Annotated in this window: 50 protein-coding genes (2 of these 50 cut by a window edge); 21 read left to right on the top strand and 29 right to left on the bottom strand. The window is 66.2% G+C overall.

Annotated elements, in window-relative coordinates:
- Together LNV23_RS15790 and LNV23_RS15785 are read left to right on the top strand one after the other, a co-directional pair.
- On the top strand, positions 1-811 hold the 3' portion of the coding sequence (locus LNV23_RS15790; protein ID WP_263563852.1) for a PAS domain S-box protein. The gene continues 1,763 nt to the left of window position 1, outside the view; only the last 811 of its 2,574 coding nucleotides appear in the window; its start codon lies beyond the left edge, outside the window; the stop codon is at positions 809-811.
- Between the two features lie 62 nt (positions 812-873).
- Complete coding sequence (locus LNV23_RS15785; RefSeq protein WP_263563851.1) at positions 874-1,440, top strand: MOSC domain-containing protein; 567 nt, start codon at positions 874-876, stop codon at positions 1,438-1,440.
- Between the two features lie 10 nt (positions 1,441-1,450).
- On the opposite strand, the gene ppk2 is transcribed toward LNV23_RS15785, so the two are convergent.
- Together ppk2 and LNV23_RS15775 are read right to left on the bottom strand one after the other, a co-directional pair.
- A complete protein-coding gene (gene ppk2, locus LNV23_RS15780) occupies positions 1,451-2,602 on the bottom strand; it encodes a polyphosphate kinase 2 (protein ID WP_263563850.1) in 1,152 nt (383 codons plus the stop codon).
- 109 nt (positions 2,603-2,711) lie between these two features.
- Positions 2,712-3,692 (bottom strand): AEC family transporter, encoded by a 981-nt coding sequence (locus LNV23_RS15775; protein WP_263563849.1) that lies wholly within the window; start codon positions 3,690-3,692, stop codon positions 2,712-2,714.
- A gap of 219 nt (positions 3,693-3,911) precedes the next feature.
- On the opposite strand from LNV23_RS15775, the gene LNV23_RS15770 reads away from it, so the two are divergent.
- The gene (locus tag LNV23_RS15770) at positions 3,912-5,153 is read left to right on the top strand and encodes a serine/threonine protein kinase (RefSeq protein ID WP_263563848.1); all 1,242 of its coding nucleotides are present in this window, start codon (positions 3,912-3,914) and stop codon (positions 5,151-5,153) included.
- On the opposite strand, the gene LNV23_RS15765 is transcribed toward LNV23_RS15770, so the two are convergent.
- Together LNV23_RS15765 and LNV23_RS15760 are read right to left on the bottom strand one after the other, a co-directional pair.
- A complete protein-coding gene (locus LNV23_RS15765) occupies positions 5,132-6,700 on the bottom strand; it encodes an alkaline phosphatase D family protein (RefSeq protein WP_263563847.1) in 1,569 nt (522 codons plus the stop codon). The genes LNV23_RS15770 and LNV23_RS15765 overlap by 22 nt on opposite strands.
- Positions 6,701-6,821: 121 nt before the next feature.
- Positions 6,822-7,595 (bottom strand): substrate-binding periplasmic protein, encoded by a 774-nt coding sequence (locus LNV23_RS15760; RefSeq protein ID WP_263563846.1) that lies wholly within the window; start codon positions 7,593-7,595, stop codon positions 6,822-6,824.
- A gap of 76 nt (positions 7,596-7,671) precedes the next feature.
- On the opposite strand from LNV23_RS15760, the gene LNV23_RS15755 reads away from it, so the two are divergent.
- Positions 7,672-9,750, top strand: a complete 2,079-nt coding sequence (locus LNV23_RS15755) for an ATP-dependent helicase (protein WP_263563845.1) — start codon at positions 7,672-7,674, stop codon at positions 9,748-9,750.
- A gap of 4 nt (positions 9,751-9,754) precedes the next feature.
- Here the strand turns inward: LNV23_RS15755 and LNV23_RS15750 are convergent, their stop codons facing one another.
- The 8 genes from LNV23_RS15750 to LNV23_RS15715 all read right to left on the bottom strand — a co-directional run bounded on the left by LNV23_RS15750 (position 9,755) and on the right by LNV23_RS15715 (position 16,031).
- Entirely contained in the window at positions 9,755-9,985 is a 231-nt protein-coding gene (locus LNV23_RS15750) for a type II toxin-antitoxin system antitoxin (RefSeq protein WP_263563844.1), read from the bottom strand.
- Between the two features lie 29 nt (positions 9,986-10,014).
- A complete protein-coding gene (locus tag LNV23_RS15745; RefSeq protein ID WP_263517763.1) occupies positions 10,015-10,908 on the bottom strand; it encodes an SPFH domain-containing protein in 894 nt (297 codons plus the stop codon).
- 268 nt (positions 10,909-11,176) lie between these two features.
- The gene (locus LNV23_RS15740) at positions 11,177-12,022 is read right to left on the bottom strand and encodes a LytR/AlgR family response regulator transcription factor (protein WP_263563843.1); all 846 of its coding nucleotides are present in this window, start codon (positions 12,020-12,022) and stop codon (positions 11,177-11,179) included.
- Between the two features lie 28 nt (positions 12,023-12,050).
- Positions 12,051-12,476: a hypothetical protein gene (locus tag LNV23_RS15735; protein WP_263563842.1), complete on the bottom strand. Its 426-nt coding sequence runs from the start codon at positions 12,474-12,476 to the stop codon at positions 12,051-12,053.
- Positions 12,473-13,915, bottom strand: coding sequence for a sensor histidine kinase (locus LNV23_RS15730; protein WP_263563841.1), 1,443 nt, complete (start codon positions 13,913-13,915; stop codon positions 12,473-12,475). The genes LNV23_RS15735 and LNV23_RS15730 overlap by 4 nt, the downstream gene beginning before the upstream one ends.
- Before the next feature lie 247 nt (positions 13,916-14,162).
- Positions 14,163-14,732: a YceI family protein gene (locus LNV23_RS15725; RefSeq protein ID WP_263563840.1), complete on the bottom strand. Its 570-nt coding sequence runs from the start codon at positions 14,730-14,732 to the stop codon at positions 14,163-14,165.
- A 71-nt stretch (positions 14,733-14,803) separates the two neighbouring features.
- A complete protein-coding gene (locus LNV23_RS15720; RefSeq protein WP_263563839.1) occupies positions 14,804-15,433 on the bottom strand; it encodes a YceI family protein in 630 nt (209 codons plus the stop codon).
- 31 nt (positions 15,434-15,464) lie between these two features.
- Positions 15,465-16,031 (bottom strand): cytochrome b, encoded by a 567-nt coding sequence (locus LNV23_RS15715; RefSeq protein ID WP_263563838.1) that lies wholly within the window; start codon positions 16,029-16,031, stop codon positions 15,465-15,467.
- Between the two features lie 222 nt (positions 16,032-16,253).
- Between LNV23_RS15715 and LNV23_RS15710 the strand changes: the two genes are divergently transcribed.
- From LNV23_RS15710 to LNV23_RS15685, 6 genes are all read left to right on the top strand, one after another.
- The gene (locus LNV23_RS15710) at positions 16,254-16,841 is read left to right on the top strand and encodes an HD domain-containing protein (protein WP_263563837.1); all 588 of its coding nucleotides are present in this window, start codon (positions 16,254-16,256) and stop codon (positions 16,839-16,841) included.
- 45 nt (positions 16,842-16,886) lie between these two features.
- On the top strand, positions 16,887-17,441 hold the full coding sequence (locus tag LNV23_RS15705) for a DUF2799 domain-containing protein (protein WP_263563836.1): 555 nt from the start codon (positions 16,887-16,889) through the stop codon (positions 17,439-17,441).
- Positions 17,442-17,483: 42 nt separating this feature from the next.
- A complete protein-coding gene (locus tag LNV23_RS15700) occupies positions 17,484-19,289 on the top strand; it encodes an ATP-binding response regulator (RefSeq protein ID WP_263563835.1) in 1,806 nt (601 codons plus the stop codon).
- 113 nt (positions 19,290-19,402) lie between these two features.
- Positions 19,403-21,736, top strand: a complete 2,334-nt coding sequence (locus LNV23_RS15695) for a putative bifunctional diguanylate cyclase/phosphodiesterase (protein ID WP_263563834.1) — start codon at positions 19,403-19,405, stop codon at positions 21,734-21,736.
- A 173-nt stretch (positions 21,737-21,909) separates the two neighbouring features.
- Positions 21,910-22,986 (top strand): DUF418 domain-containing protein, encoded by a 1,077-nt coding sequence (locus tag LNV23_RS15690; RefSeq protein ID WP_263563833.1) that lies wholly within the window; start codon positions 21,910-21,912, stop codon positions 22,984-22,986.
- Positions 22,987-23,061: 75 nt separating this feature from the next.
- A complete protein-coding gene (locus LNV23_RS15685; RefSeq protein ID WP_263563832.1) occupies positions 23,062-23,658 on the top strand; it encodes an ECF-type sigma factor in 597 nt (198 codons plus the stop codon).
- Between the two features lie 34 nt (positions 23,659-23,692).
- Here LNV23_RS15685 and LNV23_RS15680 read toward each other — a convergent pair whose 3' ends face one another.
- The 6 genes from LNV23_RS15680 to LNV23_RS15655 form a co-directional block, all read right to left on the bottom strand.
- Positions 23,693-25,396, bottom strand: coding sequence for a flotillin family protein (locus LNV23_RS15680; protein WP_263563831.1), 1,704 nt, complete (start codon positions 25,394-25,396; stop codon positions 23,693-23,695).
- Between the two features lie 35 nt (positions 25,397-25,431).
- Positions 25,432-26,064: a YqiJ family protein gene (locus tag LNV23_RS15675; RefSeq protein ID WP_263563830.1), complete on the bottom strand. Its 633-nt coding sequence runs from the start codon at positions 26,062-26,064 to the stop codon at positions 25,432-25,434.
- A complete protein-coding gene (locus LNV23_RS15670; RefSeq protein WP_263563829.1) occupies positions 26,061-26,747 on the bottom strand; it encodes a PspA/IM30 family protein in 687 nt (228 codons plus the stop codon). Before LNV23_RS15670 ends, LNV23_RS15675 begins: the two co-directional genes overlap by 4 nt.
- Before the next feature lies 1 nt (position 26,748).
- The gene (locus LNV23_RS15665) at positions 26,749-27,270 is read right to left on the bottom strand and encodes a hypothetical protein (RefSeq protein ID WP_263563828.1); all 522 of its coding nucleotides are present in this window, start codon (positions 27,268-27,270) and stop codon (positions 26,749-26,751) included.
- A gap of 126 nt (positions 27,271-27,396) precedes the next feature.
- Positions 27,397-28,485, bottom strand: a complete 1,089-nt coding sequence (locus LNV23_RS15660) for an alpha/beta fold hydrolase (protein WP_263563827.1) — start codon at positions 28,483-28,485, stop codon at positions 27,397-27,399.
- Positions 28,486-28,623: 138 nt separating this feature from the next.
- Entirely contained in the window at positions 28,624-29,787 is a 1,164-nt protein-coding gene (locus LNV23_RS15655) for a helix-turn-helix transcriptional regulator (protein ID WP_263563826.1), read from the bottom strand.
- Between the two features lie 95 nt (positions 29,788-29,882).
- On the opposite strand from LNV23_RS15655, the gene LNV23_RS15650 reads away from it, so the two are divergent.
- The gene (locus LNV23_RS15650; protein ID WP_263563825.1) at positions 29,883-30,500 is read left to right on the top strand and encodes an MliC family protein; all 618 of its coding nucleotides are present in this window, start codon (positions 29,883-29,885) and stop codon (positions 30,498-30,500) included.
- 22 nt (positions 30,501-30,522) lie between these two features.
- Here LNV23_RS15650 and LNV23_RS15645 read toward each other — a convergent pair whose 3' ends face one another.
- From LNV23_RS15645 to LNV23_RS15630, 4 genes are all read right to left on the bottom strand, one after another.
- Positions 30,523-31,248, bottom strand: a complete 726-nt coding sequence (locus LNV23_RS15645) for a site-2 protease family protein (protein ID WP_263563824.1) — start codon at positions 31,246-31,248, stop codon at positions 30,523-30,525.
- Positions 31,245-32,237 (bottom strand): DUF2167 domain-containing protein, encoded by a 993-nt coding sequence (locus tag LNV23_RS15640; protein WP_263563823.1) that lies wholly within the window; start codon positions 32,235-32,237, stop codon positions 31,245-31,247. Before LNV23_RS15640 ends, LNV23_RS15645 begins: the two co-directional genes overlap by 4 nt.
- Before the next feature lie 134 nt (positions 32,238-32,371).
- Positions 32,372-33,322 (bottom strand): pirin family protein, encoded by a 951-nt coding sequence (locus LNV23_RS15635; RefSeq protein ID WP_263563822.1) that lies wholly within the window; start codon positions 33,320-33,322, stop codon positions 32,372-32,374.
- 383 nt (positions 33,323-33,705) lie between these two features.
- A complete protein-coding gene (locus LNV23_RS15630; RefSeq protein ID WP_263563821.1) occupies positions 33,706-34,455 on the bottom strand; it encodes an aspartate/glutamate racemase family protein in 750 nt (249 codons plus the stop codon).
- A 152-nt stretch (positions 34,456-34,607) separates the two neighbouring features.
- On the opposite strand from LNV23_RS15630, the gene LNV23_RS15625 reads away from it, so the two are divergent.
- Complete coding sequence (locus tag LNV23_RS15625; protein WP_263563951.1) at positions 34,608-35,069, top strand: Lrp/AsnC family transcriptional regulator; 462 nt, start codon at positions 34,608-34,610, stop codon at positions 35,067-35,069.
- Between the two features lie 158 nt (positions 35,070-35,227).
- On the opposite strand, the gene LNV23_RS15620 is transcribed toward LNV23_RS15625, so the two are convergent.
- The 3 genes from LNV23_RS15620 to LNV23_RS15610 all read right to left on the bottom strand — a co-directional run bounded on the left by LNV23_RS15620 (position 35,228) and on the right by LNV23_RS15610 (position 42,794).
- A complete protein-coding gene (locus tag LNV23_RS15620; protein WP_263563820.1) occupies positions 35,228-36,679 on the bottom strand; it encodes an ATP-dependent nuclease in 1,452 nt (483 codons plus the stop codon).
- A gap of 625 nt (positions 36,680-37,304) precedes the next feature.
- Positions 37,305-38,807 (bottom strand): hypothetical protein, encoded by a 1,503-nt coding sequence (locus tag LNV23_RS15615; protein ID WP_263563819.1) that lies wholly within the window; start codon positions 38,805-38,807, stop codon positions 37,305-37,307.
- A gap of 414 nt (positions 38,808-39,221) precedes the next feature.
- Positions 39,222-42,794 carry an indolepyruvate ferredoxin oxidoreductase family protein gene (locus LNV23_RS15610; protein WP_263563818.1) on the bottom strand — a complete coding sequence of 1,191 codons (3,573 nt, stop codon included), beginning with the start codon at positions 42,792-42,794 and terminating at the stop codon, positions 39,222-39,224.
- A gap of 255 nt (positions 42,795-43,049) precedes the next feature.
- Here LNV23_RS15610 and LNV23_RS15605 point away from each other — a divergent pair, with 255 nt between their 5' ends.
- The 7 genes from LNV23_RS15605 to LNV23_RS15575 all read left to right on the top strand — a co-directional run bounded on the left by LNV23_RS15605 (position 43,050) and on the right by LNV23_RS15575 (position 50,033).
- Positions 43,050-43,628, top strand: a complete 579-nt coding sequence (locus LNV23_RS15605) for an Lrp/AsnC family transcriptional regulator (protein WP_263563817.1) — start codon at positions 43,050-43,052, stop codon at positions 43,626-43,628.
- 31 nt (positions 43,629-43,659) lie between these two features.
- On the top strand, positions 43,660-44,247 hold the full coding sequence (locus LNV23_RS15600) for a hypothetical protein (protein WP_263563816.1): 588 nt from the start codon (positions 43,660-43,662) through the stop codon (positions 44,245-44,247).
- Between the two features lie 190 nt (positions 44,248-44,437).
- On the top strand, positions 44,438-45,016 hold the full coding sequence (locus tag LNV23_RS15595; RefSeq protein WP_263563815.1) for a PEP-CTERM sorting domain-containing protein: 579 nt from the start codon (positions 44,438-44,440) through the stop codon (positions 45,014-45,016).
- Between the two features lie 165 nt (positions 45,017-45,181).
- Positions 45,182-46,069: an EamA family transporter gene (locus LNV23_RS15590; protein WP_263563950.1), complete on the top strand. Its 888-nt coding sequence runs from the start codon at positions 45,182-45,184 to the stop codon at positions 46,067-46,069.
- 44 nt (positions 46,070-46,113) lie between these two features.
- Complete coding sequence (gene arsA / locus LNV23_RS15585) at positions 46,114-47,889, top strand: arsenical pump-driving ATPase (protein WP_263563814.1); 1,776 nt, start codon at positions 46,114-46,116, stop codon at positions 47,887-47,889.
- A gap of 24 nt (positions 47,890-47,913) precedes the next feature.
- Positions 47,914-48,639, top strand: coding sequence for a hypothetical protein (locus LNV23_RS15580; protein WP_263563813.1), 726 nt, complete (start codon positions 47,914-47,916; stop codon positions 48,637-48,639).
- Between the two features lie 119 nt (positions 48,640-48,758).
- Positions 48,759-50,033: a glycoside hydrolase family 18 protein gene (locus LNV23_RS15575; protein WP_263563812.1), complete on the top strand. Its 1,275-nt coding sequence runs from the start codon at positions 48,759-48,761 to the stop codon at positions 50,031-50,033.
- Positions 50,034-50,054: 21 nt separating this feature from the next.
- Here the strand turns inward: LNV23_RS15575 and LNV23_RS15570 are convergent, their stop codons facing one another.
- The 3 genes from LNV23_RS15570 to LNV23_RS15560 all read right to left on the bottom strand — a co-directional run bounded on the left by LNV23_RS15570 (position 50,055) and on the right by LNV23_RS15560 (position 51,941).
- The gene (locus tag LNV23_RS15570) at positions 50,055-50,837 is read right to left on the bottom strand and encodes a substrate-binding periplasmic protein (RefSeq protein WP_263563811.1); all 783 of its coding nucleotides are present in this window, start codon (positions 50,835-50,837) and stop codon (positions 50,055-50,057) included.
- A 130-nt stretch (positions 50,838-50,967) separates the two neighbouring features.
- The gene (locus LNV23_RS15565) at positions 50,968-51,690 is read right to left on the bottom strand and encodes an SDR family NAD(P)-dependent oxidoreductase (protein ID WP_263563810.1); all 723 of its coding nucleotides are present in this window, start codon (positions 51,688-51,690) and stop codon (positions 50,968-50,970) included.
- Positions 51,687-51,941: a TIGR02450 family Trp-rich protein gene (locus LNV23_RS15560; protein WP_263563809.1), complete on the bottom strand. Its 255-nt coding sequence runs from the start codon at positions 51,939-51,941 to the stop codon at positions 51,687-51,689. Before LNV23_RS15560 ends, LNV23_RS15565 begins: the two co-directional genes overlap by 4 nt.
- 145 nt (positions 51,942-52,086) lie before the next feature.
- On the opposite strand from LNV23_RS15560, the gene LNV23_RS15555 reads away from it, so the two are divergent.
- Positions 52,087-53,115, top strand: a complete 1,029-nt coding sequence (locus tag LNV23_RS15555) for an NAD(P)/FAD-dependent oxidoreductase (protein ID WP_263563808.1) — start codon at positions 52,087-52,089, stop codon at positions 53,113-53,115.
- Here the strand turns inward: LNV23_RS15555 and LNV23_RS15550 are convergent.
- Entirely contained in the window at positions 53,105-53,689 is a 585-nt protein-coding gene (locus LNV23_RS15550; RefSeq protein WP_263563807.1) for a BON domain-containing protein, read from the bottom strand. The two genes, LNV23_RS15555 and LNV23_RS15550, sit on opposite strands and share 11 nt — an antisense overlap.
- Positions 53,690-53,901: 212 nt before the next feature.
- Between LNV23_RS15550 and LNV23_RS15545 the strand changes: the two genes are divergently transcribed.
- Positions 53,902-56,172 carry the 5' portion of an EAL domain-containing protein gene (locus LNV23_RS15545; RefSeq protein WP_263563806.1) on the top strand. It continues 816 nt past the right edge of the window, so only the first 2,271 of its 3,087 coding nucleotides appear in the window; its start codon is at positions 53,902-53,904; the stop codon falls past the right edge of the window.

The following is a 56,172-nucleotide window of genomic DNA, read 5'->3' as shown; positions in this document are numbered from 1 at the left end:
GTGTACGCTGGAAGATGTCAGTGAATTCCGTGCCGCCGAGCGGGCCACCCGCGAAGCGCGCGATGTCGCCCAGGAAGCCTCACGAGCCAAGAGCGAGTTCGTCGCCAACATCAGCCATGAGTTGCGCACGCCGCTGCAGTCCATCCTCGGCTTTTCCGAACTCGGCCTGGCGCGTTCGCGCGAGCAGCCCAAGCTGGGCGGCATGTTCCAGGACATCCAGCAAGCGGGGCAGCGCATGCTGGCCCTGGTCAACGACTTGCTCGATGTGTCCAAGATCGAGAGTGCGGTCGGCACCTTTGACTTGGAGCGCTGCGATCTGCGCGGCCTGATCCAGGGTGTGATGCGTGAACTCGAACCATTGATGGCGAGGCGCACCTTGCGCCTGTCGCTGCGCCAGCCGGCCACGCCGCTGGCCGCCAAGGTCGACCCCTTGCGCTTTCAGCAGGTGATCCGCAATGTCATGGCGAACGCCATCAAGTTCTCGCCCGAAGGTGGCGCCCTTGATGTGCGCGCCGCCCTGACGCCGCAGGGCGAGGTCCACATCACCGTGGCCGATCAGGGGCCGGGTATTCCGCAGAAGGAGCTGGAAAAGATCTTCGATGCCTTTGTGCAGTCGAGCCAGACCAAGGATGGCTCCGGCGGCACCGGATTGGGCCTGGCCATCTGCCGCAAAATCATTGAGGTCCATGGCGGCCGTATCTACGCCGAGAACCGCGTCGATGACGGCAGTGACAATCCCGGCGCCATCTTCCACATCTACCTCCCCCTGCGTCAGCCGGGCGATTCGCAGCTGATGGGCAATCTCGATTGAGTCCTTGGCAGGCATACTGCGGCGCGTTTCCTTCCCCACGCAAAGCAGAGGTCGGCCTTCCCATGACGAGTGAGCCCAGTTCCAAGCCCCTGCCCCAGGTGTTCAGTGTCAGCTGCAGTGCCGTGCATGGGTTTTCAAAACACCTCGTGGACGCCATCGAGTTGGAAGCCGGCCTGGGCGTGCGCGGCGATGCCCATCGCGGCATGACCGTTCAACACCGCTCGCGTGTGGCGCAGGACCCCAGTCAGCCGAATTTGCGCCAGGTGCATCTGCTCCATCACGAGTTGTTTGAGGAGCTGGCCGGGCGCGGCCTGGCGCTGGCGCCGGCTCAGATGGGCGAGAACATCTGCACGGCCGGGCTGGACCTGCTCGCGCTGCCGACCGACACAGAGTTGCAGATCGGCGCCGAAGTCCGCCTTCGCGTCACTGGCTTGCGCAACCCCTGCGCCCAGATCGAGAACTTCATGCCGGGCCTGCTGGCCGCTGTACTGGACCGCGGCCCCGAGGGGCAGCTGATCCGCAAGGCCGGCATCATGGCTGTCGTGCTGCAGGGCGGTTGGGTGCGTCCCGGCGATGCCATCCAGGTGCAGTTGCCGCCGCTGCCGCACCGCGCCCTGGAGCGGGTGTGAGCGAAGCGGCTCAGCCGCCCTGGCCCTCGCCGCGCTCGTAGACCACATTGGCCCGGCCGACCAGCAGCGGGTCCAGCGGGCCGATCTTGTCCAGGTCTTTGTTGGTGTAGGGCAGCTGGTGCAGGACATGGCGCAGGGCGTTCAGGCGTGCGCGCTTTTTGCAGTCCGACTTGACCACGGTCCAGGGTGCCTCGGCGATGTCCGTGTGAAAGAACATCGCCTCCTTGGCCTTGGTGTAGCTGTCCCATTTGTCCAGCGAGGCCAGGTCGATCGGTGAGAGCTTCCATTGCTTGAGCGGATGGGCCTCGCGCTCCTTGAAGCGGCGGCGTTGCTCTTCGCGGCTGACCGAGAACCAGAGCTTGACCAGATGCGTGCCGCTGCGCGCCAGATTGCGCTCGAACTCGGGCGCCTGGCGCATGAACTCGCTGTACTCGTCGTTGCTGCAGAAGCCCATGACGCGTTCGACACCGGCGCGGTTGTACCAGCTGCGGTCGAACAGCACGATCTCGCCGGCTGTGGGCAGGTGCTGCACATAGCGCTGGAAATACCACTGGCCGCGTTCAACCTCGCTGGGCTTTTCCAGCGCCACGACGCGAGCGCCGCGCGGGTTGACGTGCTCCATAAATCGCTTGATGGTGCCGCCCTTGCCGGCGGCATCGCGGCCCTCGAACAGGATGACCAGGCGCTGGCCGCTGTTCTTGATCCAGGCCTGCAGCTTGAGCAGCTCGACCTGCAGCTGGTATTTTTGCTTCTCGTAGCTCTTGCGCGAGAGCAGGTTCTTGTAGGGGTAGGCGCCGTGCCGCCAGTGGCTGGACAGGGCCTGGTCGGGGTCGACGCCGGCTTCGTTGCCTTCGGGCGTCTGTAATTCCTGCAGCAAGGCCTGACGCAGGGCCTGGGCATCGTCGGGTGCGCAGCCGGCCACGATGGCGCGCACCGAGGAAGCCAGCGCCGCCGGGCCTTGGCGGGCGACGATGTCCTTCAAGGCCTCCAGCTCGCGCGCCTGGGCCGCGGCCACGGCCTCCTTGACGACATGGCGGGCGATGCCGGCCGGGTCCTGGCGGCCGGCGGTGTCGCCGCTGCGACTGCGGCGGGGCGCCGGCTTGGCGGCGCTGCTGCGGCTCTTAGGGGCGGCGGGTGCGGTCTTGCGTGCGGCTGTGCTCATGGCGTGATTCGGTTTGTCATGAATTCGTCACATTCTCACCCCTGCGGCCGGTCTGCCTTGACGCAGCTCAAGAAGCCGTTGCGGAGGGCGCTGGGCTTCACGAGCTGGCTCAGAGCGGGTGACTTTGCAGCCACCAAGCCAGGCCACTGAAGCTCAGGAAGGCCAGGCTGGTGCTGGCCAGGATGATGCGGGCGATGCGGCCGTTGTCGGCGCCATAACGCTCGGCCAGCAGCGAGACATTGCTGGCGCTGGGCAGCGCGGCCGCCAGGGTCAGCACGGTCAGTTCGAAGCCTCCCAGCGGCAGGCCCAGGTGGCGCGCGCCCAGGCCCAGTCCCAGCACCAGGGCCGGATGCAGCAGCAGTTTGATCGCGGCCACCGGCAGGTAGAGCGATGGCGGCGTGCGGCTGTGCGCATGCCGGCCGGCACGCCAGAGCACGGCGCCGATGGTGAACAAGGCCACCGGTGTGGCGGCATCGGCCAGCATGCGGATCACGCTGTCCACGGGGCCGGGCGGGCGCAGGCCGCTGGCACTGGCCAGAGCACCCAGGGCGATGGCCCAAGGCAGGGGGTTGGACAGCGCGCCGCGCAGCGCTTGCCGTGCTGCCGCGCCGGCGGCGCTGCGCCCATCGGCGCCGACCACCGCGTCATGGGCGCGCGCCAGGGCGATGCAGAGCGAGCTGGTGAAGAACAGATCGGCCAAGATCGTGCAGATCACCGGCCCCGCCGCCGCCGGCCCGAGCAGGGCCACCAACAAGGGCACGCCCATGAAGCCGGTATTGGGAAAGGCGGCCACAAGGGCGCCGAAGGCCGCATCCTTGAGTTGTACCCGGGCCGAGAGGGTCAGGGCGATGCACACACCCACGACCAGCAGGGCGGCACTCAAGTAGACGCCCAGCACCGCCGGGTTGAGCAGCTGCAGCACCGGTGTGTTCATACCGAAGCGGAACAGCAGGCAGGGCAGGGCGAAGAACAGCACAAAGCTGTTGAGACCCGGAATTGCGCTTTCCGCCAGCAGGCCTTGGCGGGCCGCCGCATAACCGCACAGGACCAGGGCGAAAAAGGGCAGCGTGACGGCGAGAATGGCACTCATATGAAGATTCAGTATCGCAAGTGCCAGGCCGCTTCGGCGAGGCGCATCCGACCAGCGCCGCGACCCGGCTCAGCGCCGCAGCGCCGGTGCGTGTTCACAGAGGGCGTGAATAAGCCCTAAATCGCGTGAGCAAATGCGCAGGGACCCCCGGTTCGAGGGCCACACCTCTTCCCCAAGCCGGTCGCAATCCCCTAGCATGTCAGCACAAACCCTATGCGAATGCCTGAACTTGCCCTCCCCCCCCCGGCCGCACCGACCACGCTGCGCGAAGGCACAGCCCTGGGCGTCTGGCGTCTCGCGGCTGCCGTGCATGGCGTCGACGGCGGACCCGGCGGCCAGTGGTACCGCGCCCAGCATGCGCTGGCCACGGGACAGTCCAGTGCCGTGCTGGTGCTGCCGCGCAGCGAACGCGCCGCGGGTGTGATGCTGCGTTTTGCCGACCAGGCGCATGACCTGGGTCAGCTCTCGCATGCCAAGATTTCTGTGCCCAGCGACAGCGGCGTGACGCCGCTGGGCCAGCCCTACATGATCCTCGGCTGGGCCGAAGGGCAACCCATCATCCGGGCCTGTTCGCACATGCCTTTGCGGGCTCGCTTGAGCCTGGTGGTGCAGCTCTGCGAGGTGCTGCGCTATGCCCACCAGCAAAGCTGGCTGCTGGCTGAGGTGGACCCCGGCATGATCTGGGTCACCCCCGACCAGCGATTGACCCTGATGGGCATGGGCTTGATGCGCATGCCCGACCCGCAAGATCCATTCGAGCGCGGCATGGGCCTGGGTTCGGTGCCCGGCTATGCCAGCCCCGAAGCTTTGGCCGGCGAGCCGCCCAGCCTGGGCAGCGAGGTCTACGGCCTCGGCGCTTTGCTTTATATGCTGGTCGATGGCCGTCTGCCCTCGGCTTTTGGTGGTGATGTCGATGAGGCCTCGCCCTCAGCCAGCTGGTCCAACCTCAGTGGCGCCGAGCAGTTCAGTCTGGACGCTTTGCTGCACAAAGCGGTGGCGCCCCGTGCCGATCGCCGCTATGTCAGTGCCGAGGCCCTGGCCGACGATTTGCGGGCCTGGCTGGCAGGCGAAAATCACTCGGCATTGAGTCTGACGCCGATGCCAGGTATGGACGCCGCCGCCGCTGATGACGAGACAGAAGCTGCTGAAGCAGGCGCCGGAGGTCTGCATGAGGCGCCGCGGCGCAGCAAGCGATTGGCCTTGGTCAGTGTGATCGCGGTCAGCCTCTTGGTCGGCGGTTGGCTGGGGCGCCAGTATCTGCAGGGGCCTGCGACCGCACAAAGCATCCCAGCTACCACCTCCTTGGCCAAAACCCAAGCGGCCTTGTCGGCGCCCCGGCAGACGCCCACAGCGCCGCTGGAGACTCGCAGGCGCCAACAGCTGGCCACGGGCGCCGGCGCCTTGCTCGCCGCGCCGATGGCCGACAGCGCCGAGCTGCGTCAGGTGTCGCTCAACGAGTGAGCGCCGGCCCGGCCTGATTCGACCGCGAAGCGCGCCGACACTTCAAGCGCGCTGCCCGCATCCCAGAGTTCCTTGACGCTGCGCAATTCCACCTCCAGCTTGGCTTGGCTGAGCTGGAAGCGCATATAGCCGTGCTGGTCGCCTCGCCCATAGCGCAGATGTGGGTTGTGTGGCAGCGCCCGGTCGATGCGGCTCTGATCCAGGCCCTGGCTGCTGATCGAGGTGCCGCAGAACTCCGTCGCCAGCACCGGGTTGCCGGTGCCGACAGGCAGATCGAAATCAGCGCGCAGGTCGGCCACATAGTTGGCATGCACATCACCGCCCAGCACCACGGCATTGCGCGGCTTGCGCGCCGCCATCTCGCTGAGCAGGCGCCGCCGGGCCAGCGGGTAGCCGTCCCAGCCATCGGTCCAGTAGACGCCCGGGCGCTCGGGGTTCTCCTGCCAGTTCATGCGTGCCATCAAGGTTTGTTGAGCGAGCAGATTCCAGGGACGGGAAGCATCCCAGCTCTGCGCCAGCCATTGCTCCTGCGCGGCGCCCAACAGGCTGCGCCGCGGGTCGAGAAAGTCGGGGCAGTCTTTGATGGACAAGGTGTTGGAGCCGCCGCGCCCGGGCTTGGGGCAGACCTGGGGGTCGCGCCATTGCCGGCCATCGACGCTGATGATGCGGGCCAGCTGACCCCAGTCGTAGCGCTCATGGATGCGGATTTCGTGGCCGCGCGGTCGCAAGGCTTTGGGAAAAGGCATGTGTTCCCAATACGCCTGCGCGGCCGCCACGCGGCGCTGCGGAAAATCGGCCTCCAGGCCTTGTGAGCTGTCGCCGGCCCAGTCGTTGTCGACCTCGTGGTCGTCCCAGGTGACGATCCAGGGGGCGCGGGCATGCATGGCCTGCAGCGCCGGGTCGCTCTTGTACTGTGCGTAGCGCTGTCGGTAGTCGTCCAGGCTGCGGCACAAACCGCCCTGGTGCACGCGCGGCGACGGGCCGCTGGCCGAGGCATTGGAGACCGCGGCGTACTCGTAGATGTAGTCGCCCAGGAACAGCACCAAATCCAGGTCCTGGCGCGCCATATCGGCCCAGGCGGCATAACGGCCATGGTCCCAGCGTTGGCAGGAGGCAATCGCGAAGCGCAGCTCGCTGACCTTGGCATCTGGGGCTGGCGCCGTGCGTGTGCGCCCAGCCATGCTGCGGGCGCCCAGGGCCGTGAAGCGGTACCAGTACCAGCGGTCTGGCTTGAGTCCGGCTGGCTCGGCATGGACGCTGTGGCCGTCTGCCGCCACGGCCAGCTCCTGTCCCTTGGCTACGGGCTTGGTGAAGCCCTCGTCCTCGGCCAACTCCCAGTCGACCTTCACCTGGGCCGGCAGCTCGCTCCCGCTCAACCGTGTCCACAGCACCAAGGTGCTCGGGCGCGGGCAGCCCGAGGCGATGCCGAGCGCGAAGCGCTCCACTGAGTCGGCCCGCGCGTGGCGGATGAAAAGGGGGGCGGTCGAGCCGGCCAGGGCACTCAGCAGCAATCGACGGCGCTGAGGAGAGGGCGTTGGGATGTTCATGAACGCAGCATAAAGCGGGACAGGCTCAGTTTCCGTGACGCCGGTGCCTTCAGCTTTCTGGTTGGCGCACGGTCACAGCTTCAGCCTGCCTCACGCCCGGCTCCTGCCTTGTTGCTCCAGCTCAGTCTGGAACTCTTACCCCCCATTGCCGCCCCAACTCACGCAGCACGCCCGTGCTGCGCAGCGTCTCCAGGCTGCGGTCCAGGTCCAGTCGCAGCGCTTCGCCTTGGGCGTTGCGAGGGTAGGCGAAGTGGCCGGCCTGCACGGCGATCGGCGGTTGCAAGGGCACAAACTGCTGCGTCAGGCCCAGGGTCTCCAGCACTGGCGTGGTGTTGCGCTCGTTGCTGGCCAGCAGTTCGATGCGGCCGCGTTGCAGCATGCGCAGACCAGTGGCGACGTCGCCGGGGTTGCTGATCTGGAGCTTGCTGCGGGCTTGCTCGACGGCTTCGCCATAGGCCCAGCCCAGGACCAGGCCGACCGAGCGCCCGGACAAGCTGTTCCAGTCACCGCGCCAGAGCTCGGCCTTGGCCGGGCTGGCGTAGAAGACCAGGGCATCCTCATAGAAAGCCAGTTGCGAGAACAGGAAACGGCCCAGGCGTTCCGGGCTGCGGTAGGGGCCGATCAAGACGTCGGCCTGGCCTTGCTCCACCATCAGCTGGGCCCGCGCCCAGGGCAGGACCTCGAAACGCAGGCTGTGACCTTGCTGTGCAGCGGCGCGGTTCAACAGGTCCACGGCCATGCCGCGCGCCAGCCCTTTGGAGTCCAGCTCCAGGACACGCGGGAACTGCGTGCCCACGGCCAGCAGCTCCCGGGCCTGAACCGCACTGCCAAGCAACACGCAAAGCAGGCCGCAGAGCAGCAGGGCGGTGGAGCGGAGGCGCGCGGTCATCGGCATGCGGGGCAGTTTATGGGCGGCGGGCCGGGCAGCGGCCACGAATGGCTATCATCGCCCGTTCTCCCCTCCGCTCGCCATGTCTGCCAAGCCCGCCTCCAAGCTCAACCCCGCCCAGCTCCAGGCCGTCCACCATCTGGATGGTCCTTGCCTGGTGATTGCGGGCGCCGGCTCGGGCAAAACCAGCGTCATCACCCAGAAGATTGCGCGCCTGCTGCATGCTGGCTATGCGGCCAAGCACATCGGCGCCATCACCTTCACGAACAAGGCTTCGCAGGAAATGCGCGAGCGTGCCAAGAGCCTGATCGGCCCGCGCGCGGCCAAGGATCTTGTGATTTCCACCTTCCACTCGCTGGGCGTGCGCATCCTGCGCCAGGAGGGCACGCGTGTCGGTCTGAAGGAGCAGTTCTCCATTCTCGACAGCGACGATGTGCTGGGTCTTTTGCGCGACGCCGGCGGCACGGTCGACGCCAACCAGGCGAAATCCTGGCAGTGGACCATCTCGATGTGGAAGAACCAGGGCCTGACGCCCAAGCAGGCCATGGCCATGGCCCGCGACGACAACGAACGCGCCGCGGCCGTCGTCATGGAGCGCTACCAGGAGCGCCTGGCCGCTTACCAAGCGGTGGACTTTGATGATTTGATCAGCCTGCCGCTGCGCCTGCTCAGCGAGGACGCCGAGGCGCGCGGCCGTTGGCAGGACCAGCTGCGCTATGTGCTGGTGGACGAATATCAAGACACCAATGCCGTGCAGTACGACCTGCTCAAGGTGCTGGTCGGTCCGCGCGCCATGTTCACCGCCGTGGGCGATGACGACCAGAGCATCTACGGCTGGCGCGGCGCCACCATCGAAAACCTCAAACGCCTGCCGGTCGACTACCCGCACCTGAAGGTGATTCCGCTGGAGCAGAACTACCGCTCCACCGGCGCCATCTTGCGCGCGGCCAACAATGTCATCGCCACCAACCCCAAGCTGTTCGAGAAGAAGCTGTGGAGCGATTTTGGCGATGGCGAGCCGGTCAGCCTGATCGAGTCGGACGGCGAGGAACATGAGGCCGAGCGCGCCGTGGCGCGCATCCAGGCCTTGCGCGGCGATGGCAAGGCCAAGGACTTCAAGGAGTTCGCCATCCTCTACCGCGCCAACCACCAGGCGCGCATCTTCGAACAGGCCCTGCGCCGCGCCAACATCCCTTACAAGGTTTCAGGCGGCCAGAGCTTTTTCGACAAGAGCGAGATCAAGGACTTGTGTGCCTGGCTGCGCCTGCTGGTCAACCAGGACGATGACCCGGCATTCCTGCGCGCCATTACCACCCCGAAGCGCGGCATCGGCCACCAGACCCTGGGCGCGCTGAGCCAGTTTGCTGGGCAGTGGAAATGCAGCATGTACGAGGCTTTGTTCGCCGAGAGCTTGGGTGCCGTGCTGAGCAAGAAGGCGATCGGCTCGCTCCACGAATTTGGCCGTTATGTCAATGAGCTGGAATACCGGGCCCGCCACACCGAGGGCGCCGAGCCGGCCAAGGCGCTGCTGCTGGAGTGGCTCAAGGACATCGGCTACGAGCAGCACCTGATCGAGAGCGAGGAGAACGAGAAGGTCGGCATGGCGCGCTGGAACAATGTGCTCGACTTTGTCGATTGGGTGGCCAAGCGCTGCGGCGGCCAGGTCACCAATGACGGCGGCACGACCATGGAGGCGCAGAAGGAGTCGGTGCTGCAGGTGGCGCAGACCATCAGCGTCATCATCTCTCTGTCCGAACGCAATGAAGAGCAGGATCAGGTGACCCTGACCACGCTGCATGCGTCCAAGGGCCTGGAGTGGCCGCATGTGTTTCTGGCCAGCGTCAACGAAGGCCTGCTGCCCTTCAAGGCCGATGACGAGGACATGACCGCACAGCGCCTGGAAGAAGAGCGGCGCCTGATGTATGTGGGCATCACGCGGGCGCGCACCACCTTGGCCGTCAGCACCTTGCGGCGGCGCAAGAAGAACCGTGAGCTGGTGATGGGCGTGCCCAGCCGCTTCATCACCGAGATGCGCTTGAACGAAGGTTCGGGCAAGGAAGACCCGCGCGAGAAGCTCAAGCGACTGCGCGAGACCTTCGCGGCCAAGGGCGCCGCGTCCAATGCTGCGCAGGCGGCGCAGGTCGAGAAGCCAGGCGGCTGATCGATCAAGGCTCGCCGGCGTCTGTGTCCTCGCCGACGCTGCCTTCTTTGGGCGGCCGGCCGCGCGGGCTGCGGTTCACCGCCGGTTTGATGCCGCGCCGCGCCAAGGCCTCGCGCAGCAAATACTCGATCTGCGCATTGGCCGAGCGCAGCTCCTGCGCCGCCAGGCGCTCGATCTCGGCCCAGAGCGCCGGATCCAGGCGCAAGGCGAAGCTCTTTTTGTCGGGGCTGGCCATGGAAGATCAGTGCAGAGGCTGGGGTGGCCTCAGTTGTACAGCGTGCCGGTGTTGATGATGGGCTGCGTCTCCTTGTCCGAGCACAGCACGACCAGCAGGTTGGAGACCATGGCCGCCTTGCGCTCGTCGTCGAGCTCGACGATGGCGCGCTCGCTCAAACCCTTGAGCGCCTCTTCCACCATGCTGACCGCGCCGATGACGATCTTCTTGCGGGCGCTGATGATGGCCTCGGCCTGCTGGCGGCGCAGCATCACCTGGGCGATCTCGGGTGCGTAGGCCAGGTGGGTGATCTTGGCGTCCTGCACTTCGACGCCGGCATCACCGAAGCGTTCCTGCAATTGCTTGACCAGGGCGGCGGCCACCTCGTCCTGGCCGGCGCGCAAGGTGATCTCGCCGGAGTGGATGTCGTCGCCCTCGTCGTAGGCGAACTGCGCCGCCAGATGGCGGATGGCCGCTTCGGCCTGAATGCGCACATAGACCTCGAAATCGTCGACCTCGAAGACCGCGCGCGCCGTGTCCCGCACCCGCCAGACCACGGCCGCGCTGATCTCCACCGGGTTGCCGCGCTTGTCATTGACCTTGAGCGTGGGCGCATTGAAATTGCGTGAGCGCAGCGAGATTTTGCGCTTGAGCATCAACGGGTTGGCCCAACGCAGGCCTTCGCGGCGGTCGCTGCCACAGTAACGGCCGAACAGGGTCAGGATGCGCGCTTCATTGGGCTGCTGCATATAGAGGCCGGCCAGGGCCAGGATGCCGACCAGCACCAGGGCCAAACCGGGCAGCAAGGCCCAGGGCCCCAGGCTGACCGTGCTGATCACCAGGGCCGTGCCGCCGGCCAAGCCGATCAGGGCCAGGGTCACGGCCAGGGCGCCGCTGTGTGTGCGTGCGGCAGTTTCGGTGCGAAATTCTTGCTGGGTTCTCATCGCGTCCTCCGATTAAAGGTGATATCACTTTAATCTCAATTGACGGATTGTCAATCGGGGCGGGATGGGGTGCGAGATGAGGCTGAGAAGAGCAGCTGGCGGCACAAAGCAGCCGAATACAAAAGGCAAGCACGGAGGCACAGAGGCACAGAGAAATACAAAGCCGAATTGGTTTTTGCTCTGTGCCTCCGTGCCTCTGTGGTTGCAATTGAATTTCCGCTACGTGCCGGAAGCAGACCCTAGCGGCCCATCTGCGGGGCCGCCGGGCCTACATGCCCTTGAACAGATGCGTGTAGCTGCGGCTGACTTCGAGCTTTTCGCTCAGGCCCTTGACGCCCACCATCTGGCGGCCGCGGAAGTCGCGCGTGATGCCATCGATGGCGCGGGCATTGACCAGGGTGGAGCGATGGATCTGCCAGAACAGGCTGGGGTCGAGCTCGTCCACCAGTTCCTTGATGGGCTTGCGGATCAGGGCCTCGACCCGGGCTGTCTGCACCCGGGTGTACTTTTCATCGCTGATGAAGAACAGCACGTCCTCGACCGGGATCATCTGGATGGCCGGGCCCACCGTGGCCTGGATCCACTGCAGATAGTCGGGCTTGGCGCCCGGGTTGAGCTGACCGGAGAGCTTGTGCAGCAGCTGCTGCAGCGGTGCGCCGGCCGGCTCGGCGGTGTCGGGCACGGCGGCCTCGCTGCGCTGGGCCAGGCGTTTCTTGATGCGCTCCACCGTCACCAGCAGGCGCTCGCGTTCGGCGGGCTTGAGCACATAGTCGGCCACGCCTTGTTCGAAGGCCTCGACAGCGTACTGGTCGTAGGCGGTGATGAAGACGATCTCGGGCACCAGCCAGCTGTCATCCTCGGGCAGCTGGGCGATCTGGCGCGCGGCGTCCACGCCGGTCAGGCCCGGCATGCGGATGTCCAGGAACACCAGATCCGGCCGGTGTTCGCGCACCAACTCCACCGCTTCCAGCCCGTTCTTGGCCTCGGCCACGATGTCAAGGTCGGGCCAGACCTCGGTCAGGCGGCTGCGCAGCTGCTCGCGCATCAGGCGCTCGTCGTCGGCCAGGATGGCGCGCACACGGGTGGGGGCGGTGGAGGTGTTCGGCGTGTTCATGCGCGGATGTTATGTCGGGATTTGGGCTTCAAACGCGGGCTGACGGTTTGGCACGGCGGTCACGCAGCAGCAGCCAGATCAGCAGGCCCAGCAGGATGAAGGGCGACCCAAGCAGTGCGCCGACGCTGAACATGGCCGCCAGGCCCATGCCCAGCACACCGAGCAGCACGCCGCCGACGATCAACAGCGGCAGGCCGACGCCGAGCAGCAGCACGAAGGGCAGGACGAACACCATCACAAAGCCCACGGCCAAGCCGCCCAGCAAGAGTTCGCCCCAGTGGCTGACGCCGAACTCGTGCAGTCCGAGTTCCTGCAGGCCCAGGTCTTCACCGTTGATGCTGACGCTGACGCCCGGGTGGGCCAACATCTCCTGCCACATCCAGATGCCCGACACCGCAGCCACCAGGGCGAGAACCAGGCTCAGGGCCAGGATGAATTTGGCAAAGCTCTTCATACGGATGCTCCTTGTTGATCGTCGGCACGGCTGCGGTAGGGCACGGTGATGGTCACCACGGTGCCGCTGGGTTGGTTCTCGGTGACGGTGACGCTGGCGCGCGAGCCGTAGAGGATCATCAGTCGCTCGCGGATATTGGCCAGGCCCACGCCGGTGCCGGCGGTGGCTGCGCGGCCGAAGCCCAGGCCGGTGTCGGCCACGGTGACGGCCAGCTTGCCATGCGTGACTTCGGCTTTGACCAGCAGGCGGCCACCTTCGGCCTTGGGCTCCAGGCCATGCTTGATCGCGTTCTCGACCAGGCTCTGGATCATCATGGGCGGGAACTCGGCCGAAAGCAGGCCCTCGGGCACGGCGATCTCGGTCTGCAGCCGCTCTTCCATGCGCATCTGCAGGATCTCAAGGTATGGCTTGATGACGGCCAGTTCGCGGCCCAGATCGCGCACGCCGCTGGCGTTCGCCTCGCGCATGGTGGGCATGGACGCGCGCAGCAGGGCGATCAGGTTTTTCTGCATCTGCGAAGCGCGCGGCGGGTCGGTTTCGATCAGATGGTCGATGGAGGCCAGGGTGTTGAACAGGAAGTGCGGCTCAACTTGGGCCTGCATGGCGGCCATGCGTGCCTCGATGACCTGGCGCTTGAGCGATTCGGCCTCGGCCGTCTCGGTCGCCTGGGCGGCTTTCACCTCGGCCTGGATGCGGCCCTTGTAGGTGATTTTGATCAGTACCGAGCCCAGCACCCAGAGCGCGGCCAGGTCGACCAGGAAGTCACCGAAATGGATGACTCGCACACGTGACTGCGGGCCGCTGTTCTGCGCCTGCTCGATCAGGCGCTCGGTTTCGGCGCGCACTTCTTCGGCGGCTTGTTTGGCGTCCTGGGCATCCTGGGCCTCTTGTTCGGCGCGTTCCTGGGCTTCACGGGCGTTCTCGGCAATTTTCTCCAACGAGGCGCGGGCTTCCTCGACCGCTCTGCGAATTTCAGCGCGGTCGCCCGAGGCGGGGAAGGGGATGTTCACGCCGCCTTGTTCGCCGGCGGCCTCCGAGGCGGCCTTGTCGCTGCTCTTTTCGCTGCCCTTTTCTTTGGGCACCACACGCACGCCGTGTTCGTCGATGCTGATTTCGTAATGGATGCCGCGGCTGTCGGCGGGCTTGGCCGCTTTCTCGGCTTTTTCCGGCTTTTCGGCCTTGGGTGCTGGCGGCAGGCGCGGCAGCTTGCTGCGCGGCACGGAGCTTTCTTCGACCTGTTCGGTGATGCGCCAGGTGAAGGGTGGCAGGTTCGACACCATATTGGCGCCGATCAGCAGCAGCACCGCGAGGATGATGAAGTTCTTCCAGCTGATGCTGACCAGCCAGCCTGCGTAGATGTGAAACCAGCGCAGCACCAGCGCGGAGATCTGCTGCCAGCGTTGGTAGGGCGTCGGAGATGAGGCGGGCGAGGGGGGCATGGGCTTGGGGAATACCTTGGGTCTTTGCTCGCACTGTACGCAAGCCGCACCGGGCGGGCGATGTGCCCGCGACACACCGTGTGGGCGGACGGCTGAATTGCAGGAACGGGCGACAGTCCGGCAGGCCGGCCGGAAGCCGCCGCCAGACCGCCCGTGGCCCTCTGTGACGGACTTCACGAAACACCATGAAAAAGCCCGCCGGCCGAGGGCTCGGCGGGCGGGCAGGTGGTCGGGCGTCGGTGCCGAATTACTGCTTGACGGCTTCGACCTGGATCACCAGCTTGACGGTCTTGGGGAAGCCCCAAGCCAGGCCGTAATCCACGCCCCATTGGGTGCGGTCGATGGTGGCTTCGAAGTCGCCGCCGCAGACTTCGCGCTTGAGCATGGGGCTCTGGTAGCAACCAAAGCCGATGGCCTTGAGCGTGACCGGGGCGGTCTTGCCCTTGAGGGTCAGCTCGCCGGCCACCTCGGTGACCTTGTCGCCAGCGAAGCTGAACTTGTCGCCCACGAACTTGGCGGTGGCGAACTTGGCAGCGTCGAAGATGTCTTCGCTTTGCAGGTGCTTGTCGAAGGCGGCCGAGCCGCTGTTGATGCTCGCCATCTGCAGGGTCAGCTCAACGCGGCCGGTCTTGGCTGCGCGGTCCAGGGTGACCGTGCCTTCCTTCTTGTCGAAGCGGCCTCGGTTGGTGGACACGCCGAAGTGCGAGATCTCGAAGGTGGCGTAGGTATGGGTCGGCTCGATGGCGTAGGTGGCCGATTCAGCTTGCGCGAAGCCGGCGGTGGCCAGGGTCAGGGCGGCGATCAGGGTCTTTTTCATCTCGGAACTTCCTTGGGTAAAAAGCAGGGTTGACGGTGGTTTTCAGGAGGGAAACGTGGCGGCTTTCGGCCTCAGAGCGGTGCGATGCCGCTGAACAGCAGCTTGAACTTCACTTGCACCTCGTTGGCGACCATGGAGGTGTCGGCCCATTCGCCGTCACCGATCTTGAATTCCAGGCGCTTGAGCACGAAGGCGCCGGTGGCCGTGGTCACGCCGCCGGCTTGGGTCAGGCTGATGGGCACGCTCAGGTCGCGGCTCTGTCCCTTGATGCTGAGCTTTCCGCTGACCTCGAACTTGCCGCCGCCCAGGGCCTTGATGGCATTGCTCTGGAAGCTGGCCTGGGGCAGGCGCTTGCTGTCAAACCAGGCGGCCTTGGCCAGTTCCGCGTCGAACTCTGGTGCGCCGATGCTGGCGCTGGCCAGCTCGATGCTGAAGGCGACCCGGCCGGTCTCGGGCTTCTTGGGGTCGAAGGCGAGCTGGGCGTCGAACTTTTTGAAGCGGCCCTCCACCGGCACGCCCATCTGGCGGCTGACGAACAGCAACTCGCTGCCCGCGGCCTGCAGCTGGGGCGTGGCGGCCACGGCCGCCGCCGCTGGGGCCGTGGGCTTGGTGGCCGCAGGTTTGCTCTCTGCCCCGCTGGCGGGCAGGGTGGCGAACAGGCTGGCGGCCAGCAGGGCGTGCATCAATCGCGTGGTTTTCATGGCTCGGGCTTTCGGTTCGTGAATCGTGGGGTCAGCGGCGCGCCGGCATCATGCGCAGCAACAGGCCGTCGCGGTCCATCAGCTGGTGTTTCAGTGCGGCGGCGATGTGCATCAGCACCAGGCCAGCCATGGCGAAGGCCAACAGCTTGTGGGCCTGCTTGAGCGTTTCGGCCAGGGCCTTGTCCACCGGCACAAAGTCGGGCAGCGGCAGCACTCCGAACCAGACGATGGGGAAGCCGGCCGCTGAGCTGTAGGCCCAGCCCGCCAGGGGCACGGCGAAGAACAGCAGGTAAAGCAGCAGATGGGTGGCGTGGGCAGCCCGTGCCTGCCAGGCCGGCATGGGCGCATCGGCGGGCGGGCGGTGGCCCAGGCGCCAGAGCAGGCGCACGGTGGACAGCAGCAGGATGGTCACGCCGGCCCATTTGTGCCAGCTGTAGAGCTTGATGCGGCTGGGCGAGAAGGGCAGGTCTGCCATGTACACCCCGAAGCCGAAGGTGGCGATGATCAGGACGGCCAGCAGCCAGTGCAAGGCCATGGCCAGCGGGCTGTAGCGCTGTACAGCGGACTCAGGGGCGGAAGCAGGTGCTGAAGTCGTCATGGCGGTCTGGCGCGTGGCGCCGGTGTGTCGCAATGTCGGCAGTGTGCGCCGTGACCCTGACCCGGCGGTTCATGGCGCTTGATGCCAGGGTTCAGGGAATTTGAATACTGCCCTAGGTCAATCTTCACCTTCACGGCGCGCTCACGGCCTCGTCACGCCCCAGTCACTGTGATGGGCGCAAGATGCCTGCCACTGGAAGTTGTGTTTACCGGAGTGCTTGTCATGGACATCGTCAGCAAGATTGAAGCCCTGTTTCAGCGCCGTGGCGCCCTGCTGTACACGGGCCAGCGCCTGGAGCGTCGAGAGGCTGTGAGCGCGCTCGAACATGCGCTGCAGTGCGCGCAGTTGGCCGAATGGGCCCATGCCGACAATGCCTTGGTGGCGGCCGCCTTTCTGCACGATCTCGGCCAGCTGCTCGACGCACCTGCCGAGGCAGTGTTGCACGACGACCAACATGAGAGCCGCGCCCTGGTGCTGTTGTCCAGCGGCGGTTTCAGCGCCGAGGTGCTGGAGCCCATCCGCCTTCATGTGCAGGCCAAGCGCTTTTTGGTCGGTAGTGACCCGGCCTATGCCGAGAGCTTGTCGGCAGCCTCCCTGCACTCGCTGTCCTTGCAGGGCGGGCGCATGAATGCCGAGGAGCGCCTGCTCTTCCTCGCCCAGCCGCAAGCCTCGCGGGCCATCCAGTTGCGTCGCTGGGATGACCTGGCCAAGCACCCGGGCAAGCGCACGCCGCCGCTGGCCTACTACCTCGACCTGCTCGACGGGGTGTTGCAAGATGCACGTCAACCCGCGCGCGTGATGTTGGCTTGATGAAACTCGCGTTCCGGCCCTTGTCCTTGGGCTAGCATCCTGCTCATGAAAAACACGCTTTTGAACCGTGCCGCCGGCGCGTCGGTCTGTCTGCTGCTGGCATTCGCGTTGAGCGGCTGTGCCAGCATGAGCGAATCGCAATGCCGGCAGGCCGATTGGTCGGCGCGCGGCCTGGCCGACGGGCGCGAAGGCCGCAGCGCGCAGCGCCTGGACGACCATGTGGAGGCCTGTGCCAAGATCGGCGTCGCACCCGATCGCGCCGCCTGGAATCAGGGTTGGGAGCAAGGCATTCGCAGCTTTTGCACGGCCAGCTCGGGTTGGCGCGAGGGTTCGCGCAACCAGACCTACTGGGGCGGCTGTCGCGGCCAGGCCGGCGAAGATGCCTTCATGAACCATTACCAGCTGGGCCAGCAGCTCTACGCCCTGCAGCAGCAAGTGCAACGCAATGATGGCGAGTTGCAGCGTCTGGATCAGGTCTTGCGCAATGCCAAGACCGATGAGGAACGCACCAATGTGCGCGCCCAGATGCGTCGCCTGGACAGCGATCAGCTGCGCCTGCGCGCCCTGATCACCGGCATGCACTTGGTGGCGCCGCGTTGATCTTCCGCGCCTGGTGATCGCCCAGCGGGCAGACTCTTTTTCATGAACCGACCGATCGCGGCCGAACAGGCCAGTGTGGACGAGGAGTTGCTGCGCCTGCTGGCGCAGCAAGGCCGGCGTATGCCTTATCCGGTGGGCATCAGCGCCGCAGTGATTTGCGTCATGGCCTGGCAGGGCAGTGGTCATTGGCTGACCCTGCTTTGGCTGGCCGTGGTCCTGGCCGTGCTGGCGCTGCGTTGGTGGGGCCTGGGACGTCTGGCCAGCTGGCGCCATCTGTCCCTCGCGCGCCGCCTGCGCGCTGCCATCGGCTTGAGCCTGCTCAACGGTCTGGTGTTCAGTGCCTCCCTGGGCTTTGTGCCGTTTTTTGATGACTACCAGCGCATGGTGCAGACCATGCTGTTGCTGGGCCTGTGTGCCGGCTCGGTCGCGACCACGGCCGGCTATGCGCCGGTGCTCTTGGCCTTTTTGCTGCCGGTCAGTCTGGCCAACAGCCTGTCCTGGCTGGTTTGGCATGCCGGTGGCCGGGACAGCAGCTGGCTGGAAGTCGCCCTGGGCGCGCTGATCCTTGGCTTCGCCTGGATTCTGGCCAGCCTCGGGCGCGACGCCTACCGTGTGTTCGTCGAGTCGGTGTTGATCCGCCAGCAGCAGGCGCAGACCAACCAGCAGCTGCGTCTGGCCTTGCAAAAAGCCGAGCAGGCCATGGAGGCCAAGACCCGCTTCCTGGCCTCGGCCAGCCATGATCTGCGTCAGCCCATGCACACCCTGTCCCTGCTCGGCTCGGCCCTGGTGCGGCGCCCGCTGGACAGCGAGAGCAGCGAAATCGGCCGACATATGAACCTTGCCTTGCAGTCCCTGGCTTCGCAGATGGACGGCCTGCTCGACATCTCCAAGCTCGATGCCCAGGTGGTGCCGGTGGCCAACCAGGTGTTCTGCCTGAGCAGCTGGCTGCAGCGCCTCTGCCAGGAAATGGCGCAGACGGCCGAAGGCAAGGGACTGAGCCTGAAACTGGACTGCCCGGCCGCTGTCTATGTGGACACCGACCCCCTGCTGCTCGAGCGCGTGCTTCGCAATCTGATCGACAACGCAATCAAGTACACCGACCAGGGCGGCGTGCATGTCGAGGTGGTGGCCGAGACCGACGACGAGGACGGCGAGGATCTGATCTGGCGCATCAATGTCCGCGACACCGGGCGCGGTATTGCGCCGGCCGAGCAGTCGCGCATCTTCGAAGAGTTCTACCAAATCGGCAATGCCGAGCGCGACCGTGCCAAGGGCCTGGGCCTGGGGCTGTCCATCGTCAGCCGCATGGTTGACCTGCTGGACCTGCCGCTGCAGCTCTGTTCCACGCCCGGCCAGGGCAGCTGTTTCAGCCTCAGCATTGCCGCGGCCGAAGGCAGCGGCGTGCCCGAGCTGGCGCCGGCCGGAGCAGCCAGGCGACTGCCGCATCTCTATGTGCTCGTGCTCGACGACGAAGCGCCGGTTCGCGAGGCCATGCGAGCCTTGCTGAGCAGCCATGGCTGCGAGGTGGTCACCACCGGCAGCACGCGCGAGGCCTTGCTCAAGTGCATGGTGCGCCGCCCCGACATCGTCCTGACCGATTTCCGCCTGCGCGATGGCGACGACGGCATCTCGGCCCTGAACAGCCTGCGCAATGCCTTGCCCGGTCTGCCAGCCGTGCTGATCACCGGCGACACCGCGCCCGAGCGCTTGCGCGAAGCCCATGCCGCGGGCCTGGTGCTGCTGCACAAGCCGGTGCTTGAAGAGCAACTGGTGGCCGCCATCCATACCGCCTTGATGGAGGCCGGCGGCGTCAGCCCCATCAGCCGGGTGTTGGCGGGCACGGCCTGAGCGCTGTGGCGCGTCCACTGCGCCCCATGTTTTGCCGAGCTGCTGGACGCCCCTAAGATGCAGGCAGCAGCCTTGGCGACCGCCAAGACCACAGCACCTTCGCCGGACACCGCATGTACCTCTGGAGTCGTCGCAGCCTGCGCTTGAAGACCTTGGGCATCCTGGTGCTGCTGCTCTGCGTGGTGGGCGCACTCAGTTTTGCCGCCAGTGCCTGGATGCTGGACCGCAGCCTGGTTGAGTTCGAGCAGCGCGCGGTCAGCGAGCGGGTCGCGCGCGTGAGCTCAGCCATCCAGCAGGACGTCACCGCGCGGGTGCGGGTGGCGAGCGACTACGGTTTCTGGGATGACGCCGCTGCCTTCATGGAGCAGCCGGACGAGAAGTTCCTGATCGTCAACTTCACCGCCGAATCCTTGCGCAATGCACAGGTCAGCGCCGTGGCGTTTTTTGCCCTTGACGGGCATTTGCAAGCCGGGGTCGAGATGCGCGAAGGGCAGCGCGAGCGGCTCGACGAAAGTCGAGCGCTGGTGCAGCACATGCGGGCCTTGGTCCTGGACCCAGCCCTGGCCGGACGCAGCATCGGCGGTGATGCCAAGCGCTGGGCCGATGGTCAGCCTCTGCTGCTGGTCTTCAGCCCGGTGCGCCGGGCCGAGCGACTGTCGCCTCAGGTGGGCTGGCTGGTGCTGGTTCAGGTGCTGGACGAGCCCAATCTGCGCGAGCTGTCGCAGGGCGCGGGCGTTGACTTCCGTTTCTTGCCCGCGCGCGCGGAGCCACCGGGTGTGGCGGCGGTGTCGGTGCACAACAGCGCGGCCCAGATCACCCAGCCCATGCGCGACGCATTGGGCGTGAGCGAGCTGCTGCTGCAGGTGGACCTGCCGCCGGCGCTGGAGCGGCAGCGCCAGACCGGCCTGCTGGTCCTGCTGCTGAACAGCTTTGTGCTGGTGCTGCTGGCAGCCGCTGCCGCCGTGCTCCTGCTGGATCGCTTGATCCTGCGGCGCCTGGCCGACTTTGCCCGCCTGGCACGCCGGCAGCGCCATGGCGCTGCGGCCGCGCCGCAGCACTGGCCGGTGCAAGGTCAGGACGAGCTGGATCAGCTGGCCTTGGCGCTCAACACCATGGTCAGCAGCCTGGACCAGGTGCGCGATGAGCTGGAGCGCGACGTGCGCACCGATGCGCTGACCGGCCTGGGCAATCGGCGTCAGCTCTACGAACAGCTCGACCAGCTGCTCGGTCAGCAGGCTCGGCACCGCGAGCTGACCCTGGCCCTGCTGCTGATCGACCTCGACGACTTCAAGCTGCTCAACGACTCCCTGGGCCATGAGCTGGGCAACCACCTGCTGGTGCAGACCGGGCGCAGGCTGAAAGAACTGGTGCGGGCTTCCGATGTGGTGACGCGTTTGGGCGGCGACGAGTTCGCCCTGATCTATGTCGCCGAGAAAGGCGAGCTGGGCGTCCTGAGTTTTGTGCGCCGGGTGCAGCAGGCCCTGGCCCAGCCGGTCAGCTACCAGGACCTGGAGGTCACGGTGACCGGCTCCATCGGCATTGCCTACATTGCCACCCAGGCCGGTCAGGCGTTCAACAAGGACGATCTGCTGCGCAATGCCGAGCTGGCCATGTATGCGGCCAAGCGCGCCGGCAAGGGGCGCTACAGCCTGTTCAACGATGCCTTGCTCGGCGATGTGCAGGAACGCATGTTGCTGGAGCAGCAGCTGCGCGAATGCCTGCGCCAGGATCAGCTCGAGGTCTGGTTCCAGCCCATCATCGATGTGCGCAGCGGCGAGGTCGCCATGTTCGAGGCCCTGGCGCGCTGGCCGCTGGACGGAGGCTACTGCTCACCGACCCGCTTCATTCCGGTGGCCGAGGAAACTGGGTTGATCAACGAGCTCGGCGCTGCGGTCGCGCGCAAGGTGATCGCCGCCTTGCCGGCCCTGCTGGCCATCAAGGCCCGGCATGTGGTCAACGTCAACCTGTCGCCGCGCCAACTGATGAGCCGGCATTTGGTCGAGCAGATGTGCAGCCTGGTCGATGGCGCCGGACTGTCGCGCGACAGCATCCACTTCGAGCTGACCGAATCGGCCTTGGCCAGCAATGCCGACTTCGCCAAGCAACAGCTCGACGCCCTGGCCGCCGCCGGCTTCCATCTGCACCTCGATGATTTCGGCACCGGCTACTCCTCACTGCATCGTTTGCAGAGCCTGCCCTTTTCCACTCTCAAGTTGGACCGTTCCTTCGTTGTCATGCTGGGCGAAGGTGACGCCCGCATTGCTCGCGCCATCATCTCCTTGGCCGAGCAGCTGGGCATGCAGGTGATTGCCGAAGGCATCGAGACCGTGGCGCAGCAGCAGCGCCTGCAGGAGCTCGGCTGCCACCTGATCCAAGGTTATTTGCACGCAGAGCCCATGCCCTTGGACGCGCTGCTGGCCTGGCTGGCAGCGCGCGAGTTGGCTTGATCCGCTTGGCCGGCTCTTGCTACCCGAGGGTGCATGGCGTGCGACTCTGCAGCACCTTGCGTCAGTCGCGCGCGAGCTGCTGCGCGGACCCTAAGCTGCCGAGCACTCTACCTTTGTAGCGCACCGCTGGCGTGCTGCGTCCGCCCATGACTGACCCGACCAAGGCAATGACGATGGCCTCCGCCCTAACTCCCCAACTGCGCCTGCCCGGGCTGGACTTGTTGCGCGGCCTCAGCATGCTCGGCATGGTGCTGGTGAACTTCCGCCTCGCCATGGGTGTGGATGCTCCCACGTCCAGCTTGCTGGGCCGAGCTTTCCTGGCCCTGGAGGGGCGCACTGCCGCCATCTTTGTGGTGCTTGCTGGCATGGGCCTGGTGCTGGGCGCTGCCCGCCAGAGCCCAGCTCAGGCGCGTGCCCAGGCCTGGCGCCGGGCGTTCTGGCTGGCCCTGCTTGGCTTGCTCAATGTCACGGTATTCCCGGCTGACATCCTGCATTTCTATGCCTGCTACTTCGCGCTCGGCGCCTTCTTTCTGGGCGTGCCGGCGCGCCACTGTATGTTGCTGGCCCTGCTCTTGCCCTGGCTCTATGTGCTGGCGCTGCTGAACTGGAATTACGAGCAAGGCTGGGACTGGGCCACGCTCAGCTATGTGGACTTCTGGCAGGCCGAGGGCTTTGTGCGCCATCTGCTGTTCAACGGCTTTCATCCGATCCTGCCCTGGATGGCTTTCTTCCTTTGGGGCATGGCGCTGGCCGGCCTGCCTCTGACTGAGCGTCGTTGGCAAGAGCGGCTGGCTTGGGGTGGCGCGCTGGTCTTCCTGGCCTGCCTGGTCTTGCGCGAGGCCTTGCCCCGGTTCTGGCCGGCCGCTGCGCCCTGGCTGGGCAGCTCGCCCTTGCCACCGACGCCGCTCTATATGTTCAGCGCCGGCGGGCTGGCCACGGCCTTGATCGGGGCCGCGCTTCTGTGGGCACCGAACTGGCCCGCCCTGCGTGCGCTCGGGCGCAGCACCCTGAGCGTCTATCTCGCCCACATCGTGCTGGGCATGGGCACGCTGGAGGCCATGGGCTGGCTGTCCGGGCGCAGCCTGGCCGAGGTGGCGGCCGCCGGGCTGCTTTTCGGTGCCCTGGCCTTGGTGGGCAGCTGGGCTTGGCTGCGCCGTTTTCCGCAAGGGCCACTGGAGATGCTGATGCGGCGACTCAGCGCTGCGCCTGCAGCCGCGCAACCAGCATCGCCTGTTTCAGGCTCGGGCTAAGCCACTCGCGGAGCATTGCTTCGGCCGCGATTTCAAAGCGCACAGTCGCGCGGTGCCCGCTTGATAATCAAGGTCATGAGCAGCGCGGCCCCATCTCTTCCTGTGTTCGACCCGCTGGAGATCACTCGCTGGCTGGCCAGCCAGGAGCCGGCCGGCTCGCCCGCTGCAGCCGTGAACGAGCTGTTCACCTTGCTGTACGACGAGCTCAAGCGCGGCGCCCGAGCCCAGATGCGCAAGGAATACGCCGGCCACACGCTCAGCGCTACTGCTCTGACCCACGAGGCCTGGGAGCGCCTGGCCGCCCAGACCCGCACCCAATGGCAGAACCGGGCTCATTTCCTGGGCATGGCCGCCCTCATGATGCGGCGCATCCTGGTCAACCATGCCATGGCCAAAAAAGCGCTCAAGCGCGACGTGCCCTTGGTCTCCTTGACCCTGACCGAGGCACAGCAGGTGGCCGCCGTGGGCGAGAGCCCGGAGCTGCTGCGCGTTCACGAAGCCTTGCTGGCTTTCGAGCAGGTCGACGCACGCGCCGCTCAAGTGGTTGAGCTGAGGTTCTTCGGCGGGCTGGAGATCGAGGAAATCGCCGAGCTGCTGGCCCTCTCGCCCGCCACCGTCAAGCGCGACTGGGCCCTGGCCCGGGCCTGGTTGCACCGGGAGCTACAGGCCTGAGCGCAGGCCGCAGCGTTCCCGCGGCGGCGTCCAATCAGCTGCGCAGCTCGGCCGGTGGCTGCAGCATGCCGGCCAGGCTGTGCGCCATGCCCGTGATGCCCTCGTTGCTCAGGCCCGCGTCCTTCATCACCGCGTCGACGATGGGCTTGGCGATCTGGTACTGCAGGGCCGAGTTCATCACCTGCTCGGGGAAGGTGCCGTTTGCCTGCGTGCCGCCGTTGGCGCCACCACTCGTGCTGCCCGAGTCCCCGGCGGCTCCTGGCATGCCATTGACCTGGAAGATGCGGATCGAATCGATTTTCTCCATCGGCCGCACCGCCTGCTCGATGATCTGCGGCAACTGCTGCAGCAGCAGGGTTCGCACCTGCAGGTCGATCTGCGCGGCCGACAAGGTGTTCAGCGCCTCGTTGATGGCGCGCCGGCCTTCGGCTTCGGCCAGGGCGGCCGCCTGCTTGGCGCGCGCCTCGATGGTCAGGGCTTCGGCGCGGTCCAGCGCCGCTTCCTTCTCGGCCGAGGCCGACACCCGCACCGCGATGGCCAGCTGCTCGGCTTCCTTGCTCGCCTCGATCAGCTGGATGTTCTTCTCCCGTTCGGCCACGGCCACCTGACGGGCGGTGTTCACACCTTCCTCGGCCTTGACCGCATCGGCACGCGCCTGGTTGGCCAGGGCATCGGCCACCGACTGTTCCTTGCTCTTGTTGGCAATCGCAATTGCCATGTCCTGGCGGGCGATCTCCACCTGCTTGCGCTGCTCGGCGCGCTGCATTTCGGTCTTGCGCTCGAGCTCGATCTCGCGTGTCTGCACGACAAGGTTCTTCTCGATCTCAGCCGATTTGATCTCGCGCTCGGCCTCAATCTTCTTCTGCCCGACCTGGCGTTCGGCCTCGATCTTGGCCGCCTCGGCCTCGCGGCTGCGCTCGGCCTGTTGGGTGGCGATCTGGGCCGATTGTTCGGCCCGCGCGGTCTCGACCTGGCGCTGCTGGGCCAGGGTGGCGAATTCCTGGTCCTGCTCGATGGTCAGCTTCTGGCGCTGCGCTTCCAGGTTCTTGGTGCGCACCTGCATCTCGGTTTCCTGCTCGACATCGTTGCGCTGCTTGCGGCGCGCCTCGGTCTGCTCGGTCAAGCGGGTCAAGCCCTCGGCGTCGAAGGCATTGTTGGGGTTGAAGAACTGCTTGTCGGTCTGGTCCAGGCTGGTCAGCGAGACCGATTCCAGCTCCAGGCCGTTCTTCTCCAAATCCTCGGCCACCGCGTTCTGTACCGCCTGCACAAAGTCGCGGCGTTTGTCCTGCAGCTCCTGAATGGTCATGGTGGCGGCTGTGGCCCGCAGCGCGTCGACGAATTTGTCTTCCACCAGCGACTTCAGGGCCTCGGGCGCCAGGGTGCGCGTGCCCAGGGTCTGGGCCGCCGTGCTGACGGCCTCGGCCGTCTGCTGCACGCGCACAAAGAAGGCGGCAGTCACGTCCACCCGCATGCGGTCCTTGGTGATCAGGCTCTCGCGTTCGCGGCGCATGACTTCGAGCTTCAGCGTGTTCATATTGACCAGCACGCGCTCATGGAAGACCGGCAGCACGATGGCGCCGCCGTCCATGATGACCTTCTGCCCGCCCAGGCCGGTGCGCACGAATGCGGTCTCCTTGGTCGAGCGCTTGTACAGCCGTGCGAACACCAGGCCGATGGCAAACAGGCCCAGCAGGGCGATGCCGGCGATGCTGCCGAGTTCAATCAAATTGTTGTCCATGGCTTTCCTCTTCCTCCTTGAAACAGTTGCGCGCCTCAGCGCTCGACCAGGCCCGGGTGCGGGTTGCGGATGGCGCGGTAGACGGCGCCGTTCTTGCGCACCAGCAGCAGCTCGCTGCCTTCTTCGAATACCTCGTCCGGCAGGTCGGGCTCGACCAGCAGGTGGTGGACGCGACCATGCTCGTCGCGCACCCGCGCCTGGGCGGCCAGGCCCTGGCGGGCGTGGCCGGCATAGACGGTGGCGATCCGGCCCAGCAGGCTCTGGGCACTCACCGCCGTGCTTTCGTCGCGCGGGATGATGTGGGCCACCAGGGCACCCAGGGCGCGTGTCGTGGTCAGGCCTGCCGGCACCGCCGCCAGCCCGGCCATCCAGGCCGGCAGGTAGTGGCCGACCAGACCTCGGCTGACCATCTGCAGGCTGTAGCCGAACAGGGCATAGCCGGTCAGGAACAGCAGCAGCACGACCAGGGCTGGCACGCGGCCCAGATGCAGCCAGCCCAACACCCGGTCCAGCGCGCCGTCATGGCCAGCTTCGGGCAGCCAGTCGTCTAGCCAGTTGCTGGGGCTCATGGAGATCATCATGCCCAGGCCCTCCAGCAGGGCGATGCCGACGATCAGGGCAAAGGCGATGCCGAAAGGCAGGTTCTCCGGGGTGGTGAACAAGCTCATGCCTGGCCGTCCGCGTTGGGCAGCTTCAGCTGTGCCAGGCGGGCCTCGATCTGCGTTTGCCGCACCAGTTCCTCCAGCGTCTGCAGCTTGCTGGCTTCCTCCAGCCGGCCGGCGCGGGCCACGCCACCGAGCCCGGTCTGGCGCTCATAGATGCGGTCAAAGGCGCCGGTGGCGCCGGCCATGCGCTGCTCGATCTGGGCTGCGCTGCTGCCGGGGTTGGCGGCCGTGCCGGCGCTGCTGGCCCGGCTCTGGCGGAACTGGTTCAGCGCCGCCTCCATCTCGCGCCGTTTCGCCAGCAGGGCGTCGACATAGCCGCGGTGCTCGCCTTCCTGCTGGGCCAGCTCGGCCAAGCTGGCTTCCAGCAAGGGCAGCTGGGCCTCGATGTCTAACTGGCGGCCGACCGCGGCGCGCGCCAGGTCCTCGCGGCGCTGGCCCAAAGCGGTGTCGATCTGTGCCTTCAGCGTGTCGTGCTGACGGTTCAGCTCAGCGTGGCGCTGCTGGGCCAAATGCCGGTTGGCGGTGACCGTGCCCAACTCGTGGCGCACCTCGTCCACCACCTGGTCGAGTTCGCGCAGCGCTTGCTCCATCAGCGCCTCGGGCGCGCGGTCCTCGATGCGGTCCAGCAAGGCATGCACGCCACCGGCCATTGCACGGGTGACGCGGGATCTCAGGGTCTCGGCCATATCAGTCTCCTTGGGGGCTGCTGTGTTGCAGACGTTGGATGGCTTGCGCCAATTGCAGGGTGCCGTTCAAGTGACGCTGCACCACATCGGGGTCGAAGGCCGCAGCGCTGGGCGTGGTGGCTTGGCGCAGCAGCGATTCGGTATGGGCCAAGCTGCGGCGTACGAGCTTGTCTTCCAGCTGGGCTGCCTGCTCAAAGTTGCCTACCTCGGCGCTGATCAGCAGGGCCATGGCATGGCTGATGTGTTCCAGGGCCTGGCTCAGCACCTCGGAGTGCCGGCCGGTTTCAGCCTCCAGCAGGGCCAGGGCATTGCGTGGCCGGGCGGCCAGATCGCGGCACCAGGCCAAGGCGGTGACGAAGTCGAAGGCTCCGTCGTGCTGGCGCTTCAGCTGGCCCAGCAGCACCCGCAGTTTGTCGCTGTTGGTGTTGGCGCCTTCCACTTTGAGTTGGGCCAGCCAGAGGTAAAGATCGCTGGGGATGCGCGCCGACAGCGGCTCCATCGTCGTGCTCGGGACTTGCGTCATGGACCTGCTCCTGCGGGCCTGTGGAGACCCGATGCGAGGCAGTGTATTCGTTTGAATTCAAATGACAACACCCCCGGAAGGGGGTGTCGAATGGGGCTGTAGCTGCGGCGCTGTGCCGCTTTCTCTTCAGCGCTTCAGCCCTGCCTTGATCAGCAGCAGCCGCTGCCACTGGGCCTGTAGCAGCTCGGGATTGGGGTCGTGGCCGGCACGAGGCACGCGGGTCAGGGTCTTCTCGGGCGCGCTCAAGGTGTTCACCCAGGCCTCGGTGACGTCTGGGGTGGTCAGCAGGTCTTGCTCGCCCTGGATGAAGTGCAGGGGCAGGCGGTAGACCCGGCCCAGGCGGTGCAGGTCCAGGGTGGACAGCATGCCGTCGCCAGCCAGGCCGACGAACTGCAGGAAGGAGTAGTCCTCGCCCGCTTCGAGCGCGGCCTGGGCACGGGCCTCCTGGTACGGCGCCTCGGGCTGCCACCAGTGGCGGGGCGCCGGCGTGCAGGCTTGCGCTTCGAGCTTGCGGATGGCGCGGCGCAGCACGCCGAAGGCACGCGGGTCGCGGTGCGGCGGCGGGCCCAGGGCGCGCAAGGCGGCAGCGGTGGCCGAGTCCCCTGCCGCTTCAACGCGAGCCAAGGTCTGCTGGTAGCTGGCCAGCAGATTGGCGCGGCCGCTGACCAGCTGGGCCGTGCCGAGGTAGGCGGCGAACAGCTCCGGCTGGCGCTGCACCATGTGCACGCCCAGGGCCGAGCCCCAGGAGCTGGCGATCAGGATCAGCGGCCGGCCGCCGAACTCCTGCTTCAGCTGGGCGGCCAGCTCCAGGCCATCCTCGGCCATGCGCTCGATGCTCAAGGCCTCGGCCTCCTGCTCGGGCCGGCGGGCAAAGGTCTGGCCGGCGCCGCGCTGGTCCCATTGCACCAACACGAAGTCGCGGCTCCAGGCTCCGTACATGGCTTTGGCAAAAGGGCTGAGCGGATTGCCAGGCCCGCCGTGCAGGAACAGCAGCAGGGGTTGCTCGCGGTCCTCGCCATGCACGGTCACCCATTGCTCGATGCCGCCAATGCGGCGGAAGCTTTCTTCATGCACTGGCGGGCCGGCGTGGGCGGTTTGGCCAACAAAGCCGGTGGCGAAAGCGGCGATCAGGAGCGGCAGCAGCCGTGCGGCTTGTCTGCCGAGGCGACGAACGAGGGCGGCGAGTTGAAGAGCTTGGGCAAAAAAGGGGGGCATGGTCGTCCTGGCTGTGAAGCGGACCCCGGTGGGCCGGGGTTCTCGGTGCCGCCAGTCTTGCCGGAGCGCCGCTCTGAGGCGCCCCAAATCATGTTTTGAGCCCTGCGCCCCAGTCGAAACGAGACCTGGGGCACGGTTTCAGGGCGGCTCGGCGCCTTCGCGGTACTGGCTGGGCGTCAAGCCTGTGTGTTTCTTGAACACCCGGTTGAGCGAGCTTTTGCTGTTGAAACCAGCCTCCAAGGCCAGGTCAAGAATCGCCTTGTCCCGGTTCTCGGGCGCACGCATGCTGAGCTTGAGCGCCTCAACCCGATGGCCGTTCAGGAACTCCTGGAAGTTCAAGCCGCAGCTCTGGTTGATCAGCTGCGAGAGCTCGGCCGGCGTCAGCGCCAGATGCGCAGCCAGCTGTTCCAGGCTCAGCTCGCCTTCGCGGAAGCGCTGCTCCTGCGTCATGCTGGCCTGCAGCCGGGCCAGCGATTGCTCGCGCTCGTCCGGGTTCAGGCGGGGCGGCGTTTTGGGCCGGGGTGGCGTACTTTCAGACCGAGGCGCCAGCGGCGGCTGGTAGCCCAGGGGCAGGCGCATGGCGACGAAGGCCAGGCCATGGACAAAGGCGGTGAAGGCCAGGGCGGCGCACAGGTCTGAGCTCAGCGGCAGGGCCAGGCCCAAGTTCTCGGCCAGGAACAGCAGCGCCGCCAAGGCCAGGCCGCCCGCCAGCAGGAAGCTCAAGCCGGCCAGGCTGCGAACCAAGCTTGTTTGCAATGCAGCGGAGGCCGCCGCCTCTTGCTGCTTCAACGCTGCTCCAGCCTGGCGCAGCAGGCGCAGGCTCAAGAACAGATAGGCGGCCAGATGTGCCGCCTTGAACAGACCAAACACCAGCAGCGGCCCGGGCAAGGCCTGACTGTCGCCTTCGGCCTGCAGCTGGGGTGGCCAGATCAGCAGAGGCAGCCAGGCCAGGCTGGCCAGAGCGAAGGGAAGGCCATGCCAGGCGCTGCGCCGGTTCAAAGGTGGGCCCTGCTGCAAGAGCCGGCGCAGACTCAGCCACAGCAAGGGGCCCATCAGCAGGGGAAGGGGGCCCAGCAGGCGCTGTAGCCGCGGGGCTTGGTGCAAGGCTCCGTCCAGGTCCAGCCAGGCATGGGCCATGAACACGGCCAGCAGCAAGACCAAGGCCGCCAGGAGGCCCTGGCCCGGACGGCGCGCGCCGCCTTCGCGGCGCACGAGCAAGAGCGCGACGGCCAGCAGCAGACTCTGCGCCAGGGCAAGGGCCAGCAGGGACGAGGCCAGGGTGTGGGTCAGTGAAGTCGGCACGGCGGAGCCTGCACAATCATTGTCCTTGTCTTCATCACAGTGATGGTCGTAGTTTCGGGGCCCGCATGCCTCGCGTTTGAAAGGACTTGCCTGCCATGAACCTGACCATGATGCCCGCACTTGGCAGCGTAGCCGCACTCTTGCTGGTGCTGTCGGCGCCGACTTTTGTATTCGCCGCGCCGCCGACCGGCCCCAGCTTCGACTGTGCCAAGGTCCAGCCCGGCAGCATCGCCGCCCTGGTCTGTGCCGATGCCGGACTCGCGCAGTTGGACCAGCAGCTGAGTCAGGTCTACGGCCAGGCTTTGAAGAAGGCCGCCAAGGAGCGGCCGCCCCTGCTCAAGGCCGAGCAGCGCGGTTGGGTCAAGGGTCGGGACGAATGCTGGAAGAGCCAGGACAAGCCGGCTTGCGTGAAAGACAGCTACGTCCATCGCATTGCCGAGCTGCAAGCCCGCTACCGCCTGCTGCCTGCGCAAGGCCCCTTCCGCTGGGCCTGCGATGGCAATGCCGCCAAAGAGGTGGTGGTGAACTTCTTCGCCACCGAGCCGCCGACCCTGGTGGCCGAATTCGGCGACAGCAGCTCGCTGATGTTCGCCGAGCGCAGCGCCAGCGGCAGCCGCTACGTCGGCCGCAATGAGAGCTTCTGGGAGCACCAGGGGGAAGCCCGCATCGTCTGGGGCTATCAGGCGCCGGAGATGGTCTGCCGGCACCCCTGATGCAGGCAGGTCGGGTGCGGACTCAGTGCAGTCCGGCCGGTGACTTCAGCATCTCGTGGACATCGTGCGTCATCACCGCCAAAAAGCCAGCCAGGGCGATGTAGATGCTGGCGTACTCCCATTTGGTGGCGGCGGGCACGGCGTAGTAGCTCTGTGCCTCGGCGCTGTCGCTGCGGTACTTCCAGGCCTTCCAGAGTTGTGGCCAGGCCAGCAGGGCGATCAGCAGCAGCATGGGGCTGGGCCGCCACCAGAACAGGGCGCCCAGCACCGGCACGCCGAGAAACCAGATGCGGGGTGAGAGCACGGCCGTGATGCGGCCGCCGTCAAAGGGCGAGAGCGGGATCAGATTGAACAGGTTCAAAAAGAAGCCGCAGTAGGCCACGGCCAGCAGCCAGTTCGCGCCCCAGGATCGCGCCATGAAGTAGCAGAGCAAGGCGCCCACCGTGCCCAGCAGCGGGCCGCCCAGGCCGACATAGGCCTCGGTCTCGGCGTTGTGCGGCTGATCCTTGAGCTCGATCCATGCGCCGACAAAAGGGATGAAGGTGGGCAGTCCCACGTTCAGCCCTTTCTGGCGTGCGGCCAGGTAATGGCCCATCTCGTGGACAAACAGCAGGGCGATGAAGCCCGCCGCATAGCGCCAGCCGTAGATGAAGGCATAGACGATCAGCGACAGCAGCATGGTGCCGCCGCTGGCCAGCAGCTTGCCGAACTTGAGGCCCGAGAAGGCCAGCAGGAGCAGCTTGATCATGCCTGCGGCGGTTGTTCGAGCGCTTCGGGCTTCTTGCGCTGGAACCATTTGCGCACGCCGGCGCCGGCCAGGGCCACGGCCACGAAGATCACCTTGGCGAACTTGGCCACAAAGGCGAACACCACCGCCAGCAGGCCCAGCTTCTTGGCGCCCACGCCCAGCACCAGGGCGGCCAGGCCGTACTCGGCCACCTTGTCGGTGCTGCTGTTGAAATCGGCATAACGCTTGCCCTCGCTGAACTCCAGCGCGCCCAGCAAGGCCTGCGCCTCGGGCTTGTACTGCGGCAGCTGGGCCAGGCCGGTGATCAGGTTCAGGCTCAGATAGCCCTCGCGGCCCAGGGCGTAGGTGTTGTAGTTGACGCCTTGGGCCTCATCGGCCGGCGCGCCCTTGCCGCGCGAGGACATGGCCCAGACCAGGCGGTGGCTGTCCGAGGTGTAGAGCGGCTTCTCGGCCCAGCCGACGATCTCCAGCGGGCGCACGCCCATCTTGGCGCGCTCTTCATTGGCGGCCTCCGTGCCTTCGCGGAAAGACTTGAGCATCTCGTCGGCGTTCCAGTCCTTGGCGTCGTCGTCCTTGATGTAGCCGGCGGGCTCGAATCGCAGGGTGGCGAACCAGTCGGCCTCGCTGTCCTTGCCGGTGGGAAAGATCAGGCCGGCCAACTCCTGGTGCTCCCCGGGGTTGCCCATGGCGCGCAGCAGGCGTGCGGCCTGGGGTTGTGGGATGAACTGGCGATCGGCCGGTAGGTGCAGCACGGCCTGGCCGGCAATCGCGATGTCCTTGGGCCCGGTCTGCGCCGCCTGCTGGGCCTCGCGGAAGATGGCTTGCGGGTCGTCGGCGCGCGCCGGGGCAGAGGAGGCCGCGGCGCTGGTGTTACCGCCGCCGGTGTCTGCGGCTGCGGCGGGCAGGCCGCTCAGGCCGAGGGCGCTGCAGAGCAGGGCCAGGCGCAGTGCCCCGGTCAGGCGCGGAGAAAAAGGAAAAGTTCGGTTCATGTGTGGAGCTCCCTGCTTCCTGCGCCTGGGCCTGTTGAGGATGAATGTGTGTGATGGCCCCGCGCGGCGGCCGAGTCTAGCCGCAGCCACCCGAGCTGGCGCTCGCGGCAAACCCGGGATCGGCAGGGCCGTGTTCAGTAGCCGCTGGCCGGCAGTCGCGGTGCCACCAGGCGCCGGCCTTCATCGCCCTGCACCCGGCCGAAGCGCGGGCCGCCGGCTTCGCGTTGCGCATCCCAATCGGCCTGCGCCCGGGCCACCGCCGCACGGCTGAGGCCGACGAAGTTCCACCACATCTCGATCTCGGCCGGGAAGGGCTCGCCGCCCAGCAGCAGCAGGCGGCCGCCGGCGCTGAGGTGCAAGGACGCAGGCGCCTGCCCCGGCGCCAGATAGGCGAGCTCGCCCGTGCCCAGGGTCTCGCGGCCCAAGCCCAGCTCGCCTTCCAGCGGCAGCAGGCCATGCTCGAAATCAGGGCGCAGATCCAGCCGCAGCTCGACCGCTTCGTTCGGTGCGTGGATCTCCAGGCCCAGCAGCGGCGTGTACACCCGCGGCGGCGCCGTGCGGCCGGCGTGGCTGCCGGCCAGCAGGGTCCATTGCGCGCCTTGCTCCTGCCAGCGCGGCAGGCTGGCGTGGTGCTCAAAGGCCGGCGGCCGGTCTTCCTCGCCCGGGGGCAGGGCGATCCAGAGCTGGGCCGCGTGGATGCGCGCGGTGCCGGCGGGCGCATCCTCGGTGTGGACGATGCCGTGGCCGGCCGTCATCAGGTTCACCTCGCCGGGCCGGATCAGCTGCTCGCTGCCCAGGCTGTCGCGGTGCAGGATCTCGCCCTCGATCATCCAGGTGAAGGTCTGCAAGCCGATATGCGGGTGGCCGCCGACATGCAGGCCGCCGTTCTCCAGCGCCTGACCCTCAAATTGCACGGGCCCGATGTGGTCGAGAAAACACCAGGCGCCGACCCGGCGCCGCTGCGCCGTCGGCAGGGCGCGGCGTATGGTCAGGCCCTCGCCCAGCTCGGTGCGGCGGGCGTGGATGCGGTCGAAGGGGGCGGCGGGGGTGCTGCTGTCGCTGCTGTTGGTGTCGCTATTGCTCATGCTCTGGCTCATGCGAGGGCTGCGGGATGGCTGGGCGACATCATCGCCCGAAAAGAGCAAGCAAGGTCCGCGGCGCGGGGCCGCGCGGCGGGCCTTGCATGAGCATGCAGTCGGGTGAGGTTCCGGCTCGCCATCAGGCGGCGGCAGTTACTGCTGCGCAGCAGCGTTATGGATTTTCTGACCGCTCGTCTTGACGCAGAGCTGCCTCACTGGGCTCGTGACTTGTAAAAGCCGGCGCTGTTCGAGCGCCTTGCATCGAGAGGGGCGGGATGATTTGAGCAGTGGTGATGTCCGATGCCCGTTAATCGGCGCGCCGACTCCAGTGTGGGGGCAACGTCCAGAGAAACTAAAGCCAGCTGTGTTGTCATCAAAAGCCTTCAAATTCAAGGACTGACCCCGGCCGTGGACCTCGGCCGCCCATGTGACCCCGGCCGCCTCAGCGCGGCGCCCAGCGCGAAGTCCACGGCGGCCAGCGCATGCAGCCGCGTCGTGTCGAACAGCGGCAGGGCCACGTCCTCAGGCTGAAGCAGCAGCGGCAGCTCGGTGCAGCCGAGGATCACGCCCTCGGCGCCTTGCTGCTGCCACTCGGCGATCAAGGCCTGCAGCACGGCACGCGAGCGCTCCAGGCAGTGGCCCTGGCACAGCTCCTCGAAGATGATGCGGTGCACCTCGGCGCGGCCGGCCTCGTCGGGCGTCAGGCACTCGATGTCGTGGCGGGCCAGGTGTTCGCGGTAGAAGGGCTGCTCCATTGTGTAGCGCGTGCCCAGCAGCGCCACGCGCCGGACCCCGGCGGCCTGGATCGCGGCGGCAGTGGCATCGGCAATGTGCAGCAGCGGCACATCCAGGCGCGCCTGTACCTCGGGCGCGACCTTGTGCATGGTGTTGGTGCCAATCAGCACGCAGTCCGCGCCGCCGTCCTGCAGTGCACGGCCGGCACCGGCCAGCAGCTCGGCCAGCTCGTCCCAGGCACCGGCGCGCTGGCGCTCGGCCACCTGCTCGAAGTTCAGGCTGTGCAGATGCAGCGGCGCCGAGTTCAGCCCGCCCAGCCGGCGCGCCACCTCGCGGTTGATGATCTGGTAGTACAGCGCGGTCGATTCCCAGCTCATCCCGCCTATCAGTCCGATTGCCTTCATGGTTCAACTCCTGGTGTGGCCTGCGAGCGCCGCCGTGGCGCCTCATCGATGAACGGAATTGTCCGGACCCGGCACTGGCAAGGATTTGCCTTCTTTGCTCCAATGAGCGCAGAAATTAGAAATGGATTCCAAGAATGGCAAGCAAGCTGAAGTTGGATGCTATTGACGTGAAGATCCTCGATCTGCTGCAGCAGGATGCCGAGCAGCAGCTGGCGCAGATCGCCGAGGCGGTGGGCCTGTCCAGCACGCCCTGCTGGCGGCGCATCCAGCGGCTCAAGGAGTCCGGCGTGATCCGTCGCCAGGTTGCGCTGGTCGACGCGCAGGCGCTCAACGTCGGCGTGACCGTCTTCGTCTCCGTGCGCACCGCCACGCACACGCGGGAATGGTTCGAGCGCTTCTGCGCCACCGTGCAGGCGATCCCCGAGGTGGTCGAGTTCTACCGGATGAGCGGCGATGTCGACTACCTGCTGCGCGTCGTCGTGCCCGACATCGCCGCCTACGACGCCGTCTACAAACGCCTGATCGCTGGGACGCAGCTGTTCGATGTCAGCTCCAGCTTCGCGATGGAGGAGCTGAAGTTCACGACGGCGTTGCCGTTGGCGTATGTGCGGTGAGGGGGCGCAGAAGCAGGGTCATCTCGCGCTTCTGGTCCTGCGCTCAGCAAAAGCATTCAAAGGCAAGGCTTGACCCCAGCAGTGCTCTGGTTGAAATGAGATGCTCAATCCGACGCACTGGGGGTTCTGCCGCTCTAGGGCCGCGCTAGACATCGCGGCTATGCCTCAATGTTTTCAACTAAGCGTGCACGCTCTTCAACTGGGCAGGCGGCTGCATAGACCGCAGAGAGCTCCTCCCAGAGACCGTCCTCAGTCTTTGTCAGTTCAGTTGCTATTGCGTTTGGCCAATCGTGAAAATCCATATCCTGATGAAGTGCTGACCATTCAGACCAATTCAGGCCGTAGCGCGTTTGAAGGTGGGCGGTTACTGCAGACGACCCAAATACTTCCTGTTCCGGTGATTGAGTGCCTGGCAACTTCAATAAGCCCTGTCGTGTGTTCTCGCCCCGATCGCCATCTCGAACTCCGACGACTGGGAGTCCATCGTCACGGAACCTTTTCGTCATGCTCGCGACAACATCGTCGTTGCCAACAAATGTGATAGTTACCCCGCGCAACAAGACGGGTTTGGTGGCACGGACCAATTCCGTCAGTAGAACCTTTGCCCGCGCATCCTCCACGAGGACAGTTTTGGCTCGCGCGTGTCCAAGCGCCAGTTGACCAGTTGCCTCCGCTGAACTAGTCCGGTCACTGACGCAAACCTTTGAGCCATCTCGGTAGAGTAGCTTTCTTGACTGCCGAGGTAGTGCATTGAGGATTGACCGCGAGTGCGTAGTTAGGATGATTTGGTGCTTACGCCGAAGGCAGACTTCAATTAAGTACTTTGCCAACTCATGCTGAGCGTGTTCGTGCAGGGATGTCTCGGGCTCTTCGATAACAAACAGCGATTGTTCGGGAGCTGTTTCAAGACTATTAACAGTGTAAAAAACACGACCCTCTCCAAAGCCCATATTGTTCTCAGAGTACTTGGCGCCAAACTTTTTCGCAAACCCGATCTCAGCACTTCGCATAGCATGGGCTGCGGTCGCGGAACTTAGATTCTCGTACGGATGATTCAGTATTCGTGAGATGGCTAACCGAGCTGAATCCGGAAGTTCGGCTTCGTTAGTGATGCTGATCTCTTGTCCACGATAAATTGAGATGTCTCGTTGCTCGACCTTCGGGATATAGATCGTGAATCCTATGTACCTGCAGTGACGTTCCGGTTGCCGCTTGTAGCCTTCCCATTGAGACCCACGCCTACGTGTAACGGTAAGTTCTTGAAGGCGCTCCGGCGAAGCGGTGAAGTACTGATACTCAATCGACGCATCGTCTCGAAAAGGCTTTGGATCGGCTTTTGAGACGGGAAAGTAGTTGGCAATGATGTGCCGTTTGTATTTTTCAGACTCAGTCACGGGTTTTTTGTAGGCCGCCGTTGCGAGTTGCGCAACGGTGGATTTTCCTGTTCCGTTTAGACCACTGATTGCAGTGATTGGCGACTCTATACTGAGAGACAGTTCATCTAGGCCGCGAAAGCCCCGAATAATTATTTTGGCAAGCGCCGGCCCGAAGTTTGAGTAGCGCTGTCGGGCGCCAAATAATCGTTGAAGTTCTTGACGGGGATCTGGCATAGTGTATTTCTCAGTGCCTAACTCTGGTGATCGGGGTCAAGTCTTAAATGCTAAGTCGGAACGTTTGGCGCGTTAGCGTGATCGGGGTCAAGTCTTAAATGTTAAGTTGGGACGTCTGGCGCGTTAGTTGGGGCGTTTAGGAGTGCGGGGAATTAACATTTAAGACTTGACCCCGAATTTTAAGACTTGACCCCGAATTTCGAATTTCGTGACCCCGAATTTCGAATTTTTGAATGTTCACGACGACGTTTTTGTTGTCTTGTGTCCGGTGAGTGGGCGGGCAGCGCCAGAGCGTGCGGATTCCGACCTGGTGGGCCCTGCATTCCGGGTTGCACTGACCAAGGCTGCGCGCATCGCTGGCGGGCTCAGGGCAAGCGATGTGCCGGCCTTAGGCAAGGTGAGGTCGTTGGAGCGCATGCCGACAGCCGACTGTAATCGACCCATATGCGACATCCGGCCGGGCGATCTTGGAGCCACAAAGCTGACTTGCAACCGTCCTGTCAGTGGGCCGGGCGTGAGACGCAATTGCCTCGGCGCGCCGGCCGCTCGAAAAGGTCGAGGTGCGACTGAAAACTACGCTCACTCGCGCGGCACCTCCTGCATGACGATGATGACGAGGACTGAACTATTCCAGAATGCCGGCGCCCACATTCTCCCGAACATGCACGCCGAGCGTGGATGCGAGCTGCTTGTACTCTTGTGGTAACCGACCTTGGAGCACCAGCATGACGTCAACCTTTGGGCAAGGTACGCTCCCCGAGACTTCCGCCTGAGCCTGCAATACGGCTCGGTACTTGACGACCTGAAAGATGCCGCGCCGATAGTCGTCCGGCATCGCGTCGGAGACCGTCGACTTGACTTCGACGCCAATCCAATGCGTCGGCGTCTCAAAGAAAACATCTATCTCGTCGCCGGACAGCAGCGCGTACTCTTCTCTCGAAATCCAGCCGCTACCATGGGCGCCAAATTCTGCGGGGTGGCTGGAGACGTATGCCTTCAGGGCCTTGTGCTGCTTCGACTCGCCCCCTGCCCAACCGCCAGGTTTAGGCCCTTTCTGGTCACCCAGGCCGGGCTCGATCGGCTCAATTCCCGCGCGCTTCAACACGTCGTTCCAGAGTCCGCCGAATCGCAGAATTCGATCGTACTCGGTGAAGAGCTTGGCGCGCTTTTGGTCGCGAGTCAGCGTGTCGTAATCAGTCCATCGGCCAACGATCCCTTCATCGGGCAGCCCTCGGTTCGGTCCTCTGGACAAAACGACGATCGTGGTCAGGAAAGGCACCTCAAATGGCCAGCCCGATGTGGCGCTCGCAATCAATTTGCTCACGAGCCCCAACACTCGGCCGAGGCCGCGAGCCCAGGGAGTTCCGCCATGAGTCCTTCTATCGAGTAGTTCCGCAAGCTCAAGATACGTCAGTGGTACCAACACTCCATCGCGCTGAGCAAGGACGTGCGAAATCAATATCGGAAGAGCTAGGCGAGCCTGACGCTCGGATGTGCTTAGATCCTCGTCATCAGCAAGCAGATAGTCCTCATCCAATCCGGGATTTGATTCATCGTCGGACGGCAAGGCATAGGTCGGCGGCATACCGTTTGAGGGGGCTGTCAACTCGAAGAGAATGCTCCCGTTCAATGACGGGGGTGTAGGCGAGTTGAATTTCTCCTGGAATGCTGCATCAAGGCCTAGGCTTTGCTCCATCGACTCCAACGTCAATCCAATGATCGGACGAAGCCGATAGACGCGATCGAGCCAGAAGTGCTTGATCGCGCGATCACCCCGCTCGAGTGCAGTCGGGTTTGGCTCCGCTTCGTAGCCATAGATTGGCGTTCTCTCACGAACGGCCTCATCGAGGTTCTGACGTGCTTGCCGCCGTCGCTTGCTAGCCGAACCCGTAGACTCACCCACCGGGTGACCTAGCCTCACAAAACGTCGCATGGTGCCGGACTGTTGATCAAGCACGTCAACGATGCGGTCGCTCCACAGCGTGTTGATCAAGGCGCTCTTATCGCGGGTGAATGCATTCCAGGGCGTATCGAGGCGCGCATATGTCGGCCCCCGATGATAGGTGTCGTAGCCCGAGACCTGCAGCCAGAACTTGTTAAGGTTTTTCTCGACGCGCTCTTCCATCATCTCCCTTTCCCTCACGGTGTCGACAATTCGCAGACGGGCCTGCTTCCCTCATTGTGCGTCGCTCTGAAGCAGTCACATTCAAACTCCGCTCCTGGCCGACAGCGGCCGATCATCAAAGTGCGGCCGAGCGTTCGCACTCGCTGCAAAACCGCAGCTGCCGCACCGCCATGCCCAGCCGCTTGCTCGGCGCAAACATGCGCTGAGATCAATGCCCCGATCAGCGCCTGCACGGCGGAGAAGAAATCGAACCCCGCATTGCCTCTGACTTCCTCCGTGTCTCCGTGTCTCCGTGACTCTGTGGTCGGTTCCGGCTGTTCAAACCCAAACGCAAACGCATTCCCAATCGCGCAAAGTCCCAAAGAAAAAGCCCGCCGTATCCGGGCGGGCTTTTACGCGCAGTTGAGTGCCTAACGATCAGGCCAGCTGCTTCCACTGCTGCATCAGCGATTCCCACTTGGCCTTGGCCGCGTGGACATGGCGCTCCTTGACATGGCCATAACCCCGAATTTCTTCGGGGATGCGGGCGATCTCGGTGGCCAGCTTCAGGCGCTCGGTCGTCAAGCCCTTGGCCAGGATGGCTTCGATGGCGGCGCGGTACTCGCCGATCAGGGCGCGTTCCATCTTGCGCTCGGCCGTGTAGCCGAAGACATCGAGTGCCGTGCCGCGCAGGCCCTTGAGCTTGGCCAGCAGGCCGAAGGCCGGGCGAACCCAGGCGCCCATCTGCTGCTTGACCAGCTCGCCCTTGGCGTTCTTCTTGGCCAGCAGCGGCGGGGCCAGGTGGTGCACCAGCTTGTAATTGCCTTCGAATTGACTGGCCACCTTCTCGACAAAGCTCTTGTCGGTGTGCAGACGGGCGACTTCGTATTCGTCCTTGTAGGCCATCAGCTTGAACAGGTACTTGGCTACGGCCTCGGTCAGCGCGGTGCTGCTCAGGCTGCCTTCGGCCGCGCGCACCTTCTCGACGAAGGCCTTGTACTGCTCGGCATAGGCTGCGTTCTGATAGCCGGTCAGGAAGTCCACGCGCTTGGCCACCAGCTCGTCCACGCTGGGGCGCTTGACGATGTTGATGACCTGGCGGGCGGCGTACAGGCCTTGCACGGCGGCGAGGTCGATGGCGCAGCGACGGCCCCACTCGAAGGCGGCCTTGTTGTTGTCGATCTGCACATTGTTCAGCTCGATGGCGCGCATCAGGGCGGCATAGCTCAGGGGCACGCGGCCCTTTTGCCAGGCATAGCCCAGCATCAGAGGGTTGGTGTAGAGCGAGTCACCGATCAGCTTGACGGCCACTTCTTCGGCGTCGAACAGACCCAGATGCTCCTTGCCCACCGCGGCCATGACGGCGGCTTCGCAGGCGGCGCCGGGGAAGCTCCAGTCGGCGTTGTTGACCAGGCTGGCGGTCGGCGAGCCGTGGGTGTTCAGCGCCACAAAGGTGTGGCCTTCGCGCATGACGGCCAGGGTGCTCTTGTTGGCGGCGACGATGGAGTCGCAGGCGATCACCAGATCGGCCTCGGCCGTGCCCACCTTGGTGCAGTGGATGGCGTCGGCGCTGTTGGCGATCTGGATGTGGCTCCAGGTGCTGCCGCCCTTTTGCGCCAAGCCTGCCGCGTCCTGCGTGATCACGCCCTTGCCTTCGAGGTGGGCGGCCATGCCCAGCAGCTGGCCGATGGTGATGACGCCAGTGCCGCCCACGCCGGCGACCACAATGCCCCAGGCCTTTTCGGCGTTAGGGATGATGGGCTGAGGCACGGCGCCGAGCGAGGCGTCGAAGGGGTTGAGGCGCTTGTCCTTCTTGGGTTTCTTCAGTTCGCCGCCTTCGACGGTGACGAAGCTGGGGCAGAAGCCCTTGACGCAGCTGTAGTCCTTGTTGCAGCTGTTCTGGTTGATCTGGCGCTTGCGGCCGAAATCGGTGTCCAGCGGTTCGATGGACAGGCAGTTGGACTGGATGCTGCAGTCGCCGCAGCCTTCGCAGACCAGCTCGTTGATGACCACGCGCTTGGCCGGGTCGACCAGCTTGCCCCGCTTGCGGCGGCGGCGCTTTTCGGTGGCGCAGGTCTGGTCGTAAATGATGGCCGTGGTGCCGGGGATCTCGCGGAACTCGCGCTGGATGGCGTCGAGCTCGTCTCGGTGGTGCACGGTCACGCCGGCGATCAGGGACACACCCATGTACTTCTCGGGCTCGTCGGTCACGATCACCAGCTTGGCCACGCCTTCCGAGATCAGGCTTTGCATGATCTGCAGCACGCTGTGGCCTTCGGCGCGCTCACCGACCTGCTGGCCGCCGGTCATGGCGACGGCGTCGTTGTAGAGCACCTTGTAGGTGATGTTCACGCCCGAGGCGATGCTCTGGCGGATCGCCAGGATGCCGCTGTGGAAGTAGGTGCCGTCGCCGAGGTTGGAGAAGATGTGCTTCTCGTTCGTGAAGGCCGACTGGCCCACCCATGGCACGCCCTCGCCACCCATCTGGGTGAAGGTGGCGGTGTTGCGGCCCGGCATCCAGGTGACCATGTAGTGGCAGCCGATGCCGCCCACGGCGCGCGAGCCCTCGGGCACGCGGGTGCTGGTGTTGTGCGGGCAGCCCGAGCAGAACCAGGGCGTGCGGTCGGCGCCGCCGGCGGTCTTCTCTTCGGCCTTGAGTGCGTTTTCCTTGCCGTCGATCAGGGCCACGCGGGCGTCCAGGCGGGCCGCCACATCGGCGTCCACGCCCAGCTTCTTCAGGCGCTTGGCAATCGCGCGGGCGATGATGGCCGGGGTCAGGTCGGCCTGCGGGCGCAGCAGCCAGTTCTTGCTCGGGTTGGCCATGCCCCATTCGCCGCCTGTGCTCCGTCCATCGCCGCTGTCGGCGTCGTCGTCGAACTTGCCCAGCACATGCGGGCGCACATCGGGGCGCCAGTTGTAGAGCTGTTCCTTGATCTGGTATTCGATGACCTGGCGCTTTTCTTCAACGACCAAGATCTCTTGCAGGCCGTCGGCGAAATCGCGGGTGATGGTCGCTTCCAGCGGCCAGACCACATTGACCTTGTGCAGGCGGATGCCGAGGCGACGGCAGGTGTCGTCGTCCAGGCCCAGGTCATGCAGAGCCTGGCGGGTGTCGTTGTAGGCCTTGCCCGAGGCGATCAGGCCGAAGCGGTCCTGTTTCGTCTCGATGACGTTGTAGTTCAGCTTGTTGGCGCGCACATAGGCCAGGGCGGCGTACCACTTGTGGTCCATCATGCGCGCTTCCTGGTCCAGCGGCGGGTCGGGCCAACGGATGTGCAGGCCACCGGCCGGCATGCGGAAGTCTTCCGGCAGGATGATGTTGACGCGGTCCGGGTCGACGCTGACCGAGGCGGACGATTCGACGATCTCCTGGATGGTCTTCATGCCCGACCACAGGCCCGAGAAGCGGCTCATGGCAAAGGCATGCAAGCCCATGTCCAGGATGTCTTGCACGCTGCTGGGGAAGAACACCGGGAAGCCGGCGGCCTTGAAGACGTGGTCGCTTTGGTGGGCGGCGGTGGAGCTCTTGGCGATGTGGTCATCGCCGGCAATGGCGATCACGCCGCCATGCTTGGCTGTGCCGGCCATGTTCGCGTGCTTGAACACATCGATGCAACGGTCCACGCCCGGGCCCTTGCCGTACCAGATGCCGAACACGCCGTCGAACTTGGCTTTTTCCTTGAACAGGTCCAGCTGCTGCGTGCCCCAGACGGCGGTGGCGCCGAGTTCTTCGTTGACGCCTGGCTGGAAGACGATGTTCTGCTTGGCCAGATGCTTCTTGGCCGCTTGCAGGGCCTGGTCGTAGCCACCCAGCGGCGAGCCGCGGTAGCCCGACACAAAGCCGGCGGTGTTCAGGCCCTGAATGGCATCGCGCGTGCGCTGCAGCATGGGCAGGCGAACGAGGGCTTGCACCCCGCTCATGAAGGCGCGGCCGCTGTCGAGCGCGTATTTGTCGTCCAGCGTGACCTTCTCTAGCGCACGCAGGATGTGGTCGGGCAGGGGAGCATTCATGTGGGGTGTCTCGGCTTGTCTCGGGGTGGAACCGGGCTGGCTGCTGCCGCTTGTGGCGGCCATGCTCCCGTGTGCGGGTGACCGGCAGTATGTCCGGTGCTGGGGCCTGATGTACAGAGGGCGCGGCCCGGCCGCGCCCGCGTCAGAAGGCAGGCAGAAGTGTAGGGAAAGGGCGGCGAGCGGTGCTTGCTATTTGGGCTTGCAAATTGGCTGCTTGAGCAATAATCTTTCCCGAAATATAAATTCGGGAAACAAATGGCAATCAGAAGGTCGTCGTCTGGTAAAAACCCGCAGTCCACCGACGAGGCTGCAGCGGCGCCGGGAGATGCCAGCTTGGCCGGTGATCAGCCCCAGGGTGACACCCTGGACCGCTATCACATCGCCATCCTGGCCGAGCTGCAGAAGGATGCGCGGCTTTCCAATGCCGAACTGTCGGCGCGCATCGGCCTGTCCACCGCGCCCACCTGGCGGCGCGTGCGCTGGCTGGAGGAGCAGGGCTTCATCACCGGCTACCGCGCCGAGATCGACCGCCGCAAGATCGGCCTCGGCGTGCTCGCCTTTGTGCGCGTGGACGCCGACCGCAACACCGGCACCTCGACCAAGCCCTTGGAAGACGCCATCCGCAAGCTGCCCGAGGTGATTTCCTGCCACTACATCTCGGGCGCCGGCACCTTTGAGCTGCAAGTGCTGGCCACCGATCTGGAGGCCTTCAGCCGGTTTACCATCGACACCCTCTTGCACCTGCCTAACGTCAAGGATGTGCACACCAGTTTTTCGCTCGGTGAAGTGAAGGCTGGGGGTGGCGTGCCGCTGCGGCATTTGCGGGCGGTCTGAGGCCGGGTATCTGATCGAAGGAAGCCATCCCATGCCTTTGCCAGAGTTCGATGCGACGGCTTTTCGCAGCAGCCGCGCCCTGCGCCGCGCCATGAAGGCGGCTTGGCGGCGCGCCGATGGCGAGCACTCGGGTGCGCGCCTTTTGGGCCAGTTCCTGTTGGGCCTGCTGCTGTGCGTGCTGCCCGTCTGGTGGCTGGGCCTGTGGGGCGCGCTGTTCAGTGCCACGGCGCTGACCTATCTGCTGCTGCCGGCCCTGCTGTCCGGCCTGGCCGAACTTTGGGCCTGGGCCGCGCCGGCACGTTGGGCCGATGTTCAGGGGCAGCGCTACAGCTTCATGGGCGCCTACCTGCACATCGAACGCGACTTGGACGGTCAGCCCTGGCTGAGCTGCGAGGAGGTGCGCCGTGCCGGGGTGGACCTGCCTGAATCCTGGATCGTGCAAGCCCGGCTGGACCCGGCCCGTTGCCGCATGGACGCCAGCGGTCGCCGCCTGCAACTGCGCGCGGACGCCTTGCTGGCCGGCCTGCAGGGCACGGCCCAGCCGCGCGGCCACAAGTTCGCGCTCTGGCTGCAGCGCGTGGTCATCTATCCGGCCGATCGGGCGGCGCGGCGGCGCTGAAAGCTTCTCTGTCGGCGTAGGCTGGTTTTCCCTGACGCGAAGTGAGGCGGAACAACTCTATATTCCGCTCCCCGGCTGAACCGACCGTTAGGGCGGAGCTTGGCTGGAGCCGTCGCGGGCTTTTTCTTCGTGCCTTGTCTGCACGCAGAGGTCTGCGCTCACCACATCGATCGAGGAGGAGACCGTTCCCATGAAACTCAAGACCCACAGCCGCTTTCGTCTTGCAGCCCTGGCTTGTGCCGCTGGCGCCTTGAGCGCCGGCGGTGCCGCGCAGGCTGCCAGCTACCAATTCAGCGGCGACATCAGTGCCAGCCCGACCTTCCAACGCCTGATCGGCAGCGGCCCCAATTTGTCCACCGTGGCCAATGCGGTGCATTTCAATGCCTTCGAGTTCAGCGTCAGCCAGGCCGGCAACTACAGCTTCGAGAGCCTGGTGCCCGGCGACACCGGCACCACCGGCGGCGTCTGGGACAACTACCTGTTCCTCTACCAGACCGCATTCAACCCGGCTGACGCACGCGTCAACATCCTCAAGGGCGTCAGCGGCCTCGGTTTCGGCCCGGCGACCATGAACTTTGACCTGAACACGGGCGGCCGCTATGTGCTGGTGACCAGCGGCTATCTGAACAAGGACATGGGCAGTTTCGTCAACACCATCAACGGTGCCGGTCAGGTGTCGCCGGTGCCGGAGCCCGGTGCTGCTGCTTTGTTGCTGGCCGGGCTGCTGGCCTTGGCTGCCGTCGTGGCCACGCGGCGACGCGACGCCTGAGTCTGGGCTGGGGTCGGGGCCGGGGTTGCCGGCTTTGGTCCCTGCAGGCAGGTGCTTCAGGGCGCGATGCGCGCACAGCGCCCAATGCCGGCCCTGCAGCCGGGGCCAGCCTGATAGTCTGGGTCTTCACTTCGCGAACTCCCGGACATGAGCGTCAGCGCCCGCCTGCCTTTCAAGCATTTCCTGCTCGCCCTGGCCGTGGTGGCCATCTGGGGCAGCAATTTCGTCGTCATCCGCCTCGGACTCGACGCCTTGCCGCCCTTGTTGTTCGCCACCTTGCGCTTCAGCTTGGCGGTGCTGCCGGCCCTGTTCTTCATCCAGCGGCCCGACTTGCCATGGCGCAATCTCGCCAGCTATGGACTCTTGATCGGCGTCGGCCAGTTCGGCCTGCTGTTTCTGGCCATGCGCGGGCCGCAGCCCGCCATCTCGCCCGGCCTCGCTTCGCTGGTGATTCAAACGCAAGTCTTCTTCACCTTGATGCTGTCCATGCGCGTGACGCGTGAGCCGGTGCGGGGCTATCAGTGGCTGGCCCTGGGCCTAGCGGCCTCGGGCATCGCCCTGATCGCCAGCCACACCGATGGCAGTGCCACGCCGCTGGGCCTGGCCATGGTGCTGGCCGCTGCCTTCAGCTGGGCCTGCGCCAATATGGTGGGCAAGCAGGCCGGGCGGGTGAATATGCTGGCCTATATGGTCTGGACCAGTGTCTTCGCCGTGCCACCCTTGCTGCTGCTGTCCCTGCTGGTCGAGGGACCGCAAGCCATGGCGGCGGGCTTGCACAAGGCGGATCTCGGCACCTGGGCGGCCGTGCTCTGGCAGGCTCTGGGCAACACCTTGTTCGGCTACGCCGCCTGGGGCTGGCTGCTGGCCCGCCATGCACCCGCCACGGTCGTGCCCATGGCCTTGCTGGTGCCGGTCTTCGGCATGAGCACTGCGGCCCTGGTCTTGGGTGAAAGCCTGCCCGCCTGGAAGTTGATCGCCGCCGGTTTGGTGCTGGCTGGCCTGGGGCTGAATCTGCTGTGGCCTTTGCGCAAAGGGAGAACGCAGGCGGCATGACCCAGCGCACAGTCAAGGCCCTGGAGCTGCCTTAGGCTGGGCCCATGGACATATCGAATACCCCACGCTTCCAGTTTTTCACCGGCAAGGGCGGTGTGGGCAAAACCTCTTGCTCCACCGCCACCGCCCTGGCCCTGGCCGATGCCGGCCAGCGCGTGCTGCTGGTCAGCACCGACGCGGCCTCCAACCTCGACGAGATGCTGGCCATCCCACTGCGCCAGCAGCCAGTGAATGTGCCCGGGGCGCCGGGCCTGTCGGTCATGAACATCGACCCCAATCAGGCCGCCGAGGACTACCGCCAGCGCGTGCTGGCCCAGCTGGGCGCCGGCGCCAGTGCCGCCGAGCAGGGCACGGTGCGCGAGCAGCTCAGTGGCGCTTGCACCACCGAAATCGCGGCTTTTGACGAGTTCGCCAGCCTGCTGGCCGAAGGCGCGCCCGGCTATGACCACATCGTCTTCGACACCGCACCCACGGGCCACACCCTGCGCCTGCTCAGCCTGCCCAAGGCCTGGAGCGGCTTTCTGGCCGACAACGATCGCGGCGCTTCCTGCCTGGGCCCGCACTCGGGCTTGAAGATGCAGGAGGCACGGTTCCAGGCCGCGCTGGCGGCCTTGTGCGACCCGGCGCTGACCGAGGTGGTGCTGGTGGCTCGACCCGAGCGCGGCGCGCTGGACGAGGCCGCGCGCAGTGCCGTCGAGCTGCAGAGTTTGGGGCTGAAGCGCCAGCGTCTTTTGGTCAACGGCGTCTTCCATGCCAGCGTTTCGGATGACCCGGTCGCGGCCGCGCTCGAGGCCCAGGGCCAGGCGGCGCTGGCCGCCATGCCCGCGGCCTTGGCCGCACTGCCGCGCCGCGAGTTGCCGCTGCGGCCAATGGACATGGTGGGCCTGGCCGCGCTGCGCGCCTTGTTTCAAGATCCCTCCGCAACGTTGCCGGCCCAAGCTTTGGGCGCTTCCGCCTTGGCGGCACCCGATGAGGCCGCCCGCCTGTCGGCCCTGTGCGATGAGCTGGCCGCCGCCGGCCGGGGTCTGATCCTGGTCATGGGCAAGGGCGGCGTGGGCAAGACCACCATCGCCGCCGCCCTGGCCATTGGCCTGGTGCGGCGCGGCCATGCGGTGCACCTCAGCACCACCGACCCGGCCGCCCATGTGCTGCCCACGCTGCAGGGCGAAGTGCCCGGTTTGCGCGTCGATGCCATCGACCCCAAGCGCGAGACCGAGGCCTACATCGCCAAGGTCATGGCCCACAAGGGCCGCGATCTGGATGAGGCCGGCCGCGCCTTGCTGCTGGAAGACCTGCAATCGCCCTGCACCGAAGAGGTGGCGGTGTTCCACGCCTTTTCGCGCGTGGTCAGCGAGGCGCGCAGCGCCTTTGTCGTGCTGGACACCGCGCCCACGGGCCACTCCCTGCTGCTGATGGATGCCACCGGCGCCTACGACCGCCAAATGCGCCGTGAATTGCAGGGCGGTGGTGGCGGTGGTGGTGGTGCGAGCGCACGACTCATCACACCGCTGATGCGCCTGCAAGACCCGGCCTACACCCGCATCCTCTTGGTCACCCTGGCCGAGCAGACACCGGTCTCGCAGGCGGCGGCGCTGCAAAGCGATCTGCGCCGCGCCGGCATCGAGCCCTTTGCCTGGATCATGAACCGCAGCCTGCTGGCCGCCGGCGCCCACGACCCGCTCTTGAGTGCCCGTCTGGCCGGTGAGCAGAAGCAGATGCAGCGCATCGCGGACGAGCATCTGGCGCAGCACCTCTTCTGGCTGCCCTGGTGCGCGGTGCCGCCGGTCGGCATCCCTGCTCTGGCCGCGCTGGCGCGTTAGGCCGGGTCGGCCTATGCTGGGCGCATGAACGCATCCCACTTGCTTCCTCGCCGTGCCTGCTTGCTTCTGAGTGCACTGGTCCTGATGCCGCTGCTCGGCTGGGCTCAGCCCGCGGCCAAGCTGCCGCCCCGCAACCTCTGGGTTGAGATGCGCTGGGTGGACAGCCGCATGGACGGCGCCAGCCTGGCCGGCGTGCGCGACGGCGCCGTGGTGGTGGGCACGGGCGGCAGCGTCTCGCCCACGCCCGGTGTGAGCCTGAGCACCAGCAGCCACAGCCAGAGTGGCCAGCAGACCCAGCGTGTGCTGGTGCTGAACGGCCGACAGGCGCAGTTCCAGCTCAACGAGAAAGTGCCGGTGCAGTGGGTCGATGTGTCGGTGCAAATGGACGGCGCGGCGGCGGCCGGGGGCGGCGCGCCCAATATGGCCGACGCCCGGGTGCGCGCCCAGCCGCGCAGCGGCTTTGTCGAACAGACGCGTGGCTTCACCGTGGCCGTGTTCTGGCCCGGCGGCCAGCAGCCGGCGCGCCTGGACCTCAAGGTGCAAACCCCCTCGGGCGAGCCCGGCCCGAACGGCCAGCCGGCCGGCCAGACCCAGCTTGACAGCAGCGTGCAGCTGCGCCTGGGCGAATGGCTGACGGTGGCGCGCACCGGTGTGGCGGTGCAGGCGCAGGAACGCGGCGTGCTCAGCACCCGGGCGGCCGAATCCCAGACCCAGCGCGAGCTGCAGCTGCGCGTCGACCTGGCGCCTTGAATGGGCGCAAGGCGCCGCCCATCGTGCGCTGCTTAAGCGAATCTTGAGGGTTCAGTGCGTCTGATTTCGCAGTGGCCCTGCTAGGCTCAAGCGTCATCGTTTGAGCTCCTATTTTTGCCATGCTGTTGTCTGCCCGCCGCCCCTTCTTCGTCGCCACCAGTCTTGCGCTGGCCCTGTTGGCCAGCTTCGCCCAGGCGGCGGAGCCGTCCTACCCCCGCTTCGGCGGCAAGCCGCTGCCGGTCGAGCGCACCAGCGCCAAGGTCGTGGGTGTCTATGTGCCCATGTGGGAAAGCGCCGGCCACGTCGACCGCATCCCGGCCGGCAGCGTCACCCACCTGCTGTACTCCTTTTTGCGCCTTTGCGGCCCAGGCCAGATCGCCAAGGACGCAGCGCGCTGCGTGGGAAAACAGGACTTTCAGCTCAGCACCGGCGGCGCCGAGAAAACTTTCGACGCCGCCTTTGCGCGCTTGAAGGCGCGCGAGCCCCAGGTCAAGGTGCTGGCCTCGGTCGGTGGTTGGGGTGGCTCGGACGGCTTCTTTCACATGGCACCGGATGCCGCCAAGCGCGCGGTCTTTGTCGAGTCGGCCCTGCAGTTCCTGCGCGATCACCCGAGCTTTGACGGCATCGACATCGACTGGGAGCACCCGGGCGACAACGGTTCCGCCAACGGTGTGCCCCTGGGCAGCCCGGCCGATGGCCAGGCCTATGCCGATCTGATGGTCGACCTGCGCCGCGGCCTGCAGCGCCTGGAGGCCGAGACCGGCCGGCCCTATCTGCTGAGCACGGCGATCAACAGCGGCGAGGCGGTGGTCCAGCGCATCAACTTCAAGCAGGCTGCGCCTGCGCTGGATCTCATCTTCATGATGACGTACGACTTCTACGGCAACTGGTCACGGGGCGCGGGCCACCACAGCAGCTTGATGAGCAGCCGCAGCGCGGCCGGAATCGAGGCCGACGACAGTCTCGACCGCTCGGTGCGCAACCTCGAGGCCGCCGGTGTGCCGCGTGCCAAGCTGGTGGGCGGCGTGGCCATGTACGGCCGTGGCTTTGCCGGCGTTGATCGCCCGCAGACGGGTGCTCCCAAGACCGGCGGCTACCCCGGCGCCGATGGCTCGGCCGCTTACCGCGAAATCGCCGCCCGCTACCTCGGGCCCAAGGGCCAGGGCGTGAACGGCTACCTGGCCAAGTTCGATGCTCAGACCCAGTCCTGGAGCCTGTTCCACCCCAAGCACAAGCTCTGGATGGGCTACGACGACCCGCGCGCCGTGATTGCCAAGGGCCAGTACGCCGTCAAGCAGGGCCTGGCCGGCGTGTTTGCCTGGGAGCTGACCCAGGACAACGGTGATCTGCTCAATGCCATGAACCACGGCGTGGGTAACCGTGTCCTTCCCTGATTGAGGGCAGGGGCAGCGGGTTCAGTACTGCACACCGTAGCGCGCCCGGATGGCGCGCAGCAGGCCGCGCGCCTCCAGCCGCTCCTGTGCGGCATTGAGGCGCAGCACCTCCTCCTCGCTGACGGTCTTCTTGCTGAACATCAGGTGCACGGGCGCGTTCGAGGGGTGGTAGGGCAAGGGCGCCAGCTCCATCTTCAGCCGTCCGGCTTCAAAGAGCAGGGTGGCATGGTCGGCCATGACCAGCTCGCCGCGCTCGCGGGCCAGCATCAGAAGGCCTTTCTCGAAGGTCTCGAAGGTGGAGCTCAGACGCGCTTCCTGCAAGCGCCCGATGTACTGCTCGTAGTCGGCGCCGAACCAGCCGGCATTGAGGCTGAGCAAGGGAATGCGCCGGTTCAGCAGGTCCTGAAAGCCGCTGACATCGCGGTACAGGGGCAACTTGGCCGGCAGTGTGAAGAGGCTGACCGTCTCCATGCGGTAGGCGCGGCCGAACCAGGCGTATTCCCGCCGCTCGGGCGTGTCCGAGGCGCCGGGGATGATATCCAACTCGCCAGCCTTGAACATGGCGTAGCGGCGGTTGCGCGGCAGCGCCTCGCCCAATTCCAGGCTGCAGCCGGCCTCCTTGAAGACGGCGCGGATCAGTTCGATGTCGGCGCCCACCGCCTCGCCCTTGTCATTGGGATAGAAGTAGGGCGGCCACTCCATCATCGCGATGCGCAGCGGGCGGCTGCAGGGCGTGGCCTGTGCCTGGGTGGGCAGCAGGACACCCGACAACAAAAACGCCCATAGCGCTGCGGTCAGCGGCATCCAGTTTCTCGTGAACCCAGACATGTGTCGGCTCCTGATCGCAAAGAGGGCATGAGGGGCGGGCGCCCAGCATAGCCAGGAATGCGGCGGCATGGCACCCCATCATCCAAGCGAAACGCCTGACCAGCGCTCACCAGGGCAGGCGTTCACCCTGGTAGCTCAAAAAGCTGCCGCTGTCTTCGGCCCGCACGCGGTCCAGCACGGTCAGCATCTCTTGCGCGGCCAGGGCCGGCACGCGGCCGATCTCGTCGCCGCGAAACGGGCGTGACAGAGCCGAGCTGACCGTGCCTGGGTGCAGAGCGATCAGGGCCGCGCCGGGAAGGCTGCGTTTGGCTTCGATGGCGGCGGTCTTGAGCAGCATGTTCAGCGCCGCCTTGGACGCCCGGTAGCTGTACCAGCCGCCCAGTCGGTTGTCCTCGATGCTGCCCACCTTGGCCGAGAGCAGGGCCAGCACGCTGCGCTGCTTGTCCATCAGTGGCAAAAAATGCCGCAGCAGCAAGGCCGGACCGAAGGTGTTGACAAGAAAGGTGGCCTGCAGCTGGGCGTAGCTGAGCTCGCCGAGCTTTTTCTCGGGCATGAAGTCGGCGCTGTGCAGCACGCCGGCGGCATTGATGAACAGATGAAAGGGCGCCTGTTCACGCAAGGCCTGCGCGGCCGAGGCGATGCTGGCCTCGTCGGCAAAGTCCAGGGCCGGCGCGGACTGCCGGTGCAGGCCGCTCACGCCGGCGCAGCGCGGGTCGGCTTGCAGCTGGGCCTCAAAGGCCGCACCCAGAGCGCCCGAGGCGCCGATCACCAGGGCACGGTAGCCCTCCGGCAGGCTGCTCATGCCCTGGAATGGGGCCTCGTCGCTCATGCCAGCCAGCCCTGGCGCCAGCGCTCGCTGTCGCGCAATTCGCGCCAGGCCAGGCGTTGCACGCGTTTGGACAGCACCGCCTCCAGCTCGATCCACTCGACCGGGCCAGGCTGGCCGCTGGGGCCGATCTCGGGCGCGATCACCCGGCTGACCATGAAATGACGCTCGCGCTGCTGTGGTTGCAGCGCAGTCCATTTGCTGTGCAGCAGCTTCTTGGGATGCAGGGGCGGGGCGGGGTGTGGGGATGACATGGGCTGCAGCCTAGCCCAAGCGTGGCCGCGCCGCAGCGCCGTCCGGCAATGCCCGACCCGGGTCCCGGCGCATCCCGAGCGGGTCCAAGCCCGGAGCACCTGAAACCGCACAATCGGCAGCTCATCGTACGAAGTGCCGCTGCCCATGTCTCTCTCCTCTGTCGCCCCCGTGGCCATCGTCGGCGCTGGCCTGGCTGGCCTGTCTTGCGTCCAGGCTTTGCAGGCGGCCGGCGTGCCCGTGCAGCTGTTCGAGAAGAGCCGAGGCCCGGCCGGGCGCATGAGCACGCGCCGCGGCGAGGGCTGGCAATGCGACCATGGCGCCCAGTACTTCACCGCCCGCGACCCCGAGTTCCGCGCCGAGCTGGCGCGCTGGCAGGCGGCCGGCGTGGCTGCGCCCTGGCAGCCGCGCCTGCGCGTGTTCGGCCCCAGCCCAGCGGAGCGCGGGGCGAGTGAGACGGAGCGCTTCGTCGGCCTGCCGCAGATGACGGCACCGGCGCGTTGGTTGGCGCAGTCCTTGCCGCTTCATGTCCAGGCCACCGTCCAAGGCCTGCAGCGCCGCGCCGATGGCGCCTGGCAGCTGCAGCTGGCCGAAGCGGAGCATCAGGCGCTGGCCACCCAGGCTTTCGCCGCGGTGCTGCTGGCCGTGCCCGCGCCACAGGCCGCGCCCTTGCTGGCCGGTCACAGCGAGGCCCTGCGCGCCCGTGCCGCTGCCGCCCGCATGCGTGGCAGCTGGGCGCTGATGCTGCACTACGAGCAGGCGCTGGATCTGGATTTCGATGCCGCCTTCGTCAACCAGGGCCCCTTGCGCTGGGTGGCGCGCGACAGCAGCAAGCCCGGGCGTGCGCTGGCGGGCAGCGGCGAAACCTGGCTGCTGCATGCCGAGGCCGAATGGAGCGAGGCGAATCTGGAGCTGACGCCCGAACAGGCCAGCGAGCCCCTGCTGGCCGCGTTCGCCGAGCTGGGTGGCCGTTCGCCCGATCAACTGGCCGTGCATCGATGGCGTTATGCCGACAGCGCACCGCCGCTGGCCTTGGGCTGTGACTGGGATGCGGCTTCCGGCCTGGGCCTGTGTGGCGACTGGCTGATGGGCGGCAAAGTCGAAGGCGCCTGGCGCAGCGGCCGGGCCTTGGCCCAGGCCCTGCTCAGTGCCCAGGCTACATCGCCTACTTCTTGATCGTCAGCTCATCGTGGATGCTGTGCACGCCCTCCACGGCGCGTGCCACGGCGATGCTGCGGTCGATCTGGGCCTGGTTGTTGACGAAACCGGTCAGGCGCACATCGCCCTTGAGGGTGCTGACCGAGATGTCAAAGCTCTTGACCAGAGGTTCATTGAGCAAGGCCGTCTTGACCCGGCTGGTGACGATCACATCGTCGGTGGTCTGACCGACCGAGGCGGACGGGCCCTTGAGCGCCAGATGGTTGTCGACCGAACTCACACCCACCACCGCGGTGGCAATGCGACCGGCCAAGTCGATCTGGCTCTGCTGATCGGCATGGCCGCTGAGGATGACTTCGCCCTTGCGGGTCTCGACATCGATGCTGAGGCTCTTGATGCTGGGGTCCTCAAGCAAGGCGGTCTTGATGCGCGTGGTGATCACCGTGTCGTCGATCTGGTTGCCCACCGACGTCGTGGGCGTGACCGGCGTCTCGGGCGCCCGGTTGCAGGCACCTAGCAAGAGCAAAAGTGATGCGGCGACGGCCGCGGGCACGAGGCGGTGGGTCGCGAGGGGCTGGAAAGCGTGGGTCATGGGGTCCGTCCTGCTGGCTGAGTGTGAATGCGCTCGAATGTGGCGCGAGCCCGGTCTGGCGTCGGTACGCCAGCGCACCGGCATGGAGGCGGACGAGGCCTGGCTCATCAGGGCGAACCCGCATGCCGGCGGCGACGCCCCGGCTCACAATCAGCCGTAACAATTTGTTGGCGGGGTCGGTGGCTCCGACCTGCCAGCCGGGGGAGCCCGCCATGACACAGATGCCAGCGCCTGCCGCCGAGACCGAGCGTCTGGCCGCGCTCTACGCTTTGGAGGTGCTGGACAGCCCACCCGAGCCTGAGTTTGACGCCCTGGTGCAGGCCGCCGCCCTGGCTTGTGCGGCGCCGGTGGCACGCCTGGCCTTGGTGGACGCGCAGCGGGTCTGGTTCAAGGCCGGTGTGGGCTTGGCCGAGGTGGGCGAGCTGCCGCGCGAGCTGACCTGCTGCGACATCGCCATTCTGGGCAGCGATCTGTTCGAGGTGGCCGATGCGGCGCTGGACCCGCGTTTCGCCGACAGCCCGGTGGTGCGCGGCGGCCCGGGGCGCCGCGGCCTGCGTTTCTATGCCGGCATGCCGCTGCGTTTGCGCGATGGCCATCTGGTCGGCACCTTGTGCGTGCTCGACCATGAGCCGCGCCGGCTCAGCGAGGCGCAGGCCGGCGTCCTGCGCCTGCTGGCTGTGGCGGCAGCCTTGGCCTTGCAGGGGCGACGAACCGAGTTGGATGCCAGGGCCAATGCACGTGAGCTGGCACGTCGCGAGGTTTGGTTGCGGACCCTGAGTGAGTCCTCGCCCTTGGGTGTGTTTGCCACCGATCCGCAGGGGGAATGCAGCTACACCAACCCGCGCTGGCAGCAGATCTACGGCCTCAGCCTCGCGCAGAGTCTAGGGCGAGGTTGGCCGGCCACTTTGCATCCGGATGATGCCGGGCGCGTCCTGGCGGAGTGGCAGCGCTGTGCCCGCGAGCCGCGCGAATTCGACCAGCAGTACCGCCTGCGCCGCCCTGACCGCAGCGAACGCCATGTGCATTCACGGGCGCGGCCGGTGCTGGGGCCGGAGCAGCAGCTGCTCGGCTTTGTCGGCACGGTCGAGGATGTCAGCACGCAGGTGCAGATGCAGGCGCGGCTGAAGTCCAGTGAGGAGCGCTTGGCCGTGGCGGCCGACAGCGGCCAGATCGGCATCTGGGAATGGGACCTGAGCAGCGGTCATCTGCATTGGGATGCCTGGATGTACCGGCTGTACGGTCTGCCACCGCCGGCCCAGGGCCAGGAGCGGCTGAACGGCTACGAGCTCTGGACCCGCCATATCCACCCCCAGGACCTGGCGGCCGTGCATCAGGCCGTGCTGCAGGCCATCGAGGGCAGCCAGCCCTTTCTGATCGAATTCCGCATCGTCTGGCCGGACGCCAGCATCCATCATTTACGCGCCTCCGGCCGCGTCATCCGCGATGGGCAGGGCCGCGCCCTGCGCCTGGTTGGCTGCAACTGGGACCTGACCGAGATGCGCCGCCTGGCGGCCGATCTGGCCGAACAACTGGCCGCGGAGCTGGCCGAACAGCATGAGCTGCTGCGGGTGACCCTGCGTTCGATCGGCGATGCCGTCATCACCACCGACGCCCGCGGCCGCGTGCACTGGCTGAATCCGGCTGCCGAGCGCATGACCGGCTGGCGCGGCGAGGCGGCCTTCGGCCGGCCGCTGGAGCAGGTCTTCCATGTGGTCCATGAACTCAGCGGCGAGCTGGTCGAGAACCCGGTGGCGCGTTGCCTGGCCACCGGTGAGGCGGCAGGCTTGGCAGGTCAGGCCCAGTTGATCGCGCTCGACGGGCGGCGCTTGGGCGTGGCCGACTCGGCCGCACCGATTCGCAATGAGCGCGGCGAACTGCTTGGCGCGGTGCTGGTTTTTCACGACGTCACCGAACAGCGGCGCCAGGCCGGCGAGATGAGCTTCCGGGCCAGCCACGATCTCTTGACGGGCCTGATCAATCGCAGCGAGTTCGAACAGCGCGTGCGGGCCGCCTTGGAGCAGGCGCAGGCCTCGCAGCCACAGGCGGCGCCTGCCCAACATGCGCTGATGTGCATCGACCTCGATCAGTTCAAGGCGGTCAACGACGCCTGCGGCCATGCCGTCGGCGATCTTTTGCTGCAGCAGGTGGCGCGCCTGCTCTTGGGCGTGGTGCGCAGCCGCGACAGCCTGGCGCGCCTGGGCGGAGACGAGTTCGCGGTGCTGCTGGAACATTGCCCGCCGCTGCAGGCCGAACGGGTGGCGCAACAGATTTGCGAGCGCATGGAGGCGTTCCAGTTCATTCATGACGGCCGGCGTTTTGCTGTCGGCGCCAGCGTCGGCCTGGTGCCGCTCGATGCACGCTGGAGCCACCTTGACCTGGCCATGAAGGCGGCCGATGGCGCCTGCTATGCCGCCAAGCAGGCCGGTCGCAACCGTGTCCATGTCTGGCAGGACAGCAGCGCGGCTGCAGCCGCTCGGGCCGGC

Origin of the sequence: Kinneretia sp. DJ1R-11 (assembly GCF_025717595.1) — a bacterium.
GTDB lineage: Bacteria > Pseudomonadota > Gammaproteobacteria > Burkholderiales > Burkholderiaceae_C > Paucibacter_A.
This window is presented reverse-complemented; position numbering and strand designations above follow the sequence as displayed.

Bases quoted from the DNA above. Each gene is read 5' to 3' on its own strand.
- LNV23_RS15785 (WP_263563851.1), top strand. From the start codon at position 874: ATGACGAGTGAGCCCAGTTCCAAGCCCCTGCCCCAGGTGTTCAGTGTC.
- ppk2 (WP_263563850.1), bottom strand. From the start codon at position 2,602: ATGAGCACAGCCGCACGCAAGACCGCACCCGCCGCCCCTAAGAGCCGC.
- LNV23_RS15775 (WP_263563849.1), bottom strand. From the start codon at position 3,692: ATGAGTGCCATTCTCGCCGTCACGCTGCCCTTTTTCGCCCTGGTCCTG.
- LNV23_RS15770 (WP_263563848.1), top strand. From the start codon at position 3,912: ATGCCTGAACTTGCCCTCCCCCCCCCGGCCGCACCGACCACGCTGCGC.
- LNV23_RS15765 (WP_263563847.1), bottom strand. From the start codon at position 6,700: ATGAACATCCCAACGCCCTCTCCTCAGCGCCGTCGATTGCTGCTGAGT.
- LNV23_RS15760 (WP_263563846.1), bottom strand. From the start codon at position 7,595: ATGCCGATGACCGCGCGCCTCCGCTCCACCGCCCTGCTGCTCTGCGGC.
- LNV23_RS15755 (WP_263563845.1), top strand. From the start codon at position 7,672: ATGTCTGCCAAGCCCGCCTCCAAGCTCAACCCCGCCCAGCTCCAGGCC.
- LNV23_RS15750 (WP_263563844.1), bottom strand. From the start codon at position 9,985: ATGGCCAGCCCCGACAAAAAGAGCTTCGCCTTGCGCCTGGATCCGGCG.
- LNV23_RS15745 (WP_263517763.1), bottom strand. From the start codon at position 10,908: ATGAGAACCCAGCAAGAATTTCGCACCGAAACTGCCGCACGCACACAC.
- LNV23_RS15740 (WP_263563843.1), bottom strand. From the start codon at position 12,022: ATGAACACGCCGAACACCTCCACCGCCCCCACCCGTGTGCGCGCCATC.
- LNV23_RS15735 (WP_263563842.1), bottom strand. From the start codon at position 12,476: ATGAAGAGCTTTGCCAAATTCATCCTGGCCCTGAGCCTGGTTCTCGCC.
- LNV23_RS15730 (WP_263563841.1), bottom strand. From the start codon at position 13,915: ATGCCCCCCTCGCCCGCCTCATCTCCGACGCCCTACCAACGCTGGCAG.
- LNV23_RS15725 (WP_263563840.1), bottom strand. From the start codon at position 14,732: ATGAAAAAGACCCTGATCGCCGCCCTGACCCTGGCCACCGCCGGCTTC.
- LNV23_RS15720 (WP_263563839.1), bottom strand. From the start codon at position 15,433: ATGAAAACCACGCGATTGATGCACGCCCTGCTGGCCGCCAGCCTGTTC.
- LNV23_RS15715 (WP_263563838.1), bottom strand. From the start codon at position 16,031: ATGACGACTTCAGCACCTGCTTCCGCCCCTGAGTCCGCTGTACAGCGC.
- LNV23_RS15710 (WP_263563837.1), top strand. From the start codon at position 16,254: ATGGACATCGTCAGCAAGATTGAAGCCCTGTTTCAGCGCCGTGGCGCC.
- LNV23_RS15705 (WP_263563836.1), top strand. From the start codon at position 16,887: ATGAAAAACACGCTTTTGAACCGTGCCGCCGGCGCGTCGGTCTGTCTG.
- LNV23_RS15700 (WP_263563835.1), top strand. From the start codon at position 17,484: ATGAACCGACCGATCGCGGCCGAACAGGCCAGTGTGGACGAGGAGTTG.
- LNV23_RS15695 (WP_263563834.1), top strand. From the start codon at position 19,403: ATGTACCTCTGGAGTCGTCGCAGCCTGCGCTTGAAGACCTTGGGCATC.
- LNV23_RS15690 (WP_263563833.1), top strand. From the start codon at position 21,910: ATGGCCTCCGCCCTAACTCCCCAACTGCGCCTGCCCGGGCTGGACTTG.
- LNV23_RS15685 (WP_263563832.1), top strand. From the start codon at position 23,062: ATGAGCAGCGCGGCCCCATCTCTTCCTGTGTTCGACCCGCTGGAGATC.
- LNV23_RS15680 (WP_263563831.1), bottom strand. From the start codon at position 25,396: ATGGACAACAATTTGATTGAACTCGGCAGCATCGCCGGCATCGCCCTG.
- LNV23_RS15675 (WP_263563830.1), bottom strand. From the start codon at position 26,064: ATGAGCTTGTTCACCACCCCGGAGAACCTGCCTTTCGGCATCGCCTTT.
- LNV23_RS15670 (WP_263563829.1), bottom strand. From the start codon at position 26,747: ATGGCCGAGACCCTGAGATCCCGCGTCACCCGTGCAATGGCCGGTGGC.
- LNV23_RS15665 (WP_263563828.1), bottom strand. From the start codon at position 27,270: ATGACGCAAGTCCCGAGCACGACGATGGAGCCGCTGTCGGCGCGCATC.
- LNV23_RS15660 (WP_263563827.1), bottom strand. From the start codon at position 28,485: ATGCCCCCCTTTTTTGCCCAAGCTCTTCAACTCGCCGCCCTCGTTCGT.
- LNV23_RS15650 (WP_263563825.1), top strand. From the start codon at position 29,883: ATGAACCTGACCATGATGCCCGCACTTGGCAGCGTAGCCGCACTCTTG.
- LNV23_RS15645 (WP_263563824.1), bottom strand. From the start codon at position 31,248: ATGATCAAGCTGCTCCTGCTGGCCTTCTCGGGCCTCAAGTTCGGCAAG.
- LNV23_RS15640 (WP_263563823.1), bottom strand. From the start codon at position 32,237: ATGAACCGAACTTTTCCTTTTTCTCCGCGCCTGACCGGGGCACTGCGC.
- LNV23_RS15635 (WP_263563822.1), bottom strand. From the start codon at position 33,322: ATGAGCAATAGCGACACCAACAGCAGCGACAGCAGCACCCCCGCCGCC.
- LNV23_RS15630 (WP_263563821.1), bottom strand. From the start codon at position 34,455: ATGAAGGCAATCGGACTGATAGGCGGGATGAGCTGGGAATCGACCGCG.
- LNV23_RS15620 (WP_263563820.1), bottom strand. From the start codon at position 36,679: ATGCCAGATCCCCGTCAAGAACTTCAACGATTATTTGGCGCCCGACAG.
- LNV23_RS15615 (WP_263563819.1), bottom strand. From the start codon at position 38,807: ATGATGGAAGAGCGCGTCGAGAAAAACCTTAACAAGTTCTGGCTGCAG.
- LNV23_RS15610 (WP_263563818.1), bottom strand. From the start codon at position 42,794: ATGAATGCTCCCCTGCCCGACCACATCCTGCGTGCGCTAGAGAAGGTC.
- LNV23_RS15605 (WP_263563817.1), top strand. From the start codon at position 43,050: ATGGCAATCAGAAGGTCGTCGTCTGGTAAAAACCCGCAGTCCACCGAC.
- LNV23_RS15600 (WP_263563816.1), top strand. From the start codon at position 43,660: ATGCCTTTGCCAGAGTTCGATGCGACGGCTTTTCGCAGCAGCCGCGCC.
- LNV23_RS15595 (WP_263563815.1), top strand. From the start codon at position 44,438: ATGAAACTCAAGACCCACAGCCGCTTTCGTCTTGCAGCCCTGGCTTGT.
- arsA (WP_263563814.1), top strand. From the start codon at position 46,114: ATGGACATATCGAATACCCCACGCTTCCAGTTTTTCACCGGCAAGGGC.
- LNV23_RS15580 (WP_263563813.1), top strand. From the start codon at position 47,914: ATGAACGCATCCCACTTGCTTCCTCGCCGTGCCTGCTTGCTTCTGAGT.
- LNV23_RS15575 (WP_263563812.1), top strand. From the start codon at position 48,759: ATGCTGTTGTCTGCCCGCCGCCCCTTCTTCGTCGCCACCAGTCTTGCG.
- LNV23_RS15570 (WP_263563811.1), bottom strand. From the start codon at position 50,837: ATGCCGCTGACCGCAGCGCTATGGGCGTTTTTGTTGTCGGGTGTCCTG.
- LNV23_RS15565 (WP_263563810.1), bottom strand. From the start codon at position 51,690: ATGAGCGACGAGGCCCCATTCCAGGGCATGAGCAGCCTGCCGGAGGGC.
- LNV23_RS15560 (WP_263563809.1), bottom strand. From the start codon at position 51,941: ATGTCATCCCCACACCCCGCCCCGCCCCTGCATCCCAAGAAGCTGCTG.
- LNV23_RS15555 (WP_263563808.1), top strand. From the start codon at position 52,087: ATGTCTCTCTCCTCTGTCGCCCCCGTGGCCATCGTCGGCGCTGGCCTG.
- LNV23_RS15550 (WP_263563807.1), bottom strand. From the start codon at position 53,689: ATGACCCACGCTTTCCAGCCCCTCGCGACCCACCGCCTCGTGCCCGCG.